A 55,817-nucleotide genomic window follows, 5' to 3' on the forward strand; every position below is an offset into this window, starting at 1 on the left:
GTCTCGGTCTTGAACCTGAAGATGTCGGTATCGTCATCGTCGCCAACCTCATTCCTTATAAGGGCCACAGCGATCTCATCGACGCATTCGCCCGCGCGAGCCAAAGCCGGCCGGAGCTGAGGTTGTTCATAGCCGGACAAGATCGGGGCATCGGCCCGGCTCTCATGGAGCAAGCCCAGCGGCTCGGCGTTGGATCGGCGGTGCGGCTGCTGGGGGTGCAGGACGATGTCCCGGGCTTGCTTGCCGGCATGGACATCGGCGTGATCGCCTCGCACGAGGAGGGCTTTTGCAATGCCCTGATGGAAAAACTCACGGCAGGTCTTCCGGTCGTGGCCACCAATGTCGGTGGAAATCCGGAGGCGGTGTCGGGCATGCCGGGTTGTGTGCTGGTTGAGCCTCGTGACCCCGCCGATCTGGCCCGCGGGCTGCTCGCCGTTGTCCAGCGATTGCCAGAGCAGACAGCCGACCAAGAATATCGTCAGCGGGTGATGCGCGAGCGCTACTCCATAGAAGCTATGGTCGACGCTTATGAACGCCTCTATCTCGCGGGCAAGTGAGTGAGCGCCCAACTGGAACGCTCAGTGAATTTGGTGCGCCCGCCGCAGGCGATCCTGACGGACATCTCCGCCGGGGCCTGCGCTTTTGTGATCGTCATCTATCAGTCCTGGTTCATGCCATACTTCCTGCCGTTCTTTACGGGGCGGGACGAGTTCGCGAGGCTGGTTTTCCATGCGCTCTATGGCGGCGTTCTGGTTATTTCGATCGCCGTTCTTGCGACGCGTCGGGACGTGCGCGGCGCGATCCTCCTGCTTGGGGCCGCTGCCGCCATGGCAGTCGTCCCGGTTGCGCTTCATCCGGTCGGAATCGTCGCCAAATGCTATCTGATCACGCTTTTTCTCGGCGGCGCGGCCATTGTCCTCATGCTTGCCTCCGCTCCGGCAATCGTGCTGCGCCTGTCGGCAGCGGTTACGGCGCTCAACGCGGCGATCTGCTTCCTCGACCTCCTCTTCGCCAACGGCTTCACCAATACTCCTGGCCGGGCCGCCGGTTTGGCGATCAATCCAAATGTGGCCGCTGCTGGACTGTTGCTCGGGGCCTCGGCGAGCTACCGCGCCGTTGCGGAAAAATGGCGCGCCAGTTTCCTTGTTCTTGTGGGAGCCGCGCTGCTCGTTACCGTTTCCCGTTCGACCCTTCTTGCCGCCTTTGCCACGGTGGCGGTGCCGATCGTCGTTTGCCTTGACCAGCAATTTCGCAACCATCGTCGTTTGGAGCTCAATGCCAGAGGCTGGAGCCGCCCGCTTGCCGTTGCACTGGCACTGGTGGGGATAATCGGTATCGCGCTGGCCACAAATGCTTATTTTCGTGTCTCCATCGGCGAATCCTTCGCCGGGGTATTATCGGTTGGCAAGGCGCTCGATGAGGCAGCGGAGGCTGTCGATGCATCACACGATCAGGTTCCGTCTCCCGCTGTAGCCCCGGCTGCGCCGTCGTCCGAGGGAGTTCCGGCAAAACAATCGGCTCTTGCTGGACGAAGGTCGTCTGCTGTCATTGACCAGCCTCGGGCAAAACCTTCGATCAGTTCAGCAGACAAGTCGGCAAGCGCTGCCCCATCTCCGCCTCCGGAGAGCTCCCTGCCATCGTCCGCTGCAAGCCAATCCACGAACGCTGCCAAGATACAGGCGCTCGGCGAACGTCTTACGGATGAGGGCAAGAGAAATTCGATTTCGGCAAGAGCACTCTTTTTGGAGCGCGGCCTGCTCGCTTATAGAGAAGGCGGCCCCTTTGGTCGCGGACTTGAAGAGGCGCAGGCTCTTGCTCCCCACAACACCTTCCTCCTCTTTGCAATTGCTTTTGGTCACCTTGGCTGGTTGATCCCGATCGGCCTCGTCGGCTTCGCTTTCTGCTTCGTCCGCAGCGCCGGCGATCTCGCCCTTGGTGTCGCACTCGTGGGGGTTATGCTGACGTCGCATGACCTCTTGCTCACACCGAGTCTCTTTCTTCCGGTCGCGTTAGGAATTGGCGGCATGCTTGCCGGGCGGCGAGGATTTGCGAAAAGCCATTCTTTGGTGAAAAAAGGGGAGCACTGGAGCGTTGCTTTTGGAACCGTTGCAGGCGTCGCGGCCTTTGCGGCCGGCTGCATTGCCATATTGCTCATCACACCGTCGCTTGTTGCCGGACGGCTGCAGAACGAGGCGATGTTTACCGCAAGAGGCGGGTACGAGACGCTGCTCCCGCGGTCACAGTTTCCCGGCCTTTTCCAGTTTGACAACTTTGCCGACATTCCCTCTTTGAAGACTTCTTACCTTCGGGAAGAAGGGACATCGCTCCGCCAAGTCGAATGGGCCGCGCATGCATGGCCCGCGGTCGGGCCGGGCGAGTATACTTTTCGCCGGCGTGACGCGGTGCTGTTCGCGGCCACGGATTCGAGCGACCCTCGCAGAAATGGGCGAACCTACGCGGTCGCCGTTCCGCTCTCGGTCAGCGCACTGTGCTTCACTCTTCTGGGCACAATCATCGCGTGGTCAATTGTGACGACGGCTGCCGTGACGCCACGGATAAATCGTTCCGAAGCCTCTCTATGATTTTCGGAACAATGAGTCGCGCCCCGTAGATCGAGAAGTGGTTCTCATCCAAGTATAGACTATGCCCTCCGCCGTCCGTCACATGACAGCCAGTTGCAGAGCAGATGGTCTCGAAGGGATCAACCAGTTGAAAGCTCGAATGGCGGGCGAAGGCCGCGAAGGCCTGATCGAAGGCCACGTGCTCCACCCGCGTGACAAGCGGGCATGGCAAGGAGACGTAAGTCGGTCTCAAGTGGCAAATCAGATAGGCGTCCGGCGCTTGTCCGATCAGGATCACCGGACCGCGAAAACCGGCATAGAGTTTCGCTATATCGCCGAGCATGGCCGCAAACAGTTTCGCCAGGTCGGGCAAGTCGACAGGCGCGCCATCGACTTTCCGTTCGAGAAGATTGCGATATCCGGGCCAGCGTTGCCCCTGGACAATGGCCAGGATGCCACCGGCCTTCAACCAGCGCGCGATCTGGTCGGTAGCATTCCGGCAGTGCCGCGTGACCGCGCCGTTGGTCCTGGTCTGGAGCTCCGCTCCAACATAGCAGTTGCCGGCTTCCGCCAGCAGGAAATGGAATTCCTGCCCACCGAGTTCTTGAAGAGCGCGTGTGTATTGGTCGATGTGCGAATCCCCGACCACCAGTATCTTGTTTGAACTTTGAAGGTTCCCGAACTCGCAGAAATCCTGGCAAGCCAAAGAGCCGGTAATCGCCTTCAAGGCTACGCTGTCGGCCAGTTCGGTTCCTGCGACGGAATGAAGACGCCAGGGCATTCCGCCCGACATCGCGTAGCTGACCGCGGGAAATAAGAGCAGGCCAGCCAGGGCAAGTCCGGGAAAGGCGACGAAGCCACGGCCGGCGCGATAAGGCTGCTCGATGACATGAAACATCAACGCGGCCAAGACGAGAGACAGCAGCCCAACCAAAAGCGCCTCGGTCGGCAGCAGGGGGCGAAGCAGCCCGTATTCGCAGAACACGATCAGGGGCCAATGAAGGAGGTAGAGCGAGTAGCTGATGCGGCCGAGATAGACGGCCGCACGATTGCGCAACACAAGTCCTGCCCATCGCGAATGGTCTGCATGCAACACCATGCCAGCGCCGATGGCAGGCGCAAGGACGTTCCAGGCGGGCGCGCCCGAACGGCTGTCGAAAACGAAAACCGCAAGCGCTATGAGGACCAAGCCGAGACAGGCGAGCAACTCGTGACCAAGGACGGGCCGCGGCTTCGGAAGCCAGACCAGCGCCGCGCCGCAAGAGAACTCGAACACGCGGAAGGGCGTGTTGTAAAAGACTGTCGCGCGGCCGTCCGCGATCCAGTCGGCCGCCCAGGTTCGTGAAAGCAACCAAAACGATCCGTCCTGGAATGCGACAATGAGACAGAAACTGAAAATGGCAATCGCCACGATCGGCCAAATTATTCGCCGTGGGAATACAGCAAGCAAAACTGAAAGTAGCAATGGCCAGACGAGATAGAACTGCCACTCCACGCCCAGTGACCACGTATGAAGGAGTGGCTTCAGCCGCGCGGCCAGATCAAAATAGCCGGACTCGCGCCAGAAGAAGATGTTCGAAATGCCGAAAGTTGCTGCCGTCAGAGATTTGGCGAAGGTCTCCAGATGCTGAGGCGTAAACACCAGAAAAGCGGCGATGCATGAAAGCGAGAGTGTCGTGAAGAACGCCGGCAGCAGGCGCCGAGCCCGGCGCGAATAGAACTGCGACACACTGAAACGCCCTGCCTCGATGTCGGTAGCCACAATGCGGGTGATCAAAAAACCACTGATTACGAAAAATACATCGACGCCGACAAAGCCACCGCTGAAACCTGAAATTCTCAAGTGGAAAAACAACACTGCCAGAACGGCGACGGCTCTAAGCCCATCGATGTCCGTGCGATGATGGTCTGCTGCTGCAGTAGCCGTAGATGACAGGGAGCCGACCTTTGCTCCAACAGGCAGCTCGCTGCTGTTTTCCTGGCAGGCCGCCCCAGTCGCGATCGAGAGCGGAGCTTCGCCGCTTCGCACCTCGCTCAATTGCTTTTGCCGGCCGTTGGAGACGGCGCGGTGTTCGCCGCCGATAACCGGTTTTGCGCCTGGCCTGCAAGGGCCGGATAGAGACCCATCATCCGCGCAATGGCATCGTCTGTCTCGGACCTCAGATTTCTGCGTATATGCGAGCCATCGCGGTAGATGAACTCGCCATTGATGTAGGTTGCGCAATGTCTGTCGGGACACATCCCTTTGAGCGGATCGACAAAGACGACAGTATTGTCCTGAACGAGCGATGTGAGTGCGGTCACCATCGGCGACCATATCCGGAACACTTGCTCGCTATTCATCTCGGTCGAACAACGCCTCAGCATACCGCTTTCGCGCATCGCGGCGCACGAAGTCAGATCCATGCCTGGACCGGGCACCTGGCCAATGATTGCGATGCGCCGATCAGGGCTTTTGATTTCCTTGACGAGACTACGCAGGCCATCCCGCAACAACAGGACTTTGTCCGTCTGCCTCCCATCATCGTCAGCAACGACATCGGTGTAGCCAAGGCTTGTCCAGGCCGCGGACAGCACCACGAGGTCGATGTCTGTCCGTTGTCTCAGCATGCCGACCGCAGCCTTTCGCGACGATGCGCAGCTCTCCCGGTAGTCGGGCAATCCCGGAAAGTCGCGGTGGATACCATCCCCGAAGGCAGCCGGGCAGGCTCGGTAAAGGAAGAAAGCGGTATTTTCTCTCTTGCCTGCGCTGTCGAATAGCGGGGCGAGATGCTCGGCATGGCTGTCGCCCCACAGCATGGCGTGGCGCGCCGCTTTGTCCCAGGGCGCGCCGAACGCGCAAAAGGTGCTGCCCAGTTCAGGAATGCTGACCATTTGTGGGCATGACCAATCCCACATCACATCAAGGCTGCGCATCGCCTCCACTTCCTTCGAAATCCTGCTGGTAAAACCGCCGGCTTCGAAGATCGCATTGGCGCTCAGGCAAACCATCGCTACGGCGGTGGCACCTGCGATGAGTGCCCGGGACGGCGGAACCCGCAGACGGCGGACAGGTTCCTCGACGAACCGCCAGGATAGATACGCCGCCAGCCAGGCCGTAGCGATAAGCACCGACGATTCGACCCCTGACGGCATTGCGGTGCCGGCGTAGTGACGGAAGAAGACCAGGATGGGCCAATGCCAGAGGTAGAGGCTATAGGAAATCTTGCCCGTCGATCGCAAAGGCGCGCTCGCAAGTAGCGACGAGATCGTTGAGTGCGTCCGCGGCCAAATGAGCAGAACAGCGCCGACCACCGCAACGAGGGCGCCAAGGTTCGGAAGCGGCTGGCTCGGCGACATCCAAATGGTGCTGGCAACTACCAGACCAAGGCCTATCAGCCCGAACGCTTCCGACGTGCGCCGGCGGCCTATCGGCGGAGCAAAGATGAGCAAGCCGCCGAAGGCCAATTCCCAGGCCCGGCTGAAGGGAACATAGAATGCCTGTTTCGGATCGATCGCCTCCAGATGGAGGGTGATCGAGAAGCTGACCACGGCGACGATGCAGATCAGTGCGATTACCGGCAACTGGCGGCCGCGTGCCAGCCGGTTGGCAATCAGAAGCAGCAGTGGCCATACGAGATAGAACTGCTCTTCGACACCGAGCGACCAGAGATGGAGCAGCGGCAGAAGCGCCGCCTCTCGATCGAAATAGCCGGTACTCCAGAGGAAGTAATAGTTTCCCAATCCGAACGTGGAATATGCCGCACTGCGTCCCAAACCGGCATAGTCCCCGGGGAGCAACAGGAACCAGCCGGCAATGAGCGAGAAGCAGATCATCAAAAGCATCGCCGGCAATATTCGGCGCATGCGTCTGCCGTAGAATTCGACGAGGGACAGTCCGCCGCCTTCAGCCACCAGAAGGCGCGTGATCAGATAGCCTGAGATCACAAAGAAGATATCGACGCCAACGAAGCCACCCGGGAACCCGGGCACGTCGAAATGGAAAAGAATGACAGCGATCACTGCGATTGCGCGCAGTCCGTCGATATCTGGCCGATAGTCGGACTTCAAAGCTCCCCCCATCAATCCCTCGGCCTCTTAGCCCAATTGCGCAACCTGAGTCGATGGCCGGTCGCATGCAATGGCGACACATCCGGTTCGACTTACAGGTCGCCTTGCGAGAAACGTGGGGATACCCTCACATTTTGTTTCGTACCGGGGCCACGAAAACCTAAACATCGGCATGTGTGTGCCAGAATCAGTTCTGTCCTCGTGGCCCACATCATGGGAGGATTGGCAGCATTTCGGATGGGTATTTATTCGTTGATGATATCAAGGACGACGAAAACTCGCCCGCTTGATGGAAACACGGGTTGTTTGCTCCATCCCTGACTGTATAGAAGATTGTCCCGTGCGTTGCGAGGCCGCGGGTCGTTCTGGAGGATGGTAACCTTGGACAACCACAGCGGCGCGGACATGGTTGAATTCGGCCCGCACACACACGTGCTGGTTACCGGCGGCGCCGGCTTCGTAGGGTCGGCACTGGTCGATTTGTTGCTTGCGCGCAATTGCACCGTAACCGTAATCGACGATCTTTCGAACGGCATGCTCCGCAATCTGCCAGCCAGTGATCCCCGCCTGACGATCCATACCTTCAGGATTGGCGATCCGGCATACAATGCCGCGATCCACGACGAAGTCGGATTGGCCGACGCCGTCTTCCATTTGGCGAGTCCGATTGGAGTTCAGCGTGCCCACAAGGAACGTTTCGCTGTCACCAGCGGCATTCTCGAATCAGGCTGTGCGATCGTCGAGGCATGCAGAGTGCACCGGTGTCCGCTGCTTTATACGTCGAGTTCGGAAGTTTACGGCTCCGGCCGCGACCGGCCAATCACCGAGTCCGATCCGGTCACGACGGACCTGCGGCCGCGTTGGGGCTATGCCGCTGCCAAGGCGGCGGTTGAACATTTGGTGGCCGGACTGTTTTTTGATTTCGGCATCCCTACGTGGATCGTTCGACCATTCAACATGGCCGGACCGCGCCAGCGCTCAGCGACCGGCCTCGTATTGCCGATGTTTGTCGATGCAGCGTTGCGGGGCGAACCACTTGTGGTTCATGACGACGGCGAGCAGAGGCGGGCGTTTCTGCACGTTGCCGATGCCGCCGAAGGTCTGCTCCTTGTAATGCAGTGCCGGTCGTTGCGAGGCCGGCCGGTCAATCTGGGCGGCAGCGAGGCGATTCAGATACGAAATCTCGCAAAAATAGTGGTTGACGCCACCGCGACGAGCGCGCCAATCGTCATGAAGCCTTCCAGCGCCGTCTTTGGCGATCGGTTCGCCGTAACGTACGACCGCGTTCCCGACACAAGCCTCTTAACCACCATGACCGGATGGCGGGCTCTGCGAAGCACCAAGCAGACCGTGGTCGACTGCATTGAGCACATGCGTACCGAACGAGCAATCGCTTGACGCCTGACATATTGGTCCCGTTCATCGGGGCTCTGCTCATAGCGCTTGTTGGTGTGTGGATGTTTGCACGGCTGGCGACACAAATCGGAGCGGTCTCCAAGGTCAAGAACGACCGATGGCACACATCAGGCGAGGTTCCCCGGCTGGCGGGCCCCGCCATGTTAGCCGCGATGTCCCCGTGGCTCCCTGTTGAATATACCCTGCTGCTGGCTGTTTTCTGTTTGATCGGCGCGATGGATGACGTCCGATCCCTTTCTGTCGGTGCCAAGGCAACGGCATTGGCCGGCGCAGCTGTTTTAGCAGGGGTCATCACGGGTCTGTGGTGGGTTCCGATTGTCATCTGGATAGCTTGCAACGCGGTCAACATGCTCGATCATGCCGATGGTCTTGCTGCAAGCGCGATCGCGGCAGCCTTCCTGGGGCTGGGCGGTGATATCGGAATGGCCGGCGTAGGCGCATGCCTCGGATTTCTCTGCTTCAACTATCCGCCCGCCCGCGTTTTCATGGGCGATAGCGGCAGTCTTTTCCTAGGAGCGGCAATCGTGCTTCTCGCTTCGCAGAGAGGTTTTGACGCCTCGTTGGCGTGGATTGCGGTGCCGCTGATTGATGCGGTATTCGTAACGACCCGCCGCTTGCTACAGGGGCGGAAGCCTTGGGTCGGCGGCACAGATCACCTTGGTCACATCTTGCTTCGGATTGGTGTGAACCGTCAGATTTTACCCCCTGTATACGCAGCGACGGCACTGACGATCGGGCTAATATTTTCTGCTTGGGGTAATCCATAGGCCGTCCAAAGCAGTTGTGCACGCGACATCAGTGGGCCCAAGCCAAAAGCTGACTGTCAGCTCACGTGAAGAGTTTCGGGCGCCGGCAGGTGTACAAAAGTCCCCGAGGAAGGAACCCGCGGGCCACAGGTGTGACGGCTATGGAGATTTCGGATTTCGGCGGATGTCGGCGATGTCGCGCGGCCGCGCACCAACCCCGACACAATGAACGGCTATGCGGAACCATACGGACAGGATCTCTGACCTGTGCCCACGAAAAGAACAATTAAATCAACTATTTGAGGAAGACCAGCTGAAACCCTTAAGGTACTCAAGCAATCCAGCTTAGAGAGAATCGGAAGGGGATCCCAGTTTAGGCTGACTATACACAACCATTTCCCGCTTAGTTGTGGATCACCCCAATCGGGACAGCCGATCATTCGGGCGAGCAAACGATCCTGCGGCAGGCTATTTATCCGGTCCGCCCATCAATAGGTATTTCATCTCGCCAAATTCCTCTGCGCCATGACGCGAGCCTTCGCGACCGGCATCGGCGGGCACCGTGCGGTTGCAACCTTGGTGTAGAAGGCGATATCAGCGCCCGCGACCAGCCAGCTCGACGGCTTGGTCGGCAACACTCCAAAAGGCTGTCAGCCAGTTGTCAGGTTGGATTCGCTATCCGGTACGAATGGCGGTCGCAAGCCGTCGTGGCCTATGTTGAAATGCCAACAGCACTGCAACTTCCCGAATGGAAGTCATCATGTATAGCACTCTCGTTCTAGCGGGCTTGGCGGCCATGGTCGCCGGACCTGCTCTGCCAGCCGGCAGCTGCAGCATGGCTGCGGCACCTTCGGCCGAATTGGTTCACTAACACAGCACTTCACGAGGAGGAAAAGATGACCAAAAGTCCCTTCAACAGGCTCGCCTGGCTCACGCTGCGCGCGTCGACTGCGCTGGTGCTCACCATCGCACCGTACCACCTGACGCTTGACGGTGCGGCCAACCTCGTTCCGGCCGCCGCCCACGCCGAATCCGAGGGCGGTGGCGGCAATGGCGGTGGTGGGGGCAACGGTGGCGACGGCGGTCATGACGGTGGCGACAGCGGTCACGATGGCGGCGATAGCCACAGCAGCAGCGGAACCTCTGGCAGCCATGACGGTGAAAAGGAATCTGCTGACGACCAGGGCGAGGACAACACAGGTGCCTCCGGCACGACTGGCACCAGCGCAGGTTCCGGTACCGAGAACGACGGATCCGATGACTCGTCTTCCGTGCCAAAGGTGACGGACAACTGAGTGCGTCCCGCATAGGTCGACGCATTGGCCCGATTGCGAGGACGCGGCGGGCCTTCCCCTTGAGTTTTGACCAGAGGCGACAGCCGCAAAAAGTAAAGGCCTGCGCCCTTGTCGGGCAGGGGGTTTCAAAAAGGCAACCCCAGGAACCACGTATCCAGAGGTGGCTAACGGCCACGAGCACGCATGCATGCAGTACCGACAAGCGGGGCGAGGGCGCCGGGTGCTTAATCAACGCTGCGCGCGGGATGCTGCAGCCTGACGCCTGGCCCGTCCTTGACGGCTGCCATGGCGATATTGTCCGACGGCTGGGGATTTATGGCCTGTTTCTGCTTCGGGGTGAGGCCGATAGCATCGGCTCCTGCCAGATAGACTGTAGCAGCAAGGCGGTGATCAACTGGAAGCGTCGCGCCGCGGGAGACGCTGTAGTAGGTTTCCGAATTTGATGCTGAGTTGGGGGAGGGCGAAGCGATTGCCATGAACGACGACCTGGAGACTCTGCAGCGAGAGACATTCGACTACTTCGTCCATGAGGCAAACCCAGCCAACGGTCTGATTCGGGACAAGACGGAAGCCAATTGGCCCGCAAGCATCGCCGCCACTGGCCTTGCGCTGGGAAGCTATGCAGTAGGGGTCAAGCGTGGCTTCATGAGCCGCAAGGCCGCTGTGGAGCGGACGGTGGCTACGCTACGCTTCTCCTGGAACAGCCCTCACGGTCCTGAGCCGGACACCACGGGCCATCGCGGTTTCTATTATCATTTCCTCGACATGCAAACCGGCCGGCGTGCTTGGCGCTGCGACCTGTCGACCATCGACAGCACTTTGCTGCTGGCGGGAGTATTGGCGGCTGCCACTTTCTTCGACCGGGATACAAAGGCCGAAACAGAAATCCGCACCTTGGCGGATGCGCTTTACCGTCGGGCCGACTGGCGCTGGGCGCTAAACAAAGGAAAGACCGTCACCCACGGCTGGACTCCCGAGACTGGCTTCCTGAAGCATCGCTGGGAAGGTTACGATGAGGCGCTTCTGCTGTATGTATTAGGCCTTGGCTCGCCGACCCACCCCCTACCTTCGAGCAGTTATACGGCATGGACCGCTACATTCCGATGGCTGAATGTCGACGGCCACGACTATGTCTTTCGCATGTGTGGATTGATCTTCGCGGTTTGCAGGACACTTACATGCGCGGCAAGGGAAGTGACTATTTCGAAAACAGCCGACGCGCCACTCTTGTCCAGCACCGCTACGCCCTGGAAAATCCACGCGGCTTCGATGGCTATGGAGAACATTGCTGGGCATTACCGCGAGTGATGGCCCGGGGCCCTCACAATCAAACTGAAAGGCATCGAACGCCGGTTCCTAGACTATGCCGCACTTGGCGTTCCTTTTGGCCCCGACGATGGAACACTCGCGCCCTGGGCCGCCGTCACCTCGTTGCCGTTTGCTCCGAAAATCGTGCTGCCGACAATCGCCTTCTGGATCCATAAGGCTAAACTCAAGTCCACCAGGACGTACGGTTTCGCGTCATCCTTCAATCCGACGCACCCGCAGGGCAAAGCCAAAGGGGCGTTTGGCTGGTGGGTCTCACCTTGGCATTTCGGTCTGGACGAAGGCCCCGTCGTATTGATGATTGAGAACGTACGCAGCGGATTACTATGGCGGTTGATGCGCTTGTGTCCGTACATTCGTGACGGCCTGCAACGGGCAGGTTTCGAGGGTGGTTGGCTGGATCAGCTTCCGCGCACCTGATGCAAACCTCGAGGGACTTGGTTGAACTTCAGCGCATCCGCGTGGAATATCCTGCCATTGCTGACAGCAGTCGCCCGTATTTTCGCGCTCTCGCGCCGATCCTCGTTGGCCGACGACCGTAAGCCACCAGCACGCCCCGGGCTTGGTCCGTCGAAAACGGGCTGTGAGCCTAATCACTTGCTTCCCGGCCAGACATCTCTTCTACGAGAATCCGGAAGAAAACGTGTGGCAAGCTATCTGACACGGGAGGGATGACAGGCTTGAGTGCGCCGGGCTCCCACCAGTCCGCGTGCTTGCTCAACACTGACCATGCGTGATCGCGCTGGAGCTTGTGGCCGATCTGGTCAGGCAGTTCTTCGAAGCGGCCGTCTACAATAACGCTTCTCCATCCTCGTCCCTGGGTGTGTTCGACGATGTGGGCGCACACCGCGGGGTTGGCCCGCATCCAGTCGATCTTCTTGCCCGGTAAAGAGAACGCGTAGAGGTGACTGTCGGCGTAGGCGTAGTTGAAGCAGACGACGTAGGGTTGTCCGTCCTTAGCGCATGCCAAATGGCCGGCGCGATTGGCAGCGAGCAATTTCGTGCATTCCAAAGTGGAGAGGGTGCGGACCAGCATCGATGCGACCTCTATCTTCTTACATCTCACACCTTGGCAACTGAGCTCACTATGATGTGGATCAAATTGCCGCTTGTGTGTCTCGGCCTACAAGCCGACTAGCGAATAGACGTTTAGCAAACCCGATTACCGCGACTGAAAATTGACCAAAATCAAAGACGGGAGATTTGAACTGGAGCGATATTTTTTTGCCCCATGTGGCAACCGATCATGACAGCTCCATTTTCCCGTTGGCTGGAACTGTCCGTCCAGAACGAAGGTGGTGTGCATTCGCTCGTATTCCCGTGGGAAAGAGTGCCGTACGGATGGAGGAACGCGACAACCGGCGTTCTGGTCGATGTGAACCCTACCCATTGGCGAAATTGGGCCGAACAGGACGAGGAAACCTAGTTAGCCGGTGGCTTTGCTGCGCGGTTGGTTGCGTGGCGAAACTTCGCCTTTTCCTCGTCGAGCAGCTCCAAAAGCATCGTCTGAGCAGCGGGGTCGCTTTCCGTCGCCAGCTTCTTTTCAAAGTGCTTGATATTCTCGCGGTGCACGAACTCGGCCTCGCTCCGTGACATAGCTCGCTCTTTCAAGGAGGGCCAAAACAAGCCCACACGCTATGCGTTTCGTGGTTAGCGGTCTAGGGCCACCCAGCCGTAGGAGCTAGCCACTGTGAAACCTGATACGGCGACTTATGATTGGCCATCGAAGCACGGGGTTCCCTTGGGCAGCGGAAGCTTCCCGCTTCGCAACGCCTACAAGCCGTCAATGCAGCTTGATCCTCGGGGCCGGCGGCTTGACCATCACCTGAAGCGGCCGGCGACGCAATGGGTCAAGCCCGGTATCTTCGGCCGCGTGAGGCATCTGCATGGCCAGGAGGATTGTCTACACGCTTCCCCGCAGGATTTCCGGGAGAAATGAGTTCAGCTGCCGGTCTGCTTACGGCCTCCAATCCGGCAATTTGCGGTGAATCAAAGCCTGGACCATCCATTGGGCTAAAAACGCTTGCGGCCGTCTCGCTGCTGAACAGAGGCGAAATCCGATGAAACTCATAACATGTCTCCCGCTGGCTACATATCCCGAGGCGAATACGGTGAAGATCGCTTCGAATGCAGTGGCGCTCGCCAGGCAGGTGGGGGCCGCGCTTCATACGGTCGTTGTCAATGTCGACATTCCCGACGTCTCGAACGCGCTTTCAAGCTATCTGCTCGATCTTCCAGCCAAGATTCGAGAGGTCGAGGCGACCAGCCGCAAGCGAGGCAAGATCTTGCTGGAAGCGCTTGCCAAGGAGGCGTCGCAACACGATGTGACCCTCACGACCGAGGATGTGGCCGCGCCGCCGGCTCTGATGGGCGATGTGGCCGCAGAACGGTGTCGCTATTTCGATCTGTCACTGGTCGGCATGGCCGCGGACAATCCGACAGCGCGCATGACTGCCGAGGCTATACTGTTCGGCGCAGGCCGGCCGACGCTGCTTTTTCCCGAAGCGACGGATGTTCGTCTGCTCGACCATGTCGTCATCGCGTGGAACGGAAGCCGCGTGGCGGCACGGGCGGTCGCTGACGCGCGGCCGTTCCTGGAGGGCGCCGCCAGGATCACGGTCATCAGCGTGACCGACGAAAAGCCGCTTCCGGGAAAAGACATCGGCGAACGCCTTGCCGATGGCCTGCGGGTGCGTGGCCTGACCGTCGAGAGCAGTTCGATCCGAGCTGGCGACCGTTCGATCGGCGCCGCTCTCCAGGAGCATGCCGTCAAGATTGGCGGCAAGCTGCTGGTCATGGGTGGATACGGTCATTCGCGGGTCAGGGACTTTGTGCTCGGCGGCGCAACCGAGGGAGTTCTCGCGGATCTGCGGATCCCTATCCTCCTGTCGCACTGAAATAGCGTTTCGTGAGAGCTGTCCACACATTGGCTGACAGTCCGCAAGAAAGATTTGACATGCCCCAGCCTATCTCGACGGCCGACGTGTTTCCCGGCCTATCGGAGGACGAGGCTCAAGTCAGGCTTGTCGCCGAGGGGTACAACGAACTGCCGAGGTCCAACCAGCGCACGCCGTTGCGGATTGCCTTCGAGGTCATTCGGGAGCCGATGCTGGCGCTCCTGCTTGGCGGCGGCGTTGTCTATCTCAGTCTGGGCAATCTGGAGGAAGCCCTGATCCTGCTGGCCTTTGCCACGATGTCGATCAGCATAACCATCATACAGGAGACCCGCACCGAGCGTGTCCTGGAGGCGCTGCGTGATCTCACCAGCCCTCGCGCCCTGGTCATACGTAGCGGTGAACGCAAGCGCATCGCCGGTCGAGAGGTTGTTCGGGGGGATCTCATCGTGCTCGGCGAGGGTGACCGGGTGCCGGCCGATGCCAGGCTTCTCCACAGCCAGGACCTTCAGAGTGACGAATCCCTGCTCACCGGCGAATCCGTGCCGGTTCGAAAGATTGCCACTGACGGCGCCTCACCACTGGCCGAACGCCGGCCGGGCGGCGACGACCTGCCTTTCATATTCTCGGGTTCACTGATCGTTCGCGGTTCAGGCCTGGCCGAAGTCCTGGCGACGGGGCCACGAAGTGAAATTGGCAAGATAGGGCACTCGCTGAGTTCAATGGAGACGGAACCGCCGCGATTGCAGGCGCAAATGCGGCGCGCCGTGCGCATTTTCGCTATGGTCGGGGGTGCGGTCAGCGTCGTCGCGGTCCTGCTTTATGGGCTTCTGCGAGGCGGCTGGCTTGACGCCGTGCTCGCGGGCATCGCGCTCGGCATGTCCATGCTGCCGGAAGAGTTTCCGGTCGTGCTCACGATCTTCATGGCCATGGGGGCGTGGCGCATCTCACAAGCGCGCGTCCTGACCCGCAGGGCCGCCGCGATCGAAACGCTTGGCTCGGCGACGATCCTTTGCACCGACAAGACAGGCACCCTCACCGAAAACCGGATGACGATTGCCGAACTTCGAACGGCTGATGGAAAGTCGTTTCGGATGGCGGACAGACCGGGCACCAGTCTGCCAGCCGCAGCCGCCGATCTGGTCGAGACGGGTGTGCTTGCCAGCGCCCAGATTCCCTTCGACCCCATGGAGGTCGCATTTCACAAACTCGGTAAGGAACGGCTATTGAAGCACAAGGTTCTGGGGAGACCGAATTGGGGACTGGTCCACGCATATCCGCTTCGACCCGGACTGCTGGCGATGTCCAATGTCTGGCAATCGACAGGTGGCGACGGCAATTCTCTGGTTGCGGCAAAAGGTGCCCCAGAGGCGATCGGCGCGCTATGCCATCTGGGCGCGAGGGACGTCAAGGCCTTGAAGGGATCGGTCGAAGCCATGGCGGCCGAGGGGTTGCGCGTGCTCGGTGTGGCGCGTGGGTCTTATCGCGGCACAGACTTGCCGGAGACGCAACACGATTTCAAATTTGAATTTCTCGGGCTGGTCGGCCTGACGGATCCACTTCGCGCGCGTGTTCCAGAAGCCGTGAGCGACTGCCGTTCCGCTGGCATCAGGGTGATGATGATCACCGGCGACTACCCGGCAACCGCCAAAATGATCGCGCGCCAGGCTGGCCTCGATGTCGAAAGCGTCGTGACCGGCAGTGAGATGCAAGCGCTCGGTGACGACGAGCTGGCGCTGGGTGTGAAAACCGCAACCGTGTTCGCGCGCATCATGCCCGAGCAGAAGCTTCGCATCGTCAACGCGCTGAAGGCGAGTGGTGAAATCGTCGCCATGACCGGCGACGGGGTCAATGACGCGCCGTCGCTCAAGGCCGCCAATATCGGGATCGCCATGGGTGGCCGCGGTACCGACGTTGCGCGCGAGGCATCGTCCATCGTGCTGCTCGACGACGATTTCGGTTCAATCGTCAAAGCAATTCGGCTTGGCCGCCGCATCTTCGACAATCTGCGCAAGGCCATGGGCTTCATCTTCGCGGTCCACGTACCGATCGCGGGTCTCTCACTGCTGCCGTTGCTGTTTGGCCTGCCGATCCTGTTCGGACCGATACATATCGCCTTTCTGGAGATGGTGATCGATCCCGTGTGCTCGCTGGTCTTTGAGGCTGAAAGCGAGGAAGACGATGTCATGCGCCGTCCGCCTCGCAATCCGGACTCGTCACTGTTCTCCGGGGCGTTGATCGGGTGGGGACTGATCCAGGGGGCGCTCGCCTTCGCGCTTCTCGCCGGCGTTTACCTTGTCGCCCTGAGACAGGGCATGGCCGAGAACGAAATCAGGGCGTTGATTTTTTTCTCGCTGGTGCTGACAATCGTGGGACTGATTTTCGTCAACCGCTCCTTCAGCGCATCGCTTCTGACCGCGCTGATCAGGCCGAACCGGTCGCTGATGATTGTTGTCGTGGCCGTCGCTTCAATGTTGTGCGGGACGCTTCTGTGGCCGTTTGCCACCAGTCTCTTCCGCTTCGGACCGCTACACCTCGACGATCTGGCAGTGACGCTTGCTGCGGGAACTGCCGTGCTGGCATGCTTGGAGTTGCTGAAGCCATTCTGGCGGGAGCGGCTGAAGGCCTAACCGCAGATTCAATGAGCCGATCCATGACCAGTCGTCGGTTGGAAAAGAGTTGGATGTCAACAAGGGTTGGAAACGTGAAGGAAATTCCCGGACGAACCGTTTCGGTGTTGGCAAGATGAACGCCGACAATCCACGAATTCGCGGAAGCCACGTGGGCACACTTGTACTGGCCGCCGCCGCGATCGTCGGGATTGTCGTCTGCGTGCTTTTGGCCGAGCCATTCTTGGGCGCGATCACATGGGCGTTGGCACTGGCAATCCTCTTTGTCTCTTTCCATGCCTGGATCGAGACGAAGTTGAAACACCCCAACCTTGCGGCGATGGTTTCGGTCTTCACGATCGTACTGCTCGTCGTTGTCCCGGCAGTCTTCCTGGTAGAGCGCTTGGTAGAGGAAGCTGTTTCTGGGGCAGCCTCCGTCCGAACCCGGGTGGCTGATGGAGAACTCCAACGTCTCCTGGACGCCCATCCCGGTATCGCACCTATTGGGAGGTGGATAGAGCAACAGATCGATCTGCCGTCGATGATGGCGAGCCTAGCAACATGGCTGAGCAACGCCGGCGCAACGTTCGTCAAGGGCTCTGTGTTGCAGGTGGCGGAAGTTCTGCTGACAGTCTACATGCTGTTCTATTTCCTGCGCGATCGCCACGCCGTTGCCCGCCTGTTGCGCGATTGGATGCCACTGGAGAGCGCAGACACGGAGCGGCTGTTTCAGCGGGTGTTCGATACCGTCCATGCCACGGTGTACGGGACGCTCGCGGTGGCAGCAGTTCAGGGTTCGTTGGGCGGGTTGATGTTCTGGATCCTCGGGTTGTCGACGCCCCTACTTTGGGGCGTGGTGATGAGTCTGCTTTCCGTCGTGCCAGTGTTGGGTTCGTTCATCGTGTGGATACCGGCAGCAATCCTCCTCTTGCTTGATGGTGATTGGGGCAAGGCCCTGATCCTCTCGGGCTGGGGCGGTATTGTTGTAGGCGGTATCGACAACGTCCTTCGCCCGATGTTGGTCGGCAACCAGCTGAGGCTCCACACGATCCCCGCGTTCATATCGATGATAGGTGGGCTCGCACTTTTCGGGGCTCCAGGATTCATACTGGGACCCCTGGCTGTCACGGTGACGATGCTGCTCATCGAGGTATGGGCCGCGCGCGATAAGATCAGCAACAGCAAGCGACAGGAATGACCTCTTGCTAAATGCCCCGCGGGCGACAGCGTAAGGCAAGCCCGCGTATGGCTAGCGGTCGGATCCCTAACCGTCCGGCGGCCGGCCGCTTACACCGCGGTGCCGACCAGCGCGCCGACGCCGGCGGTGAGCGCTATGGCGAAGGCGCTCCAGAAGGTCACGCGCAACGTTGCGCGAAGGATGTTGGCGCCGCCTGCTTTGGCGCCGATGGGCCGGTCAGACGAGGGCACGACGACGGCCAGTGATCTTCTCGATGTTGATGCGGAAGAAGAGGTGGGGCGGGCTGGCCACCCTGTCCTCGGAGTGAGGTGTCTCGCTGCCAGGTTCCCACCAGTTGGGGCGCGCTTTCTGCAACAGCGACCATGCGTGGTCGCGCTCATTCTGCCGGGGGCCCATTTCTGAGAGTTCTTCGAAACGACCGAAGGCGATGACACTCCACCAGCTGCGAGGGCTGCGAATCTCGTCGACTTCGAAGCAAACCTGTGGATGTCCCCGCATTGCCAAGACCTTGTGACCAATCAGGGAGAAGCTGTAGATGTGGCCGCCCTCGTAAACGAAGCTGATTGGCACGACGTACGGCATCCCGTCTCTTACGCAAGCGAGGCGCCCGACCCTGCTTGCGGCCAGGTGCATCCTGCATTCATGGGCAGTTATCTCACTGATGGTCACGTGACTCCCCTGGGTGAAAGAGCGCCTCGCTCTGTGCATCGTGATGAAGCGGACTTCTTGCCTCCACTGGAGTCGCGACCGTCGAAGTCGAAATGAGACGTGTTATGACCGTTGCGATACGAAAATAGTAGAGATGCCGTCTTGGTCGGCAATAAGCGAGAATTGCCATTACATCGTTGGCTGATCTTCTAGCCGGCCGTCTCAACAAATCGATCAGCGAAGTTAGCGAGTGCGTTCCAGTCAGTGAATTCGTGGTCGCGCTCGGGGCTCGGATCGCCGCTCTTCATGACGACGAATTTGACGAACTGCTCCTGAAAGTAATCGTACTTGTTGAAGCGCAAAGCACCCCCGAGAAGGAGAGTCATGGATGGTTGCCACTCTGTCACGGAGACAAAGCGATCCACGTATTTTTGAGCTTCCGTCTTTTGGTCTCCCAGCGCCGCCGACAGACTGACGGATATGAGGGCTGAGGGTTTAGTGTTCAGCAGTTCGTGATGCGCAAATACGAAGTTCGTGACGGTTTCTTGATGGTGCTCCTGGTGAACCGACGCGGCAATGACGAACGCGTCGAAGTGTCCGAGCTTCAAATCGGATGCGAGCGCTGCGCTGTCACGCAGCTCGACCTGGTGCCCGCGCTCGCGTAAATGCGTTGCCGTCCGTGCAGCAATTTTCCCCGTCTGGCCTTCGGTCGTTCCATAGACAATCAGGATATTCACGATAATCCTCCGACAACAGCGCCCACGTCGTTTACCGAGAGGACCCGGCGCGAGGCATGGAGTAGGCTCTGCTAATCGCTGGCGAGCGTGGCGTCTGCGCAATCTTCCTCGACAGTCAGGAAACCGATCTAACCTCGATCCGCTTTGTCGCTGCCTCAGGAGCTCTCGGGATGGCGAGGTGAAGTACACCGTCCTTCATGTTCGCCTCAATTCCATTGATATCGAAATCCCCGGAGAGAGTGAACTGCCGCTCGAAATCGCCGACGTCATACTCGCGATAGGCCTGGCTGTAGCCCAGCGGCGTATCCTCTTCGACGCGGCCATAGATCGACAGCACCCGCTTCTCCAGCGTGACCTCCAAACCCTCCGGGCTGACGCCGGGCAGATCCGCAACGACGACAAGGCCCGTTTCAGTTTCGTATATGTCAACCCGTGGTACGAAGACTAACCTCTCATGGGTCCGCTCGCCCACGTCCAGCTCCGCGGACAGCTTGCCCTCCAGCTCCGGTTGGCTAGTCGGCGTGGCCTGAGACTGCTTGCTCCCCTTCGTTCCCGCTCTCGTGGCCTCTCTCTTAGCCATGACCCGCCTCCTTGCTCGCCTTCACGTGAATGCGCTTTGGCTTGTCCTCTTCGGCCCGTGGAAGATCGAGAGTCAGTACACCATTGACGAGATCCGCTCCAACCTTGTTCGGGTCAACCATAAACGGCAATGACACAGTCCGGACAAACCGGCCTCGACGACGCTCTCGCCGGTGGTATCCTCGCCGGGCTTCCTCAGCTTCGGTTTGCCGGTCTCCGCTGAAAGTAACGGAATCTCTGTGTATCAAGATGTCCACGTCTTCTGATCTTATGCCAGGCAGTTCGGCGGCGATGATGACGCCGTCCTGGCTTACGAAGACATTGACCGCTGGGAATTCCAGTAGGCTCGCTTCGTCTTGGAGGCGGCGTATGTTGCGGAACGGATCTGCGCCGAATAGCATCCGTGCGATCATTGTCTCCTCCTCGGAAAGCCGCGCCGCAAGGCCCTCGGATTTCCTCGATGTAGAGCAGGGCCACCCCCGCTCTTCACCGCCCATCGGCGGTGCGCCATGAGCGGCGAGTACCGAACCCGCAACTCCCACCTTCCAGCTCTGAACTTAACTCCAGAGTCGCCTAGGTGGTGCCGCAGGTTCGCCCATCATGTTTCACTGGCAATCTGGTTTACCTGCCGGGGTTCCCATTCGCTTGAACGGTTCTCCATAGTGTATGGCCAGTTTGTCTCAGCATGACGATGAAGAAGAATGCCCGGATGGCACTTTGTTGCCTTGACATGAATCAATTCGAACAGCTCATTGGATGGTTCCGCCCCGGAAGCCATGACCCGTTCGCCGGCGCGGCGGCTGCGAACATAGTTCATCATTTGAAGGCTTTGACCGCCGCCTCGAAATTGACTTCCAACGATCTGTCGTGGTGGAGGATGGGCGGAATCTCGCCATCGATGTTGAGGAGTTCATAGACCGCCATTTGCGCGACCCGAACCGAATACTCGACCGTAAACACGACGTCCTCGGGGATTTCAACGAACTGACTGACAAAAGCCAAGTTTCTTGAACATTTGGGGACAGGTAGCGGCCGGTCACCCTGTGCACGCGGCATGAACATGCTGGTGATGTATGGCAGCCTGCATGGAATGCAGGTCGCCGTGGCGAAGGTCTTCCGATCAAAATTAAGATGACCGCAAAGCTCCTGGAGAATCTCGGCGCCGGTACAATCCGACATCGGTTTCGCTACGAAATCACCAATTCGATCCGGGTGCAGTGCGTATCCCCAGAAGACTTGAATATTCTCGGGCTGATGGATGAAATGCGGTTGATGGGCCAGAACGACCGACATCAGCCATTTCGAGTCCTTAAACGTAACCAGGCCACCAGTGCCGGCCTTGTTGCCGGAGAATGTTTCCATCTTGTCGAAAAAAGCCGTGTCCCTGAGCGTGACCGTGAAGGATTCCCAACAGGACTCCGGGATACTGGAGTTGAACGCAGCGGGTTTGCCGAACTCGGGACGGCCTTCGGCCAGCTTTTCCCATAGGGCCCAGCCGCGGCTATCTTGCTTTGTCATCTGGTCAGGAGCTTGCGTCGTTGAACCGAAGCTCGACGCGTCGGTCATGGAGCCGTTCTGGAAGAAAACCAAGTCATCGGGACCTACGGCAACAGTCTCGGTCTCAGCCTCTCCCGTTCGTTCAAAGGTGATTCCTCTAACAACAACCTTGCCGTCGTCGGATACAAGATCGAAGTCGGTAACAAAACAGCCCTTCTGGAAATTTACACCCTTTTCCAGCAGCCAAGCCTCAAGCGGGCGGACCAGGGAGTCATATTGATTATAGACCGTCCGTTTGACCCCTGCGAGGGTCTCAATACGCGAGAACTCCTTGATGAACCTGTGCAGATAGCGCTTGAACTCGACAGCGCTGTGCCAAGGCTGAAAGGCAAAGGTCGTTGCCCACATATACCAGAACTTGGTCCTAAAAAATTCCGGCGAGAGCCAATCGGTGATGCTGTCCTTACCCAATTTCGGCTCGCTCGCCGTCATGAGTTTGAGGAGCTCCATCCGATCCGTCATTGTGAACCCCATCGAGGTCACGTCGATTATAGCCCGGTCCCGGTCCACGAGGCGCGCCTGGGAGTGCGCCTTGATCTGTTTGTTGAACTCAACCGTCTCGTCGAACACGGTCTTGCCCGGGTTCACCAGGGACGGGATCGACTTGAACAATCCCCAGGTGCATTCATAGTTGTCCGTCGTCAGCATGCGGCCGCCGCGCAAAGTGTAGCCATCGACGTGGTTTCCAGAGCCATCAAGGCTTCCGCCCAGGACAGGTAAAGCTTCGTAAATAGTAATGCTCTCTCCCGGCATGCCGCCGTCTCGGATCATGAACGCTGCAGCCGCCAGAGAACCGATGCCGCCGCCCACCAGATATGCCTTATTATGTTTAGCTGTCATTCGCATTCTTCTCTTCAAATTGCTTTATCTCTTGGAATACCAAGTCACCGTCGACCCAAAGTCTCGTCACGCTGAGTTTGCCGGGTGAGGGCGTGTCACACTGGCGGCAACGCTCCAAATATGGCGATCACCGCTCGTCCCCCACACCACCGTCATCAGGGGCGACTGCGCCGTCACGAGAATCCCGCCGCCGTTCCAATTCACTGCGGATGCCCTTGGGGATTTCCCTGCATCCGCAATGAACCGCGTGCGCCAAGTGCCACGCGATCCGTTCGTCCATGGTCGCGTTCGCGGGCATCGCGTTTGCCTTGTGCCATTGCCTGTTCATGGCTCACCGATCCCATTCTGAGACGTGAAATCATGAAGTCGTGAAATCGTCAGAACAGACCAAGTGCCTTGGTGCTGTAGCTGACGAGCAGGTTCTTGGTCTGTTGATAGTGATCGAGCATCATCTTGTGGTTCTCGCGGCCGAAGCCCGAGGCCTTGTATCCGCCGAAAGCGGCATGGGCCGGATAGGCGTGGTAGCAGTTGGTCCACACCCGCCCGGCCTGAATTGACCGGCCGAGCTGATAGGCATCGTTGCCGTTGCGTGACCAGACGCCCGCGCCCAGGCCGTAGATCGTGTCATTGCCGATGCGGATAGCATCGTCGATGGTCTTGAACGGGGTGACCGAAAGCACTGGCCCGAAAATCTCTTCCTGAAAGATGCGCATCGAGTTGTCGCCGGTGAACACCGTCGGCTGGACGAAACAGCCCTTCTCAAGCTCGCCGCCGAGATGGGCACGTTCGCCACCGGTGACGCATTTGGCGCGCTCCTGCTTGCCGATCTCGATGTAACCCAGGATCTTGTCCATCTGATCCTGCGAAGCCTGTGCGCCCATCTGCGTGGTCGGATCGAGCGGATCGCCAACCTTGATCCTGGCGACGCGAGCGACTGCTCGCTCCATGAACTTATCGAAGATCGATTCCTGAACAAGGGCACGCGACGGACAGGTGCAGACCTCGCCCTTGTTGAAGGCAAAGAGAGCGAACCCTTCGAGCGCCTTGTCGAAAAACTCGTCGTCGATATCCATCACGTCTGCCATGAAGATGTTTGGCGACTTGCCGCCCAGTTCCATGGTCTGGGGAATGAGGTGCTCGGCCGCATATCCCATGATCTGTCTTCCCGTGGTCGTCTCGCCGGTGAAGGACACCTTGGAGATGCGGGGGTTGGCCGCGATGGCCTTGCCTACAGTGCCGCCCGGTCCGGTTACGACATTGAGAACGCCTGCGGGCAGAATGTCCGCCGTCAGGCCGGCAAATATCAGCAGTGTAAGCGGCGTGTTGGAGGCCGGCTTGATGACCGTGCAGTTGCCTGCTGCAAGGGCGGGCGCGATCTTCCAAGCAGCCATCAGCAGCGGAAAGTTCCATGGGATGATCTGACCAACGACACCCAGCGGCTCTTTGAAATGGTATGCGATCGTCTTTTCGTCGATCGTGGAGATACCGCCTTCCTCGGCTCGGATGCAGCCGGCGAAGTAGCGGAAGTGGTCGATGGCGAGGGGTACGTCGGCGCCGCGCGTTTCGCGGATCGGCTTGCCATTGTCGAGCGTCTCGGCGAGCGCTAGCAGTTCGAGATTCTCCTCCATGCGGTCGGCGACCTTGTTGAGCAGCTTCGCCCGCTCCGCCGGTGATATGCGTGCCCAGGCGTCCTTGGCCTTGTAGGCTGCGTCGAGAGCAAGTTCGACATCCCGTTCAGTCGACTTGGCGAAGTCGACCAGTCGCTCGCCATTGATGGGGCTGAAATCGGTGAAGTACCGCCCCTCGACCGGGGCGACCCATTTGCCGCCGATGAAATTGCCATAGCGCGCGGGCAGGTTTCCTTTTGAGCGCACGAGTTCCAACGCGTGATGAGACATGACCGTATCCTTTCAGCAGCGTGCTTTTCGTCGACTGCTCGCACAGACCCTCCTGCCTTTCGGCTGACCGGACATTGATCCCGGTCAACGGCGAAAGATTTCCTCATTGCGCTAGGTCAATGAAACAGGACGTGGCGCGGCTGATTGTTCGCCAGGCCAGCAAGAGATGCAGTCGCGAAAACAAGGAGAATGCGCTGTGGTGAAGATGATGAAAGCCGCCTTGGTCCGTGAATTCGGCAGGCCGCTATCGATCGAACAGGTTCCGGTTCCGGTGCCAGGGCCGGGCGAGGTCCTGGTCAAAGTGATCGCGTGCGGCGTCTGCCATACCGATCTGCATGCAGCAGATGGCGACTGGCCGGTGAAGCCCGTGCCGCCGTTCATTCCTGGCCATGAAGTTGCCGGCGTAGTCGCGGCCCTCGGCCCCGGCGTGACGGACTTCAAGGAAGGCGATCCGGTCGGTGTCGCCTGGCTGCACGATGCCTGCATGCGTTGCGAATACTGTGAGACCGGTTGGGAGACGCTGTGCGAACACCAGCACGACACCGGTTATAGCTGTGACGGCGGCTTCGCTGAATATGTCATTGCGGCGGCGCCCTTTGCCGCTCGGTTGCCAACTGGCGTCGATTTCGCGCAGATTGCGCCAATCCTGTGCGCCGGCGTGACCACATACAAGGGTCTGAAGGAAACAGAGGCCCGGCCCGGCGAGTGGGTGGCTATATCCGGCGTCGGTGGTCTCGGCCACGTGGCAATCCAGTATGCCAAGGCGATGGGGCTGAAGGTCGTTGCCTTGGATGTTGCACCCGAAAAACTCTCTCTGGCCAAGGCCGCAGGGGCGGATCTTGCCTTTGACGCGCGCTCGCCGGATGTGGTGGCCAGGGTCATCGAGGGTACCGGAGGCGGCGCACATGGGATTCTCGTTACTGCGGTTTCGACGCCTGCCTTCAGCCAGGCGCTGCATATGGTTCGCCGCAAGGGTACGATCAGTCTGGTCGGTCTGCCGCCCGGCGAATTTCCGACACCGATCTTCGACGTCGTTCTGAAGCGCATTACGGTGCGTGGCTCGATCGTGGGAACCAGGCGCGACCTCGACGAAGCCATCGCATTTGCCGCTGACGGCAAGGTAAAGGCTGAAATCACCAAGGCGCGCCTTGAAGACATCAACACAATATTCGCCGACCTCAAGGCCGGCAGGATTCAGGGGCGGATGGTGCTCGATTTCTCCGAGCCCGTTCGCAAGCCGGTGTCTGAACGCGCGGCCGTTCCCGCTTGACAAGAAACGGGAAGGGCGGTGGCGCGAAGCCGCCGCCTTTCCCGTTGAAATTCCGAAAGAGGTTTTGTCGGACGTACGTCTGCGACGAAACAGATTCTGGATTCATATCAAGTCCCTAAGTCACACCGGTCCTTAGGATCAGCTTGGGCCTTGGGAGGCCATAATGGGGATGCGGCTTCAGATCATGAGGCCAGCGCGTCGACGGGTTAAGGAGTGCTGCTTCCCGTCAGCCCGAGTGCGTCGGCATCGACGACACGACCGCCGACACCGGCCTGCGCGCCGAGAAGGGCATGGCCGATCCATATCCGAACCGCATCACGATGTCGGGCCTGCGGCCCGGCAAACCGATGAGGCGTGCAAGGTCGGGCCGCAAGGCTGCGACTTCGACAGGCTGGTTGATGAAGGCGTGTTTGAGTCCGAGCGCCGTTGCCTGCAAGGCGAAGCGCTGACAGGCGCGCCCAGCACGCATCCAGTGATCCTTGTCGTCGCGTTCCGACACGAAGACCGCGACCCCCGCCGACGAGCGCACTTGCTTGGCATACTTGTCGTTTTCCGCCGTGACACGGAAGACAAGATCGAACAGCAGGTTGCCTAGCCAGGCCGGCGCGATCGGATTACCGGTCGACGCACCAAAGAGTCCATCACCGGTTTCGAGCGCCTGGCGAGGATTGAAGCGCAGCCAGCCCTTCAGCTCGCGCACAAAGGCGGGATCGGCCATCTGGGTGGCGTTGCCCGCGATGACCAGTTCGAGCACGCGCTCGATCTGCCGCCGATCCGTGACCAGGATCAGATCGACGCCCGGAGTGCGAGCGGCGGCGGTCAGGGCGCTCAAATCGCCGCTGTCGACCGATCGCCCGTCGTAGTCGGCGCGCGTCGACTGTCGCCTAGGGATTGCCTCGAAGAGGATGGAGTGTTCCGGCTGCGCGGCTTTAAATTCGAATGCGACTGAGCCCGACCCTTCAGGGTCGAAGGTCAGTTCTCCGTTTCGGCCACGCTCCGCGGCGGCGATGGCCAGATTCTCGGCGGCACAGCCGATGCTGGTGAAGAGATGGTGGTCATCGGGATCTACAGCCGGCGTTCGCCGTGAGAAATCCGGTTGGATCGTGATGCGGCCTTCCTCAATGTGAAAACGCCAAGGCTGGGTGTTGTGGCCGCTCGCGGCCAGTGTTGCGTAGCGAACCAGATCTCTGGGTTCCGGATGATCCGGTAGCGTCGCCCGGGCCTTGGCGACGGCAGCGGTGTAATCAGTCATCGAGCCCATACGCGAGAGACCAAACGCAGTCGCGCCGGCGGCGCCGAACGCCACCACACCTCCGCCAATCAGCATTCGCCGCCTATTCATCGTCGATCGCCGCCGCCGCGGCCAAAGCCCCATGCCGAAACGATACCCGGTCCTGATGACAGATCGCCTGGATAGCGGCGCGGGCGGTCAAGAGCCCGCTCGGGAGACCGCCTCCCGGCTGGACCCACTGACCCACCATCGCGAAGTGCTTGAGCCCCGGCAGGGTCTGCGGCAACGCTCCGAAGCCGGTGTCGGGGGTCATCAGCCAGCCCTCCATACTCCCCTTCCAGTTGCCGGTGTAGCGGAGAACCGTCGCCGGGGTCGACACGTCGACGATGTCGATCTCGTCTCGGACACCGGGTAGCCGGCGTTCGAGCACGGCAATGACGGCTTGAGCGATGCGATGCTTCTCCGCTTGGTAGCGTTCCGGGCTGTCGCGGCGCAAATCCGCCCAGAACGCGAAATTGCGTGTGGGCAGAAAGCAGGTCACCGCGGTCTTGCCCGGTGGCGCGAAGGTCGGATCGTAGTGGAAGATACGAAACGACAGCGTCTGAAGGCGCGTCGCAGGATCGACCTCGAACGGGTCGCGAAGAACCAGGGTCAGGTAGCCTGGCTCCTGCGTCAGGTCGCGCGCCACGCCAAGGGAGACCTGTAGATAGGACGGAAAGGTTTCGTAGTGGGCGAACGCCTTTTCGAAGGCTTTGTCGGTGTATCTGCTGCCGAGCAAGGTATGAATGGTGGCGTGGCCGTCGGCAGCCGAGACGACCCAGTCGGCGGGGACAATCTCGCCACTTTCCAATTGAACGCCCGTGGCAACGTCGTCCTTGACCAAGATCTTGCTGACGCGAGCCTCGTAACGCACATGCCCGCCGAGCGAGACGAACCTCTCTATGATCATGCGGATGAGGGCCTGGGAACCGCCGATTGCGTAGCCGGCATTTCGGCTGCTCATCCAGGCGAGCGAAAGGACAAGCGCCAAAACCGACAGATTGCCCGTGGCCCCTCCACAGAAGAACGCCTGCAACAGAGGATGCTTGAATCGCCGCCCGTAGTCTTCCACGCTCACATGGGACAGGCGCCACAGCAACGGCAGATCCGGCAGCATCTTCAGCATGCTTGCGACCCTCCTTGGCCAAGGGTCGCTCATAGGTGGCATGGGCAAGTCGACAAGCTGACGAATGGCGCTGACGAAGTGACGGACCTCGCTCTCGTCCTCCGGCGCGACGTTCAGAAGCTCGGCCTCCAGGTGATCGACGTCCGTGTAGATGCGCAGGCTTGCGCCGTGCGCGTCCTCAAGACAGACGAACTCCTCGTGATCGACGAAACTGAGTGCGTCGATGTCGCACACCTCCCGCCATTCGGCGTGCAGTGTGCCGCCCGGATTAGAGCCCACGAGCCAGTGCAGGCAGGTTTCGAATGTGTAATCGCCCCGGCGCCAACTCGCGGCCAAACCGCCCGCACTCTGATGCTGTTCGAAAAGGTCGACCTGATAACCGCATTTTTGGGCGTAGACAGCCGCGCAAAGACCGGCGATGCCACCGCCAATAACAGTAACGTTGCCTGGGCGTGGTTTCACGGCTCCCTGCTCCATGGTGTAAATCAGGCGCTATTGATCGAGTTGTCGTGATGGTGTGTGGGGTTCCCCTAGAGCTAACAGCCTCAAGCACAGGCGGTTCAACATTCGGAAAATCACCATGACAACCTCGCAGCAAGGTTCAGCGCTGGCTTTGATCTCGGTCAAACCGTGCGGGTCTTAGGGGTTTCTCAGGTTATCGAAATGCCAAGGGCATACGGTGATGGTGCGAACGCTGACCCCAGCGGTGGCGAATTCTTTTTCATCCATAAGCGCTGTTGGGGATCTGCAACGCTAGATATCGCTCATGTCCCTGTGTCACACCGGTATCGTAAGCGGGCGGTATTCGACTGATGGGCGAAGAGACGCCCATCCTCCCAGAACAAGCCCTTCCGGTCCTGCCGGCGGGGCCTTCTCTTCGTTAGAACCGTCGTGGCGCTCGCCAATTACCCTTGCTAAGGTGGCGACATGGAGCCGATACAGGCCAATACTCGTCATGGATGCGAGTAATGAAGGCCGTCAAAAAAGAGCCCCCCAAGGCCTCAAAGAAGGATATCGCTAGAGCGGCCTTCTTTTCGATCATCGCGAACGCGGATCAGGACATCGGCAAGGCCAAGAACCTACAGGCATTTGCCATTGCGGAGCGTCAGTCGGACTAAGCAAGTAACCTCGACGCGGGGACGCTTTCATAGAGCCACAAGTCCATGCGCACGAATTGCAGAAGATACGGTCAGTCGCCCCGTGCTCCATGCTTGCGCATATCCTCGATCCAACGATCCCGCTTCTTTTCGTCGGCAAAGGTGAGGCCATATAGGCTCTCGCGAATTGGTTTGATCCCGGCGAAGCTCAACATGCTGCGCTCGAAAGCGCGCAGTCCGTAGGCGCCAAAATACCAACGATAAATCAGTACCGGCATTCCCATGGTCACGACGATACGAGCCGAATGGCCGGCGAGCAGTCGCCTCGGAAAGCCCTCTTTCCTGTATTCCATGGCAAAGCCGGGCCTAAAGATGTGTTCGAGAAAGCCCTTGAATTGCGCCGGCATGGTTCCATGCCAGAGCGGAAACAGAAACACCCAGTGTTCCGACCAGCGCATGTCTTCGCGCGGTTGCACCAGAGCAGGCGGCAACGCGCCGGTCTCGAAATCCACCTGCGTGCGCAACAATGAAAACTCAAGCTTCCCGACCTCGATACGGCGAACCTGATGCCCCGCCGCAGTTGCGGCTTCGGCATAAGCGTCGGCCATCGCGTGCAGCAAATGGTGGCCCGCCGGGTCTGGGTGGCCCTGGATGATTGCGATGCGCTTTGCCATCTGTCGCCCCCTGAAACGGGCTATTCATAACTCGTTCCCTCGAACAGCGTGTTGATCTCGCGCAAGGTCTGAAGGCCGGGATATCCCTTCAGGGTCAGTCGTGACTGGGTCGACCCAGAGTCAAGTCCGGTCGGCTATGTCGCCGAAAGCGGAAGTCCAGGTAATCCGCAACCCCGCAAGATGGTTGCGGCTACCGGAATTCGCACGGGGAGGCCAGCGAGCGCCGCCTCGCCAGCTGGCAATTTTGCAGTTGAGGCGGCGGCGCCCGTCTTCGCTGATCTAACGTTTGGCACTCAACCGTGCGCCATTAAGCTTCTCAGCCATGCAAGAACCTTGCTGCCTCCGAGCATCCTGCGCACCCTGCCGGCCGCCCAGTCGGCCCGCATCGTGGAACCGGCGTGGCAACTGCAGACGATGTCGTGCAACTGCCAGTCGGACAGTTCGAAGAAGCGCTTGGCTTCGCCGTAAGTGTCCGATTTCAGGCCCGATGCACGCAGCAATGAATCATCGAAGGCAACCGTGATCGGCGACCCGGTTGCCCGTGCCTCATCGCGGAGCCCGGAGTTAAGATGCTCGGTACCGGTGAGCGCGGTCAGGCAGCGCGACGGATTCATTTCGAGCAGTTCCGCCCACCGTTCGATCCGCTGCTCTCTGATCATCAGCAGGGCCGGCGCCATCGGATTGATGTCGGCGATCGACTGCAGTTCCTCAAGTGTTTGATGTTTCATGACTAGCTCCTGTTCTTAGCTTTGTTTTTAGCTTTCAGCGGCGTCCGCAGCCTGTCGTCTTCGACCTACGGTCTTCAACTCGACGTCTGAGAGCTCGCGGCTAAGAGATCATGGGCGCGAGCCGCTCGGATTGCTCAAGCGACCTTCAGCTGACACCACGCAGCGGCATATAAAGCGAAAGAACCGTCATCGATCTCTAATGTTCCAACGGCAGGGGCAGATTTCGTGCGGCCGGCCACACAATGGGGTTAAGCCGGTGCAGATCGGCCGTGTAAAGCGTGTGCGCGGGGACGAGGACACGCGCCATGCATCGCTTCAGGACTTCACGGGCCAGAAAAAGCCCTGCAACAAAACCTAGTTTCAGCGGTTCCTTTTGTTTGGCGGAACCTATGTGGCCGACTTTCGATAATGGGGTGAACCCAAAGCCCAGCGAAAAATGTTGGCGGATCGGCTGGCCAGGGAGACTTGTACCGACGAGCAAGAAGCCGAGCGACTGATTGCTCATTGGGACCGATTGGAATTTGCTGCTTCGCGAGGCTAGGTTCCTGAAAGGGCGACACTAGAATGCCGCCGAAAGCACTGCCAGCTTCCAAGCGCCGCGATTGCCAGCCGGTCGCCGATCTGTTGCCGTCGGAAAATGGCCGCGGAACTAGTGATCCTTGTTAATCCAGGCGAGATGACTGTTTTGCGCTGCATGTCGGCCCTGGAGATTTCTTAGCCGCCTGCTTGAAAGCAGACGCTGCTAGCGAAAGGGCTGGACGTCTTGATTGCGCCAGGTCTGGCGCTTCGCTGATTCGTCTCAAACGACTCGGGTCGATCCTGTGCCGACCATCCGGCCAATGGCTTGGGGCTATCTTCCCTGTGCTTAACGGCTCTATGTTGAGAAGGACGGCGCTGATCTGGCTGCAGTAGGCTGGATTGAGGGAGCACGACGTGAGTGAGACCCGGAAAATAGCAGCGATTCTGGTCTCGGATGTGGTCGGCTACAGCCGGCTCGCCGGCGCGGACGAGGATCGCATCCTGGCGCGGCTGCGGGCGCTGCGCAGCGATCTGATCGATCCGACGATCGCCGTGCATCATGGTCGCGTGGTCAAGCGCACCGGGGATGGAGCCCTCGTCGAGTTCCGCAGCGTCGTGGACGCCGTGCGCTGCGCAATCGAGGTGCAGAATGGCATGGTTGAGCGCAATGCCGGGCTGCCGCCCGACCGCCGCATCGACTTTCGCATCGGCATCCATCTGGGCGATGTCGTGGAGGAGCGCGACGGCGATCTGATGGGCGACGGCGTCAATATCGCCGCGCGGCTCGAAGGCATTTGCGAGCCTGGCAGCATCTGTCTCTCCGAGCAAGCGTACTGGCAGGTCAAGGCAAGGCTCGACCTCGCAATCAACGATCGCGGCGCTGTGCAACTCAAGAACATCGCCGATCCGGTCCGAGTTTATTCGCTGCAAGTCGGAGTCCCCGCTCAGGCGAAGCCCGCGGAGCCTGCTGTGCCGGAGAAGCTTTCGCCGCAGCTCGCGCTGCCCGACAAGCCTTCGATCGCCGTGTTGGCGTTCCAGAACATGAGCGGCGATCCTGAGCAGGAATATTTCGCCGACGGGATAACCGAGGACGTGATCACCGACCTCTCTAAGGTCAGCGGCCTGCTGGTGATCGCGCGCAATTCGAGCTTCGCCTACAAGGGCAAGGCTGTCGACGTGCGGCAAGTGGCCCGTGAACTCGGTGTCCGCTCGGTGCTCGAAGGGAGCATCCGCCGCGCCGGCAACCGTGTAAGGATTACCGCTCAGCTGATCGATGCCGAGACCGGCGGACACCTTTGGGCCGACCGTTTCGATCGCGAACTGAGCGACGTCTTCGCGGTCCAGGATGAGGTCACCCGGCGGATCGTTGACGCGCTGATGATCAAACTGAGCCCGAGCGAAGCCGCGATGCTTGGTGCTGTCAAAACGACCAGCAGCAAGGCACACGACTTTTTCCTGCTCGGGCGCGAGGCGCTGTGGGGGACCATCAGGAACCGTGACGTGTTCGAGCGCTCGACCGACCTGTTCGCGCAAGCGATCGCCCAGGATTCAAGCTATGGCGAACCCTATGCCGGCCTCGCAATGGCCGAGGTGCTCAACTGGCAATTCCATTGGACGGACGGCTGGAGCGAGTCACTTGAAAAGGCCGAGCGCCATGTCGGCTTGGCGTTGCAGAAGAGTCCGCAGGTTGCCTTCGTTCACTACGTCGCCTCGGTCTTCTACTTGTGGAAAAAGGATCTCGCCAGATCCGCGGCTGAAGCGGACGCGGCGCTGAATCTCAATCCGAACTACGCTCAGGCGCACAACTCGCGCGGCATCGTCAACATCTATGGCGGCCAGCCCCTCGCGGCTATTCCCCATATCGAACAAGCCATCCGGCTCGATCCTGCGTTGAAGCAGCTATACATCCACTTTCTCGGCTCTGCCTATCTTGTCGCCGGCAAATTCGAAGCTGCCTCGGCGCTGTTCAGGGAGCGTATACAGCTCGCCCCGAAGACCGACCTCTCCCGCGCCTTTCTTGCTGTCGCGCTCGGCCATTTGGGCGAGGCCGAGGAAGCCGGCCGGGTCTGGCGCGAACTGATGGAGATCAATCCGAAATACTCCTTTGCCGAGCATGTTGGACGGCTACCCTTCCGCGATCAGGCCGACATAGACCATCTGTTCGAGGGCCTCAGCAAGGTTGGCCTCCCGGCTTAAATGCAAATTAGCATCGAGCTGTCTGTCTTGCTGAAAGACATTGTCTCGCGTCTCCTTCCCGAGTCTAAACATGGGGCGTTCGCGTAAAGGGGGGTCACGTCCGTCCTGGCACAAGGCCGAGTGCCAGCGCGGGGTTGCCCTCGGCCGCTTTCCATTCGAAGCCCGGACTACGGCAAACGTGGTCGGCTAGATGCAGAGTCCCTTGGTTTTATGGGGTAGGCCGAGCCTGAATCGTTCGAGGCTCGTTTTTCCAAATTTTTCAAATGTATTCAAAGGGTTTGAGGTTCTTGAGGGTCTCCAGCCTGCGACGAAATTGTAGGCGGAGCAGGAATGCTTGAGACTTGCGCCATTGTCAGTGTTGATCGGTGACGAGCGGCAGCTGCCCGCGAGAGTGCCCCTGATGCGGCCGAGACGTAAGTCCATAAGTTGTAGGCGAAATGATTTTGGGCCTTTTCGTCAGTCTTGTCCGTCTCATTGATGCACTCGTCACACGTAGCTCAATACTCGCCGTTTCGAAAGGCTTGGGAACGATGCTTGCGGTAAACGGCGGCAACGACGTGCAATTACGCTGGTTCCGACCTCGGCCACCGGGTCATATCCGCTCCTTGCCGATCTGACGGAGGCTTGCAATCGTTCAGATTGCCTCGTTTGCAAAGCAAAGATTTGCCTCGGCGCTGAGCCCACTATGAGGCCTGGACCAAACCTGCACGACGGGCCGCTTTCAAAAATGCCCTTCTTGCTTGTTGCGGAGCCCGCCATCCGTCCAAGGAGTCGCGGCAAGTGCGGCAGGCAGCTCGATAGCTTGGTCCTCTCGCCCATTCTGGCCATTGGTCATGGAGGCACTCAAGTGCTTCCCAACTGCTGGCAACCACCCGCTCCCTTGAGGGTCTCACGCGCAGTCTCACAGGTTCGGAAAATCGAATATCCCTCATAGCTTTCTCCGCTCCCACGGACCGATTACATCGACTCGTTGTAGGGGCTTGTTGAAGCGGCTCCGAAAGCGTCGACTGCCTTGGCCGCGACGATGTCGCCTGCGTCCGGTACAAGCAGATCCATGCGGCGGGCGAAGGCAACAAAAGTGCTGCGAGCGGTTTCGGCATCCACCTCGCCGGCGAGGGCTGCCCGACAGGCATTGAGCGCGACGCCATGAGCAGGGTTTCGCTTCGATGGCGGCCATTCATCCAGCAGGACAAAGGCGTCTTTTACGCTTTGAATGTTGGTCGGAAACCCAAGACCCACGAGCACCCTCACGGGATGCTGAAATTGATTGCGTTCCATGCTTTCCTCCGTTTCACGTGATTGGCTCAGTCGATCGGAAGCCGTTCCCACGGCGCGTGCGCGATAGATTGCGTGCGTCGCGCCTTAGCCTGCCGAACTCCCGTTTCCAGGAGGGCCTTTGCTGTCGGTAAGATTCCGCGCGGCCAGAAACATCACCGTGTATGCCGCTTTGCGCCGGTCCCAACCCGCGGCCTCTGCTCTGTCGAGCAACTCGACCAGTATCGGGTCAAGCGCAACCTTCAGGTCTGCTTCGTAGTTCAGGTCGGTGGCCGCACGCGACGGTCGTGGTGCCGTCCCCGGCGATGTCGTTGGTCTTCGAAGCGACTTCGCGGACCATCTGCGCGCCCATGTTCTCGAACTTGTCCTCAAGCTCGATTTCCTTGGCGACGGTGACGCCGTCCTTGGTGATGCGCGGGACGCCGAACGACTTGTCGATGACGACGTTGCGGCCCTTGGGGCCGAGCGTCACCTTCACCGCGTCGGCGAGGATGTTGACGCCGCGCAGCATGCGCTCACGGGCGTCGGAATGAAATTTCACTTCCTTGGCAGCCATTGGATCACTCCTTCAATAGGCAGCTTCATTGACTGGATTGCGGTTGAAGCCTCGGTCAGGCGGCCTTCTTGACCGCCGCGATCTGCTCGATCACGCCCATCACGTCGCTTTCCTTCATGATCAGCAGGTCTTCGCCGTTGAGCTTGATCTCGGTGCCGGACCATTTGCCGAACAAGATGCGGTCGCCGGCCTTGACATCGAGCGGCGTGAGCTTGCCGCTCTCGTCGCGCGCACCCGGGCCGACGGCGATGACTTCGCCCTCCTGCGGCTTCTCCTTGGCAGTGTCGGGGATGATGATACCGCCGGCCGTCTTCTCTTCGGCCTCGATGCGGCGAACCAGGATACGATCGTGCAATGGACGGAACGTCATGTCGTTCTCCTTCAGGACAAACAGATTTTTGAGGTTCCTCCACACCGGACCGGCAATATCGGGCCGGTGCAGGGCGTCGCGACCCCTTTCTCAGGCATCGCGCGCATATCGAGCTAGTTTTGGCATTTTCGAGTTTCAAGGGCTCGCCGGAAAAATTTTGGCACTCTGCATTCGAGAGTGCTAGGGACATGAATTCATGAAGCTATTTTCGCTGGAACGCGCGATTTCAGGTCTTGAAATTCGATCCGAACTCATCGAAATTTTTTGCGGTTGGAGTCCCGAAAGGGATCACTGCAACACCAACGGTGCCAAGGAGATTGTCAGGAAACGGAGACCATCGATGGAACGAACCTTGTCGAAAATGCCCTTGATCGCCCCTGAGGCCTCTGACCCTTCGCTTGACCGCCTGCTGTTCCCGGCGCGGCACTTTAATCACCCCGATGAGGTGGTGCTCGATCGCACGCTCGACATTCTGGAAAAGCGCGCCATTCTTGCATCATGGGCGTCGGATGCTTGCGCCGTCGAATCCATGCCTGCGTTGCGAAAACCACCTGGTGCTTCGAACCCGGTGACGTTCGACGCCGTCATGGATGCCCTTCGCCGACTGGACGATAGTCGCGCCGAGGTGGGCTGTGACCTCAAGGAGCGGCGGGTCCGAGATCGCCCGCAAAGACTTGATGCCTGAACGCGCGCGATAGGAGAGACGCATGGTCAGCAGGGAATTCCGACTGCAGATGGAGGGCTACGGTCTCACAACTGCGGAGATCCACTACCACCTTCCCGATCATCCAAGCCTTTTGCAGCTTTACGTTTGGCAGGAATACGATCTTGCACCGGAATTCCCAACCCTGAAAGGGTTTCTGGATTACTGGGAGCGCGAACTCGAAGGCGCGCTGCATTCCGTGCGCGTCGCCCATCACCGCCTGATCCGGCCTTCCGAATGGAAGGCCGTCGACGGCATCTTCACAGTTCAATAGCCGGACCCGGGCCGGACCCGCCAAGCGGCAATAGGACAGGCTCCTTTGTAGTTGCCGGCATCCGATTCATAAAGGTGCCGTTCGTCTCGCCAGCTCCCCTTGAACTGAAAAGACGTGTTTCCAATCTTTTTCCCACGTGCCGAGTGCGCTTGCCGGATGTCGAACAGGAGCGGAAGGATCGCATGGAAACGATTTTCTTTGAAGATGCCGGTTCCGTCCTGGTTGTGCCAAGCTCGCCGGCATGGGTTTGCCGGGAACTGACATCGTCGCCGCACACGGTGAGGCAGGATCAGTTACCCACGGTTTGAAGGGAGGTCACTAATGGAAAGTGCGACGTTCAAACAGCCGGTTTTCGTAAGAGACGACGGCTACGGTGTCCAAAAGATCGGCTGTGTCATGGATGCGATAGAGTTTCTCGAAGAATGGCCGGTTGAAAGGCGCGGCCTCCTCCACGCAGCAGCGTCTGATGCATGCTACTCCGCCTACGATGGTCGGAAGTCTGTCGAGGCGGCGAACAAGGCCTTTACGACTTGGGCACGCAGGGTCGGTGTCATCGAGGACGTGCCCGTAGCGCCGCCGTGGATGACAGGGCCGAAGATCGGCAATGCAGACCATCTTATGGAAAGTGACGGCTGAATTCACTGCGGCGGTAATCTGCCGCCGCAGCATCAGAGTGGCGCGTCACCGGGGGCAACGGGCGCGGGAAAGCCAAGCCCCTTACTGTTGCCTGTTCATACATTTCGGATAACTTCTTCGGCACAAACAATTTGCCAAGCAGATCGCACGAAAGAGCGCGTCCGCCTGAATGGGAAGCCATAGACGGCATCTTCACCATTCAATGGCCGGCGCCCGGGTCCCCTTGGGCCGGATCCACCAGGTCGGCTTCGTCGTCGGGGTCGATCAGGTCGATCAGCGCTGCCACCCTTGTTCCCGGCAGCGGTCGTCCCTGGCTCATCAACGCCTCGTCACCGAAGGCCCAGGCCCATGCCTCTCTCAATTCCTCAAGCGAGGCACCGGACGCGATGATTTCCGCAATCGTCGCGTTGTCCACGGGTCCGAGGACCGAGACAACCTCTTGGCGTGTCATGGGCATCCTTTTCCTCCGTTCGAAATACCTGCGAAGCAGATGGGTATTCGATGGAGCGCTTGCCACCAGCCATTTCGAAGGCGGTCACGAAACTGCCTTGGCGGTCCCTCTTGACGCAGCGGAAGTCAATTCCCAACTCATTCCTCGTCGGTCGCCGCACAAGGGGCCGATGTGTCAGGGAGCGCCATGCTTCTTGCGTTCCCTCGTACCTATGTTGCTCCAAGGAGGATGTAGTTATGAGAACGAACCCGGACTTTTCCCCCTTCTATCGGTCGAGCATCGGCTTTGACCGCATCTTCAACCTGCTCGAAAACGCCAGCCCGCCACAGAACGCGGACAACTGGCCGCCCTATGATATAGCCAAGCTCGGCGAAGACACCTACCGCATTGTCCTCGCGGTCGCCGGTTTCGGGGAAGATGAGCTTACGATCACGCAGGAGCCAAATATGCTCGTGATCGAGGGCGCCAAGACAGAGAACGACGAGGTTCAGTACCTCCATCATGGCCTGGCGTTGAGGTCGTTCGCGCGCCGCTTCGAACTAGCCGATCATGTGACCATTGTCGGGGCAAAGCTCGAAAACGGTCTGCTGACTATCGACCTCAAGAAAGAAATTCCCGAGGAGATGAAGCCGCGCCGCATCGCGATCAATGTCGAGACCGACAAGAAGGCGGCGTCCAAGCGCATTGAAAGCGCAGCGGCCTGATCTTTGGCGGTCGGCCCGCACCCCGTCCTGTCGTGGCTGGGGTCCGGGTGCGACCCAACACGGAAAGGAGAAGGATCAAATGAGCGTACGTGACTTGATTCCCTGGAGCCGTGGCAGCAGTCAGGCACCGAGCCTTTATCGCGGTGACGACATGGATCCGTTCCTGTCGTTGCACCGCAATGTCAACCGGCTATTCGACGAGGTGTTCCGCGGTTTTGACACGCCTTCGGCGCTGGGCCGCATGGCCCCTCTCAACGGCACTTGGCCAAGCGTGGAGTTCTCGGAAACCGATCAGGAAATCCGGGTGACGGCCGAAATCCCTGGCCTCGATGAAAACGACGTCGAGGTCATGCTGGATGATGGTGTTCTGACACTTCGCGGCGAGAAGAAGGCGGAGACCGAGGACAAGGACCGCCAGTTCAGCGAACGCTATTATGGGCGTTTTGAGCGGCGCTTTAGTCTCGGTCGTGAGGTTGAAGACGACAAAGTGGCGGCGACGTTCAAGAACGGTGTGCTCACCGTGACATTGCCCAAGTCCAAAAAGGCGCAGGCAAACGCCAAGCGCATTGCAATCAACGGCAACAAATGACGGTCGCGAAGCAAGGCCGGGGCTCGATGAAGCCCCGGCCTTCGCAGATAGCGAGGATGGTCAAATGACGTCCAACAGCCTCAAATGAAAGAGCCGTCATGGGATGCTGAATCAACCTTGCAACCCAGGGAGTTAACAAATGACCAGTCTGGCTTTCCTTACCCCCGTGCAGGTTAAGACCGGTGACGTGAGACACGACATCGGATCGGTGCGGGAGGCGCTCGTATACTTGAATCAATGGCCGAAGGCCCGTCGGGGGCCGGTATACAACTGCGCGGTGAGGAGCTGCAACGCCGCAATCGCCGAGCAGATGACAACCGAAGAGGCGCGACAGGCATTTGTCAGCTTTGCCAGGATAGCCGGGGTGCTGGCCAGATCCGATTTTTCGCCACTGGCCGGGGCTGATCAAAAGCTGTCCGTATCTGGGCGCAGTCTCTGACCTTCAGTTCAGGACTTCTCTAGGGCGCGTATAGGCCAGTGAAAGTGGACTGGACGAGGTCGATAGCGGAACCACAGGGAACGACCCACCAAAATACCCATCTAATGAGGCGGCAAATCACGGCTGCTTCACGCCACAATTATTCTTCGACGCATCTGCGGAATAGAGAAGTGAGCGACCACTAGGCCAAGTTCTTCGGCATATTTCGCGATATAAGCGAGCAGCTCCCAGCCAACGCCCAGATGCTTGCGATCCGCGCGAATGCAGATCGCAACCTCGCCGGTTCGGTCGGCTCGATCGCTTGCCAGCGTCGCAATGGCGATCAGCATCCCGTTGGTCGAGAAGGCCAGAAAATTATGGATATGGGTGTCGTGGAACGCGTCATCGCCACCAACCGCTCGTGCGAAATTTCCTTCACTCCGCCGAGAAAGCCAAAGCGCAGGTCGTCAGGCGTTACATGGGTGAAGAACTCGGCCAGCGTTGGTTCATCTTCAGGACGAGCGCGGCACACTTGGAAACGAAAGCCGGTATGGGTGGTGAGTGTGTTTTCATCGTCATCTGGCCCTTGAACTGAGGCCGGTTCTGAGGCGTCATTGTCGTCTTCTTGAGCTGGCAGGCACCCTCATTCGCCCATGGTCTGCAACACATCCTGTTTGACGATTTCGATGCTGCGCAGGTTGAGCAGGCGGATGACGCCCTTGTCCTTCAGCCGGGTGAAGACCCGCGACACGGTCTCGATGGTGAGCCCGAGATAATCGCCGATATCCATGCGCGACATCGGCAGTTCGACCTGCCGCAAGCCGCCTTGCCGCTCCGCCATGTCGACCAGGAAGGCGGCGACACGTTCGATGGCGTTCTGACGACCGAGGACCAGGAGGTGCTCCTGCGCGCGTGTCAGGCCCTTGAGCGCCAACGGCAGCAACTGACGGGACATGTCCGCCCCGGCAGCCAGGCGGAAGACGCGAACTCCGGTGGCGTTGATCGCTTCGGAGAAGAAATGATGCGTCGAGTCGGCTTCGAAGCCGAAGGTCTCGCCGGCGAGGTGGAAGGCGCTGATCTGCCGGCGACCGTCGGCAAGCAGGCGGTAGATGCGCACGGCGCCGAATTCGACCTGGTAGAAAGCACCGGCCTTCTCGCCCTGAGCATAAATTTCAGCGCCGGCGGGAAAAAAGCTGACCGGCTGCAGCGGTGCTGGGTCGAACGCGTCCGGCAGGCTTGGTTGCACAGAATGCGACGGCAGTGAGATTCTGGAGCTCGTGTAGGCGTGCATGGCTGTTTTCCCGGTTGTTCCGTGACACAGCAATCGCGCGAATCCGCAGGGGACGAAATTCGGTTATATCCCTACGGGAAACTACCTAGCGCTTGGCCGAGGCGGCAGTGGAGTACGTTGATAATGGTCGGTGCATGCCTCGAACGTGCACAATCCATCGCTCATCAGGGCATTTTGGCGATCTTGCACTGCCTAAATCTAATGCTGCAGCGTCGCGATGTAACCCGCAAGGTTGTGGATGCGTTCCGTGGTCACAACCTCGCCGCCGCTAGGGCCGTAGGTTTTCGCATCGTCCTCAAGGAATTCACGACCCCAGACAGGCATCTCGCGGTTGCCATGGCTTGAAACGGCATAGCGACCGTCGATCGTTGCGAAGACCCTCGAATAGGGAAAGGTCCCGCCATTGCGTTGGGAAAGATGGGTCAGGTCGGCCGGTCGTTTGACCAGCAGATCGCGCAGGGGACCGTCGCCCTTGCCATCTATGCCGTGACAAACGGCGCAGGAGTTCAGATATTCTGCCTGGCCGTAGCTCATTTCCTGCGCTCTGGACGCTTCGCAGGCCATGGCCGCGATAGCTGCTGCGATCAGAAATCTCATGTGCGCATCCGCCGATTGATCGGCTGAGCCTACCGAGTCTATTCACAGACACATTGATCCGGATCAATTGGGCGTCCGCATAGTCTTTGATTCAGCGCAATGAGCACGCCGAACGGTCTGGCTATCGTCGACATGGAATTTGGCCGAGATCAGGAGCTACTGCCATGGCTTTCAGGACGATCCTTACGGTTACGGGGCCGCATATGAGCGACGGCGATCTCAACCTCGCTGCCGACCTTTGCGACGAAATTGGTGCCCATCTTGCCGTTCTTGCTGTGGCCATCGCCGCGCCGCCGCCAGTCGGAGAGTATGCGGCAATCGTTTCGGAAGACTGGCTGAAGGAGCGGCAGGCCGATGTGACGCTCTTGAAGAAGCGAGTGACTGCCGTGTCGGCTTTCCTCGCCGACAGAGCGCTTTCGGCCGATGTCTCCAGCGAATATCCTGAAATTGGCTGGGCTGACGAAAGAATTGGTCGCCGTGCACGTTACGCCGACATTACGGTAATCGGGCCGGAGTTGCTCGCTGACGAGACGCTGAAAGGCAAGGTGATCGAGGGCGCCTTGTTTTCTTCCGGGAAGCCGCTGCTGATCGTTCCCCCGGGAGCTCGGCCGACACTGAAGCCGAAGCGGGTAATGGTCGCGTGGGATGCTCGTCTTGAGTCATCGCGCGCCGTCCGTGAATCACTCGATATGTTAACAGGCGCCGACGAAGTGCGTCTCGTCATGGTCGATCCGGTGGAGGACGAATACCACCACGGTCAGGAACCCGGAGCTGATGCCGCAGCCTACCTCGCCCGGCATGGCGTGAAGGTAACAGTCGACCGCCTGCCGAGTGCGAACCATGCCGTCGCTGATGTTCTTCGCCAGCACGCGGTCGACAGCAGTGCCGAGCTGATGGTGATGGGCGCTTACGGCCATTCCCGGTTGCGCGAGCGGATTTTCGGCGGCGCCACCAAGTCAATGCTTCAGGATCAATCGCTGCCGGTCTTGATGGCGAGATGAAAGCACGGCCAGTGTGCCGCGACAGCTAGATAGTACGCTCTTTCGCTTCGCGACCTGACACGTTCTCGATCGAAATCCGAAAGAATACATGTGTCGAGTGGTCCGCAGGCGCAGGTGGTTCGTGGGTTGTTGCGCCGCAGGGTACAACTCACCGGCCTTGCCTGCGCTCTTGCCGCCTGCAGTCAGGTGATGCGAGTCGCCCAGTGGAAAGGGTGGCGAATGGTGGCGTCGTCGTCAGTTTTCGCTCTTCATATTGGGTACGGCTGGATCACCGTCGGTTTCGGGCTTCTGGCGATCCACATTTTCGCGCCTGCCAGGCTGGGGCAGGCGGCTGCCGTTCATGCCTGGACGATCGGCGCCATCGGCACGATGGCTCTCGCCATCATAGCGAGCATGATCCGCAAGCACAGCCGCGGCGCCTTCGAGACCTCGGTTCGGGCGACAGGTGCGTTCGCAGCGATGACAATTTGCTGCCTGTCGCACCTCTTGGTCGAATTTCTGCCTATCTACGGCCCAGTTTTAACGAGCCTTGCAGGCACATTGTGGGTTGCCGGCTTCGGCCTATTTCTCATGGCTTTCCGTACAATGCTCATACCGCAAACGTGGCTGGGCGCTGATTACGGAACGAAACCTTGGCTGCTTCGAGCCTATCTCAGGAATTGGCGAAAGCGGCGAAGCGAAAAGGCAAATAACCCAGTGCCAATGGCCAGTAACGCCGCAAGCTGCGGCCAGACGACGCTCAGGCCAGCGCCGCGGAACAGGACGGCCTGGGCCAGTATGACAAAGTGTGTATTGGGCGCGGCGAACATGATAGCCTGGATGATCTCAGGCATGCTCTCACGCGGCGTGACGCCGCCGGACAGCAACTGAAGCGGCAGAAGCACCATCATCAGCAGCAAACCGAATTGCGGCATCGAGCCCGCGATGGTCGCAAGAAAAATCCCCAGACAGGTCATGGCGAATATGTCCAGGGCGGCTCCGGTCATGAACAGCAGCGCGGATCCGTTCGTGGGCACTGAGAGCAGGCCCTGCACGACAAAGACCAGCGATAGGCCGGAAGCCACCAGCACGACGAGACCCATCGACCAGACCTTGCTCATCATGATTTCGAATGGCTTTACCGGCATGACCAGCAAATGCTCGATCGTGCCATGCTCGCGCTCGCGGATGAGTGCCGCGCCGGTCAGGATGATCGAGAGCATGGTGATCGAGGAAATCACATCGGTGATGGCGCCAAACCATCCCATGTTGAGTTCGGGATTGAAACGCGCGCGCAAGTCAAGATTGACAGGCAGCACGGTTTCGGCGCGATGGTGATCCAGAAATTCACTCACTTCCCCCGATACGATCGACTGGACATATCCCCCGCCGGTGAAGGCCTGCGACATGCGGGTCGCATCGATATTGAGCTGGATCGTGGGCGATCTGCCGGCCAGGAGATCGCGCTGGAAGTTCGGAGGGACATCGAGCGCGAATGTGTCTATGCCGGAATCCATGCGCCTGTCCATTTCGGGCTGGGAGATGAGCCGGGGCGTCGTGAAAAAGGGAGGGTAGAACGCGGTTACGATGCGCGAGGACAGCGGCGACTGATCCTCGTCGACGATCGCGATCGGCGCGCGATTGAGGGTTTCCGGCATCGCCTTGGACGCTGTGTAGATCGCCAAGGTGAAAGCATAGGCGATCAGCACGAGCAGCATCGGATCCCGCGCAAGACCGCGCAGTTCCTTGATGCCGAGCTGAAACATGTTGGCGAAACGCATTTCAGCGGGCCTGTTTTCTGAGAAGTGCCGCTCCGAGGCCGAGCAACACGGGGATGGCGATGACGAGTGGCAAAAACGCGCTGGAAAGGTCGTCAAAGCCGAGTGCCTTTGAGAAGGCGCCACGTGAGATGATGACAAAATAGGTCATCGGATAAATCTGGCCAATGAAGGCACCCACGCCCTGGAGCGACGAGACGGGATCGATCATGCCCGAATATTGCGAGGCCGGAATCATCGTGATCAGCGCGGTTCCGAAGATCGCCGCGATCTGGCTGCTCATGAAAGTCGAGAGCAGCAGCCCCATCCCCGTCGTGACGATGACATAGAGAAACGCGGCGGCGGCGAAGGTTGGAAAACTGCCGGTGAATGGGACGCCAAAGATGAAGATGGCAAAGGCTGTCAGCAGCAGGAAGTTCAGCATCGCGAGCACGACATAGGGTATCTGCTTGCCGAGCAGGAACTCGAACCTCGTGACCGGCGTGACGTAGAAATTGATGATCGAGCCGAGTTCCTTTTCGCGCACGACGCTCAGCACGGCCAGCATCGACGGTATTAACAAGAGAAGCATCGGGATCACTGCCGGAACAATAGCATCGAGGCTCCGGACATCGGGGTTGTAGCGATAGCGGATCGCCAGCTGAAAATCACCGACCGTGGCCGCGTCGCCATAGATCTCGCGTGCCTTCTGGGCAAGCCAGCCTGCGTGCATGCCTTGGACGTAACCGCGCACGGTCTCGGCACGCGTCGGCATGGCGCCGTCGATCCACGCGCCGATGGTGACGTTGCGGCCGCGCGCCAGGTCGCGACCGAAGCCGGGCGGAATCTCGATCGCCAGGCTGAGATCGCCGTCTTCCATGCGCCGGTCAAGATCGGCGTAGTCCGATATAGGCGCCTTTTCGGTGAAATATCGCGAGCCGGCGATTTGCTGCACGTAGTCGCGGCTGATTGCCGTATCGTCGTGATCGAGGACGGCGAACGTCATATTCTCCACGTCCATGTTGATGCCGTAACCCACGACGAGCATCAGGATGAGCGTGCCGACGATGGCGAGCGTGGCGCGGATCGGATCGCGCAGGAGTTCGAGCGCCTCGCGCCGCGTATAGGCGAACATACGGCGGGGATCGAAGAAGCGATTGCCACGCTTTTCCTGCGGATGCTTCGTCCACCCTTCCGACGCGCCGATGGCGTGTCCCGGTTCAGTCCCGGCATCTGGCGGTGCGGTCTCCTTCGCTGCGGCCGCGCTCTCGAGATAGCGGATGAAAGCCTCCTCAAGCGTCGGCGCCGCGCGATTCTGGACGATCATCGCCGGCGTATCGGTGACAAGAACCCTGCCGGCATGCATCAACGAAACGCGGTCGCAACGTTCCGCCTCGTTCATGAAGTGTGTCGAGACGAAGATCGTGACGTTCTGCTTGCGTGATAGCTCGCAGAGGATCTGCCAGAACCCGTCGCGGGCGACCGGGTCCACACCGGATGTGGGCTCGTCGAGGATCAGGATATCGGGGGAGTGGATCATCGCCACGGCAAGCGACAGGCGCTGCCGGATTCCGAGCGGCAGGGCATCGGGAAGCGCATCCAAATGGCCGGCGAGATCGAAGCGCTGCGCCATCTCCGCGATCCTTTGTGGGATGGCGTCTGGAGCCAGGCCGAAGAGCCGGGCATGAAGCTCGAGGTTCTGACGGACCGTCAGCTCGGAATAGAGCGAGAATCCCTGCGACATGTAGCCGACGCGCCGCCGAACTTCGATGTCGTTCGGGTCTATCTCGCGTCCGAAGAGCCGGGCCTTGCCTTCGCTTGCCTGAAGCAGACCGGTCAGCATCTTCATGGTGGTCGTCTTGCCGCAGCCATTCGAGCCCAGGAAGCCGAAGATCTCGCCCCGCTCGATACGGAAACTCACGTCGTCCACGGCGGTGAAATCGCCGAACCGCATGGTGAGATGTTCCGCCTCGATGGCAGCTTCGTCGCCGGTGTCCGCGGATCGGGGCGGGATCACCACCTGCTGATGGCCGTCCCGCCTTTCCTGCGGAAGGAGTGCGATAAAGGCCTCGTCGAGGTCAGGCGCGCCAGTCCGCTCAAGCAGCTCCGACGGCGATCCAGAGGCCAGCACGCGGCCTCCGTCCATTGCGATTAGCCAGTCGAATCGGGCGGCTTCCTCCATGTAGGCGGTTGCAACAATGACGCTCATTCCAGTGCGACCGCGGCGGATCTGGTCAATCAGCTCCCAGAACTGACGACGCGACAGAGGATCGACACCGGTCGTTGGCTCGTCCAGGATCAGGAGGTCGGGATCATGGATAAGGGCGCAGCAGAGGCCGAGCTTCTGCTTCATGCCACCGGAAAGCTTGCCTGCCTGTCGGGCAGCGAAGGGCGCCAGCCCCGTGCTCTGCAGAAGCTCGCCAATGCGGCGCTCCCGCTCATCCCGGCTATGCCCGAACAAGCGGCCGAAGAAGTCGATGTTGTCGAAGACGGACAACGTCGGATAGAGGTTCTTGCCGAGGCCTTGCGGCATATACGCAATCCTGGGGTACGTGGTCTGTCGATGGCGGACGTCGGCCATGTTGCCGCCAAGCACCTCGATGCGTCCTTGCTGTATTGCCCGCGCTCCCGCGATCAAGGAAAGCAGGCTGGACTTGCCGACGCCGTCGGGCCCGATCAGGCCAACCATGCAGCCGGCAGGTATGTCCAAGGTGATGCCGTCGAGCGCCCGGGTCCTGCTGTAGGAATGGCCGACTCCTTCCAGCCGTGCGACCGGCCGTGAGGGAAGACTTGCGGTGGCGCTCGGCCACGCGGTCATTGAGCGAGCTTTCCCTGGAGTTTGCCCGGCCACGCAACCTGCGGATCCAGCTGGATATAGGCCACGCCCGGCAAGCCGGTCTTCACCTGCCGGATGTACTTGCGCAGCAGGTCCGGTGAAATCTGCGCCTTGATCCGGAACATCAGCTTCAGGCGCTCTTCCTCGGTCTCGACTGTCTTTGGCGTGAATTGGGCGACGTCAGCGACGTAGGTAGCCTTGGCAGGGATCACATATTGCGGGGCTGCGTCGAGCACGAGGCGGACCTCCGTGCCGATCGCCACACGGCCTGCCTGGGCCGTCGGCAGGAAGAAGGTCATGTAGACGTCGCCGAGATCGACGAGATTGAGCACGCGCCCACCGGCGGACAGGACTTCTCCAGGCTCCGCCACCCGGTACTGCACCCGTCCGTCGCGCGGAGACTTGAGCGTGGAATCGTCGATGTCGGCGTCGATGCTCTCGATCGCGGCCTGAGCAGCGTCGACCGCCGCCTTGGCGTCGATGACCTGAGCCTTTGCCGCGTTGATAGCGGCATCGCTTGCTGCTTGCTGAGCTTGTGCCGCAGCCACCGCAGCCTTTGCTCCCTGCGCGGTTGCCCGGTCGTTGTCGAGGACCTGCTGGGAAATGGTGTTGTTGGTGGCAAGCTGCTCAGTGCGCACCAGCGTGCGCTCGGCGGCGTCTAGTTGGGCTTCGCGCTGCGCGACGACCGCGGCCGCGGCCGTTCTTTCGGCTTCGCGCTGCGTTACCATGCTATTGGCGGTCTCCACGCCGATCATAGCGCGTTGCAACTGGGCTCCGGCCTGACGGCGCTGGGCCTCCAGCTGCACCGTGTCCATGCGGGCAAGCACTTCGCCAGCTTTGACAAAATCGCCTTCATCGACAAGGATTTCCTTGATCCGGCCCGGCGCCTTCGTCGACACGTCGATCTCGACCGCTTCTATGCGGCCGTTCCCGCTCGCTATGCCTTCCGGCAGATCGCCATCCTTGGATTTCTGCCATGCGTAGTAACCACCCGCGCCAACAGCGATCAGAAGGCCGGCGATCAGCCATGTCCGCCGAGAGTTCATCACCGAAGGGCTCCCGCGGCACCGGCCGGCTTCGGAAAAGCTCTTTCCGGATTCAGGGCGTTTTCCTCCACAAGGACGCGCGACACCTCGTACCCCAGCCGTCGCCGCAGTTCGGGCGAAGCGGATCTGATTTGTTGGGGGCTTGATTTGATGTCGACCATGGCGAGACTCCGCTTGGGGTGGCTGATTTTCACGAAGCCAAAACAGAGAGCAGCCGCGACGGCCTTGATCCGCGTCAATCGTGGGGCGCGCCTGGACGCCGACATCGTTCGCCGCGGCGCTTCGGTGTTGCCTCAAGCTGGCCGATTTGAGCCATATCAATGGCTCGTGGCCGATAAGGCCTAACTGTGGGTCTTCGACGGCGCCACTCTTTGCCGTCGATCCAATCAAGATTTTGACCCGTGAAATTGCGGGCGTTTCTCCCTCTTGTCACACACTCTGACAGCAACTCGGATGCGATCGCATTCAACGCGACGGCGATTGCGGCATATTTGGGCGCTGAACTTCATGACGAAGTTATCAGCGCCATATCTCAAACGCCTCGATCGTCATGTCGCGGCTACTGCCAAAATTGCCGGAGCTCATCCGCGAAGCTGAAGCGGCGAACAACGGTCTCTCAAAAATCGAAACGTCTGCCTTGAATGGTAGGAATATGTTCCTATCTCTAGGGTGCCCATGTCCTCCCCTGACATGGGCAAGCGACGGTTATCCTCCCTGATCCGTCGCGATGCTGAGCCCGCTGCCACCTCCCTCCGGCAGCGGGCTTCCTTTTGTTGATGCATCTGATTGAGTGCGGTGGGACTCGACAGCGAGGTGATCCATGCAGTGCATGAAATTGCTGGTTACGGGTTCCCCTGGAGCGGATGCAATCTTGTAGGTTCGCATTTCGGCGTTTGAATCTGGGCGCGCAAAACGCAATTCGTAAGTTCCGAAAATCACCGCGTTAATGAAAGTAATAGCGAGAAGCGGATCTTGTGTCGTCGCCATGACTGTACCGTCGTCATAGATTTCGTAATCTAAATGGCCGAGCGAGTTGAATGTGCGGGAGCTGAATGCTGCGCCTGAAATCCGCGCTATTTGATATTTGTCGGCTGTCGTGATGTCGGCTGCAGCCATGAGAAAGCCGGCCAGAACGGTCCCGTCGAATTTGTTGTAACCGGCAAGCGCGATGAACTTGACGACTTCCCGCGATGGCGGGTTGCTGACGTCGAGGACGATCTCGCACACCTTGGCCTCTTCGCTCTCGTCAGTCCAATTGCTGTAGACGACCCCCGTCGGAAAGATCGTCGAGCCGGCGGCTTGGTTGATGCCGAGCAAAGCTAGCCCGGCCACAAGGCGAAGTGCGACGAACATGCGTCAGTTCCTCCGCGATTATCCAACTCCTTCAGGGCACTACACGATCAGGACGCAATGGAGGTTATCTGAACATCATTCCAGGACCGAAGCCCGAGCGCCCCATGCCCATACCCATCATAGGCAGGACAATCTCGTCAGCCGCCTGCTTCTGCTCATCGCTCAGCTTTGCGTATAGTTTTTCGACTGCTGCCCTGACAGTCTTTACCTGTTCCAGACGCGCTTCGAGATGGGTCTGTTGGTAGGCCAGTCGCTCGGGCAGGGGCTTCTTCAGGAACTCACCGTCCTGGAATTCCTTGAGCATGCCCTGCATTAACGCGTTGTGCGACTCGGCCGTGCTACGGATGATGCCGGCAAGTTCGTCCCAGGAGGGCGTCTGCTCGTTGGTAATCTTCAGTTCCGTCTTGAGGAAGGCGAGGCGTCCGTCGATCCGATCGAGCATCTCGTCTGAATTATAGCCACCCATCGGGCCGCCCATGCCCCATTGACCCATCATCATCCGGCCCATACCCCAACGAGGCCACCAACCAGAATCATTGTCTTCGGCCCCCGCCACAACCGGCATCGCGAGAACGCCCAGCATCAGCCCTGCTGCGAAAATACTGCGTAGATTGAACATCGATCGTCTCCTTCACAGCGAGTTTCGAATGCTAAAGAAATCACACGGTGGCGGTGGCGACCTTGACCTGCATCAACGAGTGCCGGCGGAATCGTCAATGCGGCATAGCCGTAGGTGCGGATTGCTGGGGGTGCATTCGTAAAGCGGGTGGTTTCCAAAGCTACCGGGGTCCCGCGCGATCAGAAGCATGCCTTGATGGAACTGACGTATCCCGGCGGGATTAGACGCGGGCGATTTGGCTATGATATGTGACTGCACAGACGAACAGGGAAGCCGTTGCGGCTGCTTAGGTGACGAGTGGACAAGGGGATCGCGCGCCTGAATATCGAGCATTTTCGCCAGCGCTTGGCAGAGGAGCAAGATCAGCTCAAGCGGAAGGCGTTGCTTGAATTGCTCGAGAAAGAAGAAGAAAAGCTCCGAAAGGCCGAGGAGGCCGACAAGGGAACAAACGGGCACAGCAACAAATAGAAAAACGCGGCAATGCCGCTAAATATCTGTCTTGTCAGGTTTCCACGTTCTCCAATGGGTAGGTGAGATGTCCACCCGTTCCTTCGTGGCCGACTTGGTCCAGCCTGTCAGTATGCGCCTGCAGGGAAAAACGAGGGCGTGAACGCCATCCCCGTCGATGACGGCCAATTCCAAATCCCGATCAAAAGGGGCGGTCGATATTGGTTGCCACATAGATTCATTTTTGGAAGGAACGGCCAAAGCGTCCTTGACGCAGGTCAAATCCAAAGACCGGGCATCTAGCTTGCCGGCCACGTGAATGCCTTCCAAACGGCGATCAGTAGTCGAGTTTCCCGTAGTTGGGGTGCCACGTTCCGCAAGGTCTGCCATTTCATCATCTCGCTGCTGTGCAGGTCCGGCACGTTCGATCGTGTCTCCCCTGCTTTGGGGGTGAGACGCGCGGGAGAACTCTCGGTGGCGAAGCTGACTTCACCAAGATCGAAACGACGATCTGCCTCTGATGACATCAATGGCGCAATGTCTGACATTGCGAAATTCGGTTTGATCCTTACGGGGTTTCACCTAGCCAGCCGCAGCGGGCCTGCGTTGGCGTAAATGGCTTTGAGCGGCCCGCACTTAGGAGTAGGATGTCGTTATCTTGGCAATTGAGGAATGTCATGGACCGCTTTATTGCGCGTGCCAACATTGCCCACTTTCAGGATTTGCTCGCGCGCGAGACGGATACCGAACAAAGGCGTGTCATCGAAGGCTTGCTGGCGTTGGAGCAGAAGAAGCTTGAGATAGCCGAAAGCCAAGCTCGCGATCAGTCCGGCGCGCCCGGCAAACCAGGAAGGGTCGTCCAACAATCGCGTTGATATGATGCGGCAAACCGGCCCCGGGTCGAAATAGTCTCGGCACCCGGACTAGGTATCATCCAAACGCAGTTTGACGTATCGTCGTTTGGAGAAGGTCTCAGCGCGCCGGACAGACGCGCTGAGACAAGCGGGTCACCATGCCTGTTACGCGGCCTTGACCGTGATCTTCTTCTCGGCCTTCTGGGCTTCGGCGGTCTTGGGCAGCTTCACCGTCAGCACGCCCTTGCTGAAGCTTGCATCGATTTTGCCGGTGTCGACGCCTTCAGGCACCTGGAAGGAACGCTGGAAGGAGCCGTAGCGGCGCTCGGACAGATAGTAGTCCTTGTCCTTCTCTTCCTTTTCTTCCTTCTTCTCGCCCTTGATCGTCAGCGTGTGATTGGAGAGTTTGATCTCGACATTCTTCTCGTCGATGCCGGGCAGTTCGGCCGTGATCTCATACTCCTTGTCCTTTTCGACGAGATCCATGGCCGGCGCGACCGACCAGCCCGCATTGCGCAGGGACGGCAGTTCATGACCGAACAGGGAGCGGGTCGAAGGCAGGCGGAAGTCGAACGGGTGAAAGTCGTCGAATAGCCGGTCGATTTCGCGGCGCAGGCTTTCGAACGGGGTGGTCCAGTTGCCGGCTGTCGTCGGGGCAGTGCTCTTCTCTGTCTTGACGGGGAGTTTGGTGGCAGCTTCAGCCATGGTCTTCTCCTTGAAGGTGAGTTGATAGGCAGGTGCCGCCGCCTCCACCCTTCCACCTTAGGTCTCCCAAGAGGCGCTAGAGCCGGAGGTCAGCGGACCCGCTTGCCAAGTGTCGTCGCCGAAACTGGTCCGTTGCTTCGCGAATCCGCGGTTTTGCCGCAGTCATCGCGCCCGCGTCGCCAAATCTAGCTCAGCCTGGCAAGAACAGCATCAAAGCCCCTGCAAGGGAGCGGCTCATTGATCGGGATCAATGGCGTCAGAAAATGTCTTCCGCTTGGAGCCCCGATGGCGATGCCATCAAGGGATCGTGCGCGGGCGACATCGAACGCCGTCCGCCAGCAAGCTTAGCGCGTTGTGATGACTAAAAGTGCTCGCGTTCATATTCGACACAGGAGTAGCCGAGTGTCGAAAGACCATCGGCGAGATGGTCTGCAAGCAGCGGGGTCCCACAGAGATAGTCGGCAGTATGCTCGTTGTGCGCGTCAGCTGCCTGCTGGCGAACACTTTGCCACTCGTCGGCGGACTGGTCGTCGCGACCCAGCCACATCAGGGCTACCAGGTCGATTTGTGCGTCGACGGAAAGATCGGAAATCAGCGACTGCAATTCTTCGAGAACCGGGTCGTCGTCATGATCCTCCAGGATCGCGGCGGACCGGTCGTCGGACGGATTGGAGGCGGGGCTGGGTTCGGTGACCGGATCCTTGGCATCGAACTCGCGCGCCTTCATGATGATGAAGCATACTGTTTCGAGGGGAACTTCGAGTTCCGTTTCGCCGTCGCCAATGCTGCTCGCAGCTCTTTCCATCATACCGTTTCCTTCAGTTGCTGTTCGTCTTCCCGTCCCCGGACGACGCGCATGCCGGCGCTCGGCCCCCTTGTTTCGGTGACGACAGTGCACCGTCCCTCCGGTTGGCCGTCGGCCTGGAAATAGATCACGACCCAATCGCTCGTTTTTGCCAGTTCATGCGCCAGCCTGGTGTTCGAGAAGAACGCGGTGAAATGCCAGTTGTCATGGCGCGCATGCAGCACCGGCAACCAGGCCTCGCCTTTCGGGTTGAAGCGCTTCGGTGCAATCTTGCGAAGCGCGCCGGCCGCAGCCTTTTCGCGATACATTTGATCGACTTCGAGCAGCATCGACACTGGCGGCAAGGGTTGAGATTGATGGGTCGTTCTCAGCCGAACCCTGCCGAGCCGCTCGGCGAGGGCTGCCGCCAGCATCTCCTTGCGCCTGTGACCGATACCCTTGATATGAAGTGCGCCGCTATGAAGCGCGTTCTCCAGGTCTTCGAGGGTCTCGAGCTGCCCATCCTCGGCGAGGCGGTGCGCGTATCGTGGTCCGATTCCGGGGATTGACCGAAACAGCGCCTCCGGCTCCATCTCGCCGCGCAGCCGTTCCAGTTGGGACCAGCGCCCGGTCGCAACCATCTCGGTAATCGCCCCAGCTATACCTGTTCCGATGGCCGGAAGGGCGACGAGGCCGTCGCGTCCCTCCTTTGCCAGGATTTCGCCCACGGGCCGTTCCAGCCTGGAAACGACATCCGCCGCCCTTCTGTAGGCCCGTGCGCGGAAGCCGTCGGCCCCCTGGCTGTCGAGGAGATCGGAAAAATCCCGGAATTTTCCTGCCACCCCGATGTTCTCGGGGATTGGTGTGGCCGCCATCGTCGTCATTGGCTCTATGCCCGGGTTTGGCGTCACGATCTGCAGCGGCTCCGGCATGACTTTCCTCGGCGCAGGAGTTCAAGAGTGTCGATTTGGCCCTCCTATGCCATTCGACGCCTCGTATCCTTGACCCGCATCAATGCATCGGACTTCGAAACCGGATAGAAGAAAATACGTGCTTCTTCGCGCTCGAAGACTCGGAACAACTCGGCGCGGCAACGCTGAGTTCGGTTCGCGTGACCAGAAGAGTGAGGGGAACCATTCGATGGAACCGTCAGACGCATCGGCTACCACGCGCCGCCGACCCTACAACTTTCTCGGAAGCTTGGGCCCAGGCCTAATCACGGGCGCGGCTGATGACGATCCAAGTGGTATCGCCACCTATAGTCAGGTGGGCGCGCAATTCGGCTACACGCTCGCATGGACCATGCTCTTCAGCTATCCGCTGATGGCTGTAACTCAAGGGATCAGTGCCGGGATCGGCGCGGTAACCGGCCAAGGTATCGCGCGCAATCTGCGTCGACACTACTCGCCCTGGCTGCTGCGTTTCGCCGTTCTTCTGCTGCTTGTCGCCAACGTCATCAACATCGGCGCCGACCTCGGCGCCATGGGGGCGGCACTTAAATTGCTCTTGGGTGGCCCGCAGTCCTTGTATGCGGTGCTGTTCGCTTTGATTTGCAGTCTCCTGGAAATCTTCGTGAGCTATCGGCGCTACGTGATGGTGCTTAAATGGCTGACCATGTCCCTGCTTGCCTATGTGGCGGTGGTGCTGTCAGTCCGTGTGCCCTGGAGCGTGGCGCTCTATGGTGCGCTGGTTCCGCAGATCGTCTTCGACGGCGATCACGCCATGGCGCTGGTTGCCGTTCTTGGCACGACAATCAGTCCTTACCTCTTCTTTTGGCAAGCCGGGGAGGAGGTCGAGGAGCAGCACAGGCAACATCGTCAACGGCTGGGCGCCAACTCTCACGCTGCCGGGCCGGAGCTGTCGCGGATCCGGGGCGACACACTGTTCGGAATGGGCTTCTCCAACCTGGTGGCCATCGTCATCATCATCGCCACTGCGGCGACGCTTCATGCCAACGGGATCACCCAGATCAAGACTTCGTCCGAAGCGGCCGAAGCGCTCAGGCCGGTCGCCGGGGAGTTTGCGTTTGCCGTTTTCGCCATTGGGATTATCGGCACCGGAATGCTTGCCATCCCCGTGCTTGCCGGCTCCGCCGCCTATGCCGTCGCGGAGATGTTTCGTTGGCCCGAAGGCCTCGATCGGCCCCCGCGAGATGCCAAGGCCTTCTACGGCACGATTGCGGTCGCAACGCTGGGTGGAGTGTCCCTGACCTTTGTCGGCATGGATCCCATAAGAGCGCTCTATTGGAGTGCTGTGGTGAACGGAGTTTTGGCCGCTCCACTGATGGCGATCATGATGATGATCGCGATGAACCCCCGGATCATGGGCCACCTCACCTTGCCGCGCTGGATGGCTCTCGGCGGTGCGCTCGCCACGGCGGTGATGGCCTTGGCTTCAATTGGCTTTTTCGTGCTGTGACAAAGGGAATGGAGCCGTGCCTGCATAGACGCCGGTGCGTTCATGCCGAACGGGCGTCTGTGCGTGAAGGCCGAAATCACCAAGGCGCGTCTTGAGGACATCAACACGATCTTCGCGAACCTCAAGGCGGGCAAGGTTGAGGGACGGATGGTGCTTGATCTTTCTAAGCCCGTTCGCGAGCCGGTGGCTGAATGCAAGGCCGTTCCCGCTTGAGCAGCGACGTCTCCAACCGACAGGATGGCCGCTGACAGCAGGGCAAGCGAAAGTCGCCAACTGTTGAGCCAGATCAATGTGACCCTCTGTCGAGGGTGCTTTGTTTTGGGTGGAGTGAAAGCCCCCGTTCAAGAGGAGACAGACCATGACGGATTTAACATTGCGTCAGAATATTCTCGATGAGTTGGAGTTCGAGCCGAGCATCGACGCCGCCCACATCGGCGTCGCCGTGGAGGATGGCATCGTCACCCTGACCGGACATGTTTCTTCCTATTGGGAAAAGACCACCGCCGAAAATGTGGTCAAGCGGGTCAAGGGCGTGAAGGGTATCGCCGAGGAAATCGAAGTCCGGCTGATTGGACAGAAGGGAACCGCGGACGACGAGATCGCCAGGCGGGCGGTCGATGCGGTCACCTGGAACGTCTCCATCCCGAGGGACAAGGTGCAGGTCAAGGTCCAGGACGGCTGGATCACGCTGACCGGGAAAGTTGAATGGCAATACCAGAAGAACGCGGCGGCCGAGGCTGTGCGCGGGCTGGCCGGTGTCGTTGGCGTGGCCAATCAGATCGAAATCACCCCACGTGCCTCGGTACCCGACGTCAAGAAGCGCATCGAGGATGCGCTGAAACGTGACGCCGAAATCGAAGCCCAGGCGATCCGCGTCAACGTGCAGGATGGCAGGGTGACGCTTGAAGGCAAGGTCAAGG

The 55,817-nt window shown here is 59.7% G+C and carries 56 protein-coding genes and 5 pseudogenes (2 of these 61 only partly in view); 25 read left to right on the forward strand and 36 right to left on the reverse strand.

What is annotated here, in order from left to right:
- Positions 1-557 carry the end of a glycosyltransferase gene (locus tag AC04SF_RS05170; protein WP_488476816.1) on the forward strand. 634 nt of this gene lie to the left of the window's left edge, so only the last 557 of its 1,191 coding nucleotides appear in the window; its start codon lies off the left edge, out of view; its stop codon occupies positions 555-557.
- The gene (locus tag AC04SF_RS05175; RefSeq protein ID WP_488476817.1) at positions 558-2,582 is read left to right on the forward strand and encodes a hypothetical protein; all 2,025 of its coding nucleotides are present in this window, start codon (positions 558-560) and stop codon (positions 2,580-2,582) included.
- On the opposite strand, the gene AC04SF_RS05180 is transcribed toward AC04SF_RS05175, so the two are convergent.
- The gene (locus AC04SF_RS05180; protein ID WP_488477326.1) at positions 2,512-4,590 is read right to left on the reverse strand and encodes an acyltransferase family protein; all 2,079 of its coding nucleotides are present in this window, start codon (positions 4,588-4,590) and stop codon (positions 2,512-2,514) included. The two genes, AC04SF_RS05175 and AC04SF_RS05180, sit on opposite strands and share 71 nt — an antisense overlap.
- Before the next feature lie 5 nt (positions 4,591-4,595).
- Positions 4,596-6,611: an acyltransferase family protein gene (locus AC04SF_RS05185; protein WP_488476818.1), complete on the reverse strand. Its 2,016-nt coding sequence runs from the start codon at positions 6,609-6,611 to the stop codon at positions 4,596-4,598.
- A 381-nt stretch (positions 6,612-6,992) separates the two neighbouring features.
- Here AC04SF_RS05185 and AC04SF_RS05190 point away from each other — a divergent pair, with 381 nt between their 5' ends.
- The 3 genes from AC04SF_RS05190 (at position 6,993) to AC04SF_RS05200 (ending at position 10,068) form a co-directional block, all read left to right on the forward strand.
- Complete coding sequence (locus AC04SF_RS05190; protein ID WP_202353062.1) at positions 6,993-8,009, forward strand: NAD-dependent epimerase/dehydratase family protein; 1,017 nt, start codon at positions 6,993-6,995, stop codon at positions 8,007-8,009.
- Positions 8,006-8,794 (forward strand): glycosyltransferase family 4 protein, encoded by a 789-nt coding sequence (locus tag AC04SF_RS05195; protein WP_488476819.1) that lies wholly within the window; start codon positions 8,006-8,008, stop codon positions 8,792-8,794. Before AC04SF_RS05190 ends, AC04SF_RS05195 begins: the two co-directional genes overlap by 4 nt.
- Before the next feature lie 875 nt (positions 8,795-9,669).
- On the forward strand, positions 9,670-10,068 hold the full coding sequence (locus AC04SF_RS05200) for a hypothetical protein (protein ID WP_488476820.1): 399 nt from the start codon (positions 9,670-9,672) through the stop codon (positions 10,066-10,068).
- Between the two features lie 224 nt (positions 10,069-10,292).
- Here AC04SF_RS05200 and AC04SF_RS05205 read toward each other — a convergent pair whose 3' ends face one another.
- The gene (locus AC04SF_RS05205; protein ID WP_488476821.1) at positions 10,293-10,544 is read right to left on the reverse strand and encodes a hypothetical protein; all 252 of its coding nucleotides are present in this window, start codon (positions 10,542-10,544) and stop codon (positions 10,293-10,295) included.
- Here AC04SF_RS05205 and AC04SF_RS05210 point away from each other — a divergent pair.
- Positions 10,543-11,814 (forward strand): annotated as a pseudogene (locus tag AC04SF_RS05210) (glucoamylase family protein). The gene AC04SF_RS05205 and the pseudogene AC04SF_RS05210 sit on opposite strands and share 2 nt — an antisense overlap.
- A gap of 169 nt (positions 11,815-11,983) precedes the next feature.
- Here AC04SF_RS05210 and AC04SF_RS05215 read toward each other — a convergent pair.
- Positions 11,984-12,430, reverse strand: a complete 447-nt coding sequence (locus AC04SF_RS05215; RefSeq protein ID WP_488476822.1) for a pyridoxamine 5'-phosphate oxidase family protein — start codon at positions 12,428-12,430, stop codon at positions 11,984-11,986.
- Between the two features lie 386 nt (positions 12,431-12,816).
- On the reverse strand, positions 12,817-12,990 hold the full coding sequence (locus AC04SF_RS05220) for a hypothetical protein (RefSeq protein ID WP_488476823.1): 174 nt from the start codon (positions 12,988-12,990) through the stop codon (positions 12,817-12,819).
- A 515-nt stretch (positions 12,991-13,505) separates the two neighbouring features.
- Here AC04SF_RS05220 and AC04SF_RS05225 point away from each other — a divergent pair.
- Genes AC04SF_RS05225 through AC04SF_RS05235 form a run of 3 tightly spaced genes read left to right on the forward strand, consistent with a single transcriptional unit; the run spans position 13,506 to position 18,095 of the window.
- The gene (locus AC04SF_RS05225; RefSeq protein WP_488476824.1) at positions 13,506-14,291 is read left to right on the forward strand and encodes a universal stress protein; all 786 of its coding nucleotides are present in this window, start codon (positions 13,506-13,508) and stop codon (positions 14,289-14,291) included.
- A gap of 59 nt (positions 14,292-14,350) precedes the next feature.
- Complete coding sequence (locus AC04SF_RS05230) at positions 14,351-16,918, forward strand: cation-translocating P-type ATPase (RefSeq protein ID WP_488476825.1); 2,568 nt, start codon at positions 14,351-14,353, stop codon at positions 16,916-16,918.
- Positions 16,919-16,967: 49 nt separating this feature from the next.
- Complete coding sequence (locus AC04SF_RS05235; RefSeq protein ID WP_488476826.1) at positions 16,968-18,095, forward strand: AI-2E family transporter; 1,128 nt, start codon at positions 16,968-16,970, stop codon at positions 18,093-18,095.
- An 89-nt stretch (positions 18,096-18,184) separates the two neighbouring features.
- Here AC04SF_RS05235 and AC04SF_RS05240 read toward each other — a convergent pair.
- From AC04SF_RS05240 to AC04SF_RS05275, 8 genes and pseudogenes are all read right to left on the reverse strand, one after another.
- Positions 18,185-18,304: pseudogene (locus tag AC04SF_RS05240) on the reverse strand (VIT1/CCC1 transporter family protein); the annotation flags it as partial.
- Positions 18,305-18,311: 7 nt separating this feature from the next.
- Positions 18,312-18,803: a pyridoxamine 5'-phosphate oxidase family protein gene (locus tag AC04SF_RS05245; RefSeq protein ID WP_488476827.1), complete on the reverse strand. Its 492-nt coding sequence runs from the start codon at positions 18,801-18,803 to the stop codon at positions 18,312-18,314.
- Positions 18,804-18,952: 149 nt separating this feature from the next.
- Positions 18,953-19,480, reverse strand: coding sequence for a flavodoxin domain-containing protein (locus AC04SF_RS05250; protein ID WP_488476828.1), 528 nt, complete (start codon positions 19,478-19,480; stop codon positions 18,953-18,955).
- A gap of 115 nt (positions 19,481-19,595) precedes the next feature.
- Positions 19,596-20,060, reverse strand: coding sequence for an Hsp20/alpha crystallin family protein (locus AC04SF_RS05255; RefSeq protein WP_488476829.1), 465 nt, complete (start codon positions 20,058-20,060; stop codon positions 19,596-19,598).
- Complete coding sequence (locus tag AC04SF_RS05260) at positions 20,053-20,472, reverse strand: Hsp20/alpha crystallin family protein (protein WP_488476830.1); 420 nt, start codon at positions 20,470-20,472, stop codon at positions 20,053-20,055. The genes AC04SF_RS05255 and AC04SF_RS05260 overlap by 8 nt, the downstream gene beginning before the upstream one ends.
- 185 nt (positions 20,473-20,657) lie before the next feature.
- Positions 20,658-20,879 (reverse strand): hypothetical protein, encoded by a 222-nt coding sequence (locus AC04SF_RS05265; RefSeq protein ID WP_488476831.1) that lies wholly within the window; start codon positions 20,877-20,879, stop codon positions 20,658-20,660.
- Complete coding sequence (locus AC04SF_RS05270; protein ID WP_488476832.1) at positions 20,876-22,456, reverse strand: oleate hydratase; 1,581 nt, start codon at positions 22,454-22,456, stop codon at positions 20,876-20,878. The genes AC04SF_RS05265 and AC04SF_RS05270 overlap by 4 nt, the downstream gene beginning before the upstream one ends.
- A gap of 377 nt (positions 22,457-22,833) precedes the next feature.
- The gene (locus AC04SF_RS05275) at positions 22,834-24,354 is read right to left on the reverse strand and encodes an aldehyde dehydrogenase family protein (protein ID WP_488476833.1); all 1,521 of its coding nucleotides are present in this window, start codon (positions 24,352-24,354) and stop codon (positions 22,834-22,836) included.
- A 205-nt stretch (positions 24,355-24,559) separates the two neighbouring features.
- Between AC04SF_RS05275 and adhP the strand changes: the two genes are divergently transcribed.
- Positions 24,560-25,624: an alcohol dehydrogenase AdhP gene (gene adhP, locus AC04SF_RS05280; protein WP_488477327.1), complete on the forward strand. Its 1,065-nt coding sequence runs from the start codon at positions 24,560-24,562 to the stop codon at positions 25,622-25,624.
- 226 nt (positions 25,625-25,850) lie between these two features.
- On the opposite strand, the gene AC04SF_RS05285 is transcribed toward adhP, so the two are convergent.
- Positions 25,851-26,951, reverse strand: a complete 1,101-nt coding sequence (locus AC04SF_RS05285; protein ID WP_488476834.1) for an Acg family FMN-binding oxidoreductase — start codon at positions 26,949-26,951, stop codon at positions 25,851-25,853.
- A gap of 7 nt (positions 26,952-26,958) precedes the next feature.
- On the reverse strand, positions 26,959-28,482 hold the full coding sequence (locus tag AC04SF_RS05290; protein WP_488476835.1) for a phytoene desaturase family protein: 1,524 nt from the start codon (positions 28,480-28,482) through the stop codon (positions 26,959-26,961).
- Between the two features lie 506 nt (positions 28,483-28,988).
- On the opposite strand from AC04SF_RS05290, the gene AC04SF_RS05295 reads away from it, so the two are divergent.
- Positions 28,989-29,138 (forward strand): hypothetical protein, encoded by a 150-nt coding sequence (locus tag AC04SF_RS05295; RefSeq protein WP_488476836.1) that lies wholly within the window; start codon positions 28,989-28,991, stop codon positions 29,136-29,138.
- A 71-nt stretch (positions 29,139-29,209) separates the two neighbouring features.
- Here AC04SF_RS05295 and AC04SF_RS05300 read toward each other — a convergent pair whose 3' ends face one another.
- The 3 genes from AC04SF_RS05300 to AC04SF_RS05310 all read right to left on the reverse strand — a co-directional run bounded on the left by AC04SF_RS05300 (position 29,210) and on the right by AC04SF_RS05310 (position 31,024).
- A complete protein-coding gene (locus AC04SF_RS05300) occupies positions 29,210-29,791 on the reverse strand; it encodes an NAD(P)H-dependent oxidoreductase (protein ID WP_488476837.1) in 582 nt (193 codons plus the stop codon).
- 293 nt (positions 29,792-30,084) lie between these two features.
- The gene (locus AC04SF_RS05305) at positions 30,085-30,519 is read right to left on the reverse strand and encodes a hypothetical protein (RefSeq protein WP_488476838.1); all 435 of its coding nucleotides are present in this window, start codon (positions 30,517-30,519) and stop codon (positions 30,085-30,087) included.
- Between the two features lie 196 nt (positions 30,520-30,715).
- A complete protein-coding gene (locus AC04SF_RS05310) occupies positions 30,716-31,024 on the reverse strand; it encodes a hypothetical protein (protein ID WP_488476839.1) in 309 nt (102 codons plus the stop codon).
- Between the two features lie 428 nt (positions 31,025-31,452).
- On the opposite strand from AC04SF_RS05310, the gene AC04SF_RS05315 reads away from it, so the two are divergent.
- The gene (locus AC04SF_RS05315; protein ID WP_488476840.1) at positions 31,453-33,234 is read left to right on the forward strand and encodes an adenylate/guanylate cyclase domain-containing protein; all 1,782 of its coding nucleotides are present in this window, start codon (positions 31,453-31,455) and stop codon (positions 33,232-33,234) included.
- A gap of 683 nt (positions 33,235-33,917) precedes the next feature.
- On the opposite strand, the gene AC04SF_RS05320 is transcribed toward AC04SF_RS05315, so the two are convergent.
- The 4 genes and pseudogenes from AC04SF_RS05320 to groES form a co-directional block, all read right to left on the reverse strand.
- The gene (locus tag AC04SF_RS05320; protein WP_081295965.1) at positions 33,918-34,166 is read right to left on the reverse strand and encodes a DUF982 domain-containing protein; all 249 of its coding nucleotides are present in this window, start codon (positions 34,164-34,166) and stop codon (positions 33,918-33,920) included.
- 25 nt (positions 34,167-34,191) lie between these two features.
- A complete protein-coding gene (locus AC04SF_RS05325; protein WP_488476841.1) occupies positions 34,192-34,512 on the reverse strand; it encodes a DUF982 domain-containing protein in 321 nt (106 codons plus the stop codon).
- A 280-nt stretch (positions 34,513-34,792) separates the two neighbouring features.
- Positions 34,793-35,065 (reverse strand): annotated as a pseudogene (locus AC04SF_RS05330) (TCP-1/cpn60 chaperonin family protein); the annotation flags it as partial.
- Between the two features lie 55 nt (positions 35,066-35,120).
- Positions 35,121-35,435 carry a co-chaperone GroES gene (gene groES / locus AC04SF_RS05335; protein WP_027047173.1) on the reverse strand — a complete coding sequence of 105 codons (315 nt, stop codon included), beginning with the start codon at positions 35,433-35,435 and terminating at the stop codon, positions 35,121-35,123.
- 196 nt (positions 35,436-35,631) lie between these two features.
- Between groES and AC04SF_RS05340 the strand changes: the two genes are divergently transcribed.
- The 3 genes from AC04SF_RS05340 (at position 35,632) to AC04SF_RS05350 (ending at position 37,048) form a co-directional block, all read left to right on the forward strand.
- Positions 35,632-36,120, forward strand: a complete 489-nt coding sequence (locus tag AC04SF_RS05340) for a hypothetical protein (RefSeq protein ID WP_488476842.1) — start codon at positions 35,632-35,634, stop codon at positions 36,118-36,120.
- Between the two features lie 22 nt (positions 36,121-36,142).
- The gene (locus AC04SF_RS05345) at positions 36,143-36,412 is read left to right on the forward strand and encodes an usg protein (RefSeq protein WP_096448922.1); all 270 of its coding nucleotides are present in this window, start codon (positions 36,143-36,145) and stop codon (positions 36,410-36,412) included.
- Between the two features lie 321 nt (positions 36,413-36,733).
- A complete protein-coding gene (locus AC04SF_RS05350; RefSeq protein WP_096448920.1) occupies positions 36,734-37,048 on the forward strand; it encodes a DUF982 domain-containing protein in 315 nt (104 codons plus the stop codon).
- A gap of 199 nt (positions 37,049-37,247) precedes the next feature.
- Here the strand turns inward: AC04SF_RS05350 and AC04SF_RS05355 are convergent, their stop codons facing one another.
- A complete protein-coding gene (locus AC04SF_RS05355) occupies positions 37,248-37,499 on the reverse strand; it encodes a hypothetical protein (protein WP_096448918.1) in 252 nt (83 codons plus the stop codon).
- Between the two features lie 236 nt (positions 37,500-37,735).
- Between AC04SF_RS05355 and AC04SF_RS05360 the strand changes: the two genes are divergently transcribed.
- The 3 genes from AC04SF_RS05360 (at position 37,736) to AC04SF_RS05370 (ending at position 39,231) form a co-directional block, all read left to right on the forward strand.
- Positions 37,736-38,203: an Hsp20 family protein gene (locus AC04SF_RS05360; protein ID WP_488476843.1), complete on the forward strand. Its 468-nt coding sequence runs from the start codon at positions 37,736-37,738 to the stop codon at positions 38,201-38,203.
- 79 nt (positions 38,204-38,282) lie between these two features.
- Positions 38,283-38,792 carry an Hsp20/alpha crystallin family protein gene (locus AC04SF_RS05365; RefSeq protein WP_488476844.1) on the forward strand — a complete coding sequence of 170 codons (510 nt, stop codon included), beginning with the start codon at positions 38,283-38,285 and terminating at the stop codon, positions 38,790-38,792.
- Positions 38,793-38,931: 139 nt separating this feature from the next.
- The gene (locus AC04SF_RS05370; RefSeq protein WP_488476845.1) at positions 38,932-39,231 is read left to right on the forward strand and encodes a DUF982 domain-containing protein; all 300 of its coding nucleotides are present in this window, start codon (positions 38,932-38,934) and stop codon (positions 39,229-39,231) included.
- 128 nt (positions 39,232-39,359) lie between these two features.
- Here the strand turns inward: AC04SF_RS05370 and AC04SF_RS05375 are convergent, their stop codons facing one another.
- The 3 genes from AC04SF_RS05375 to AC04SF_RS05385 all read right to left on the reverse strand — a co-directional run bounded on the left by AC04SF_RS05375 (position 39,360) and on the right by AC04SF_RS05385 (position 41,098).
- The gene (locus tag AC04SF_RS05375) at positions 39,360-39,560 is read right to left on the reverse strand and encodes a hypothetical protein (RefSeq protein WP_488476846.1); all 201 of its coding nucleotides are present in this window, start codon (positions 39,558-39,560) and stop codon (positions 39,360-39,362) included.
- Positions 39,561-39,853: 293 nt separating this feature from the next.
- Positions 39,854-40,501 (reverse strand): helix-turn-helix domain-containing protein, encoded by a 648-nt coding sequence (locus tag AC04SF_RS05380; protein WP_488476847.1) that lies wholly within the window; start codon positions 40,499-40,501, stop codon positions 39,854-39,856.
- 198 nt (positions 40,502-40,699) lie between these two features.
- Complete coding sequence (locus AC04SF_RS05385; RefSeq protein WP_488476848.1) at positions 40,700-41,098, reverse strand: c-type cytochrome; 399 nt, start codon at positions 41,096-41,098, stop codon at positions 40,700-40,702.
- A 164-nt stretch (positions 41,099-41,262) separates the two neighbouring features.
- On the opposite strand from AC04SF_RS05385, the gene AC04SF_RS05390 reads away from it, so the two are divergent.
- Both AC04SF_RS05390 and AC04SF_RS05395 read left to right on the forward strand, forming a co-directional pair.
- The gene (locus tag AC04SF_RS05390; protein ID WP_488476849.1) at positions 41,263-42,099 is read left to right on the forward strand and encodes a universal stress protein; all 837 of its coding nucleotides are present in this window, start codon (positions 41,263-41,265) and stop codon (positions 42,097-42,099) included.
- A gap of 189 nt (positions 42,100-42,288) precedes the next feature.
- Positions 42,289-42,633, forward strand: a pseudogene (locus AC04SF_RS05395) (NnrS family protein); the annotation flags it as partial.
- A 113-nt stretch (positions 42,634-42,746) separates the two neighbouring features.
- Here the strand turns inward: AC04SF_RS05395 and AC04SF_RS05400 are convergent.
- The 6 genes from AC04SF_RS05400 to AC04SF_RS05425 form a co-directional block, all read right to left on the reverse strand.
- Complete coding sequence (locus AC04SF_RS05400; protein WP_488477328.1) at positions 42,747-43,859, reverse strand: ABC transporter permease; 1,113 nt, start codon at positions 43,857-43,859, stop codon at positions 42,747-42,749.
- A 1-nt stretch (position 43,860) separates the two neighbouring features.
- Positions 43,861-46,653 carry a ribosome-associated ATPase/putative transporter RbbA gene (gene rbbA / locus AC04SF_RS05405; protein WP_488476850.1) on the reverse strand — a complete coding sequence of 931 codons (2,793 nt, stop codon included), beginning with the start codon at positions 46,651-46,653 and terminating at the stop codon, positions 43,861-43,863.
- Complete coding sequence (locus tag AC04SF_RS05410) at positions 46,650-47,717, reverse strand: HlyD family secretion protein (RefSeq protein ID WP_488476851.1); 1,068 nt, start codon at positions 47,715-47,717, stop codon at positions 46,650-46,652. The genes rbbA and AC04SF_RS05410 overlap by 4 nt, the downstream gene beginning before the upstream one ends.
- Positions 47,717-47,956 (reverse strand): hypothetical protein, encoded by a 240-nt coding sequence (locus AC04SF_RS05415; RefSeq protein WP_488476852.1) that lies wholly within the window; start codon positions 47,954-47,956, stop codon positions 47,717-47,719. Before AC04SF_RS05415 ends, AC04SF_RS05410 begins: the two co-directional genes overlap by 1 nt.
- Before the next feature lie 466 nt (positions 47,957-48,422).
- Positions 48,423-49,070, reverse strand: a complete 648-nt coding sequence (locus AC04SF_RS05420) for a hypothetical protein (protein WP_202353070.1) — start codon at positions 49,068-49,070, stop codon at positions 48,423-48,425.
- A 64-nt stretch (positions 49,071-49,134) separates the two neighbouring features.
- Positions 49,135-49,689 (reverse strand): Spy/CpxP family protein refolding chaperone, encoded by a 555-nt coding sequence (locus AC04SF_RS05425; RefSeq protein ID WP_488476853.1) that lies wholly within the window; start codon positions 49,687-49,689, stop codon positions 49,135-49,137.
- A gap of 297 nt (positions 49,690-49,986) precedes the next feature.
- On the opposite strand from AC04SF_RS05425, the gene AC04SF_RS05430 reads away from it, so the two are divergent.
- Positions 49,987-50,157 carry a hypothetical protein gene (locus AC04SF_RS05430; protein ID WP_202353072.1) on the forward strand — a complete coding sequence of 57 codons (171 nt, stop codon included), beginning with the start codon at positions 49,987-49,989 and terminating at the stop codon, positions 50,155-50,157.
- 18 nt (positions 50,158-50,175) lie between these two features.
- Here the strand turns inward: AC04SF_RS05430 and AC04SF_RS05435 are convergent, their stop codons facing one another.
- Entirely contained in the window at positions 50,176-50,526 is a 351-nt protein-coding gene (locus tag AC04SF_RS05435; RefSeq protein ID WP_488476854.1) for a hypothetical protein, read from the reverse strand.
- A gap of 287 nt (positions 50,527-50,813) precedes the next feature.
- Here AC04SF_RS05435 and AC04SF_RS05440 point away from each other — a divergent pair, with 287 nt between their 5' ends.
- Positions 50,814-51,011: a hypothetical protein gene (locus tag AC04SF_RS05440; protein ID WP_488476855.1), complete on the forward strand. Its 198-nt coding sequence runs from the start codon at positions 50,814-50,816 to the stop codon at positions 51,009-51,011.
- A gap of 144 nt (positions 51,012-51,155) precedes the next feature.
- Here AC04SF_RS05440 and AC04SF_RS05445 read toward each other — a convergent pair whose 3' ends face one another.
- From AC04SF_RS05445 to AC04SF_RS05455, 3 genes are all read right to left on the reverse strand, one after another.
- Positions 51,156-51,695: an Hsp20/alpha crystallin family protein gene (locus AC04SF_RS05445; RefSeq protein WP_488476856.1), complete on the reverse strand. Its 540-nt coding sequence runs from the start codon at positions 51,693-51,695 to the stop codon at positions 51,156-51,158.
- A 361-nt stretch (positions 51,696-52,056) separates the two neighbouring features.
- The gene (locus tag AC04SF_RS05450) at positions 52,057-52,500 is read right to left on the reverse strand and encodes a DUF3775 domain-containing protein (protein ID WP_488476857.1); all 444 of its coding nucleotides are present in this window, start codon (positions 52,498-52,500) and stop codon (positions 52,057-52,059) included.
- Positions 52,500-53,411 (reverse strand): DNA-binding protein, encoded by a 912-nt coding sequence (locus tag AC04SF_RS05455; protein WP_488476858.1) that lies wholly within the window; start codon positions 53,409-53,411, stop codon positions 52,500-52,502. The genes AC04SF_RS05450 and AC04SF_RS05455 overlap by 1 nt, the downstream gene beginning before the upstream one ends.
- Positions 53,412-53,619: 208 nt before the next feature.
- Here AC04SF_RS05455 and AC04SF_RS05460 point away from each other — a divergent pair, with 208 nt between their 5' ends.
- The 3 genes and pseudogenes from AC04SF_RS05460 to AC04SF_RS05470 all read left to right on the forward strand — a co-directional run.
- Positions 53,620-54,897: an NRAMP family divalent metal transporter gene (locus tag AC04SF_RS05460; RefSeq protein ID WP_488476859.1), complete on the forward strand. Its 1,278-nt coding sequence runs from the start codon at positions 53,620-53,622 to the stop codon at positions 54,895-54,897.
- A gap of 27 nt (positions 54,898-54,924) precedes the next feature.
- A pseudogene (locus tag AC04SF_RS05465) lies at positions 54,925-55,110 on the forward strand (hypothetical protein); the annotation flags it as partial.
- A gap of 145 nt (positions 55,111-55,255) precedes the next feature.
- On the forward strand, positions 55,256-55,817 hold the 5' portion of the coding sequence (locus AC04SF_RS05470; protein ID WP_488476860.1) for a BON domain-containing protein. It continues 86 nt past the right edge of the window; 562 of the gene's 648 nt are visible here — the first part of the coding sequence; its start codon is at positions 55,256-55,258; the stop codon falls past the right edge of the window.

The sequence above is a fragment of the Mesorhizobium sp. CNPSo 4671 genome, from assembly GCF_057784245.1.

Coding starts and splice junctions, on each gene's coding strand:
- AC04SF_RS05200 (WP_488476820.1), top strand. CDS start 9,670: ATGACCAAAAGTCCCTTCAACAGGCTCGCCTGGCTCACGCTGCGCGCG.
- AC04SF_RS05205 (WP_488476821.1), bottom strand. CDS start 10,544: ATGGCAATCGCTTCGCCCTCCCCCAACTCAGCATCAAATTCGGAAACC.
- AC04SF_RS05215 (WP_488476822.1), bottom strand. CDS start 12,430: ATGCTGGTCCGCACCCTCTCCACTTTGGAATGCACGAAATTGCTCGCT.
- AC04SF_RS05220 (WP_488476823.1), bottom strand. CDS start 12,990: ATGTCACGGAGCGAGGCCGAGTTCGTGCACCGCGAGAATATCAAGCAC.
- AC04SF_RS05230 (WP_488476825.1), top strand. CDS start 14,351: ATGCCCCAGCCTATCTCGACGGCCGACGTGTTTCCCGGCCTATCGGAG.
- AC04SF_RS05245 (WP_488476827.1), bottom strand. CDS start 18,803: ATGCACAGAGCGAGGCGCTCTTTCACCCAGGGGAGTCACGTGACCATC.
- AC04SF_RS05255 (WP_488476829.1), bottom strand. CDS start 20,060: ATGGCTAAGAGAGAGGCCACGAGAGCGGGAACGAAGGGGAGCAAGCAG.
- AC04SF_RS05260 (WP_488476830.1), bottom strand. CDS start 20,472: ATGATCGCACGGATGCTATTCGGCGCAGATCCGTTCCGCAACATACGC.
- AC04SF_RS05265 (WP_488476831.1), bottom strand. CDS start 20,879: ATGATGAACTATGTTCGCAGCCGCCGCGCCGGCGAACGGGTCATGGCT.
- AC04SF_RS05270 (WP_488476832.1), bottom strand. CDS start 22,456: ATGACAGCTAAACATAATAAGGCATATCTGGTGGGCGGCGGCATCGGT.
- AC04SF_RS05275 (WP_488476833.1), bottom strand. CDS start 24,354: ATGTCTCATCACGCGTTGGAACTCGTGCGCTCAAAAGGAAACCTGCCC.
- adhP (WP_488477327.1), top strand. CDS start 24,560: ATGATGAAAGCCGCCTTGGTCCGTGAATTCGGCAGGCCGCTATCGATC.
- AC04SF_RS05285 (WP_488476834.1), bottom strand. CDS start 26,951: ATGCTGATTGGCGGAGGTGTGGTGGCGTTCGGCGCCGCCGGCGCGACT.
- AC04SF_RS05295 (WP_488476836.1), top strand. CDS start 28,989: ATGAAGGCCGTCAAAAAAGAGCCCCCCAAGGCCTCAAAGAAGGATATC.
- AC04SF_RS05300 (WP_488476837.1), bottom strand. CDS start 29,791: ATGGCAAAGCGCATCGCAATCATCCAGGGCCACCCAGACCCGGCGGGC.
- AC04SF_RS05305 (WP_488476838.1), bottom strand. CDS start 30,519: ATGAAACATCAAACACTTGAGGAACTGCAGTCGATCGCCGACATCAAT.
- AC04SF_RS05310 (WP_488476839.1), bottom strand. CDS start 31,024: ATGAGCAATCAGTCGCTCGGCTTCTTGCTCGTCGGTACAAGTCTCCCT.
- AC04SF_RS05320 (WP_081295965.1), bottom strand. CDS start 34,166: ATGAGGGATATTCGATTTTCCGAACCTGTGAGACTGCGCGTGAGACCC.
- AC04SF_RS05325 (WP_488476841.1), bottom strand. CDS start 34,512: ATGGAACGCAATCAATTTCAGCATCCCGTGAGGGTGCTCGTGGGTCTT.
- groES (WP_027047173.1), bottom strand. CDS start 35,435: ATGACGTTCCGTCCATTGCACGATCGTATCCTGGTTCGCCGCATCGAG.
- AC04SF_RS05340 (WP_488476842.1), top strand. CDS start 35,632: ATGAAGCTATTTTCGCTGGAACGCGCGATTTCAGGTCTTGAAATTCGA.
- AC04SF_RS05345 (WP_096448922.1), top strand. CDS start 36,143: ATGGTCAGCAGGGAATTCCGACTGCAGATGGAGGGCTACGGTCTCACA.
- AC04SF_RS05350 (WP_096448920.1), top strand. CDS start 36,734: ATGGAAAGTGCGACGTTCAAACAGCCGGTTTTCGTAAGAGACGACGGC.
- AC04SF_RS05355 (WP_096448918.1), bottom strand. CDS start 37,499: ATGACACGCCAAGAGGTTGTCTCGGTCCTCGGACCCGTGGACAACGCG.
- AC04SF_RS05360 (WP_488476843.1), top strand. CDS start 37,736: ATGAGAACGAACCCGGACTTTTCCCCCTTCTATCGGTCGAGCATCGGC.
- AC04SF_RS05365 (WP_488476844.1), top strand. CDS start 38,283: ATGAGCGTACGTGACTTGATTCCCTGGAGCCGTGGCAGCAGTCAGGCA.
- AC04SF_RS05370 (WP_488476845.1), top strand. CDS start 38,932: ATGACCAGTCTGGCTTTCCTTACCCCCGTGCAGGTTAAGACCGGTGAC.
- AC04SF_RS05375 (WP_488476846.1), bottom strand. CDS start 39,560: ATGCTGATCGCCATTGCGACGCTGGCAAGCGATCGAGCCGACCGAACC.
- AC04SF_RS05380 (WP_488476847.1), bottom strand. CDS start 40,501: ATGCACGCCTACACGAGCTCCAGAATCTCACTGCCGTCGCATTCTGTG.
- AC04SF_RS05385 (WP_488476848.1), bottom strand. CDS start 41,098: ATGAGATTTCTGATCGCAGCAGCTATCGCGGCCATGGCCTGCGAAGCG.
- AC04SF_RS05390 (WP_488476849.1), top strand. CDS start 41,263: ATGGCTTTCAGGACGATCCTTACGGTTACGGGGCCGCATATGAGCGAC.
- AC04SF_RS05400 (WP_488477328.1), bottom strand. CDS start 43,859: ATGCGTTTCGCCAACATGTTTCAGCTCGGCATCAAGGAACTGCGCGGT.
- rbbA (WP_488476850.1), bottom strand. CDS start 46,653: ATGACCGCGTGGCCGAGCGCCACCGCAAGTCTTCCCTCACGGCCGGTC.
- AC04SF_RS05410 (WP_488476851.1), bottom strand. CDS start 47,717: ATGAACTCTCGGCGGACATGGCTGATCGCCGGCCTTCTGATCGCTGTT.
- AC04SF_RS05420 (WP_202353070.1), bottom strand. CDS start 49,070: ATGTTCGTCGCACTTCGCCTTGTGGCCGGGCTAGCTTTGCTCGGCATC.
- AC04SF_RS05425 (WP_488476853.1), bottom strand. CDS start 49,689: ATGTTCAATCTACGCAGTATTTTCGCAGCAGGGCTGATGCTGGGCGTT.
- AC04SF_RS05435 (WP_488476854.1), bottom strand. CDS start 50,526: ATGGCAGACCTTGCGGAACGTGGCACCCCAACTACGGGAAACTCGACT.
- AC04SF_RS05440 (WP_488476855.1), top strand. CDS start 50,814: ATGGACCGCTTTATTGCGCGTGCCAACATTGCCCACTTTCAGGATTTG.
- AC04SF_RS05445 (WP_488476856.1), bottom strand. CDS start 51,695: ATGGCTGAAGCTGCCACCAAACTCCCCGTCAAGACAGAGAAGAGCACT.
- AC04SF_RS05450 (WP_488476857.1), bottom strand. CDS start 52,500: ATGGAAAGAGCTGCGAGCAGCATTGGCGACGGCGAAACGGAACTCGAA.
- AC04SF_RS05455 (WP_488476858.1), bottom strand. CDS start 53,411: ATGCCGGAGCCGCTGCAGATCGTGACGCCAAACCCGGGCATAGAGCCA.
- AC04SF_RS05460 (WP_488476859.1), top strand. CDS start 53,620: ATGGAACCGTCAGACGCATCGGCTACCACGCGCCGCCGACCCTACAAC.